The sequence below is a fragment of the Microcoleus sp. Pol7_B2 genome, from assembly GCF_036701035.1.
Taxonomy (GTDB): Bacteria; Cyanobacteriota; Cyanobacteriia; order Cyanobacteriales; family Microcoleaceae; genus Microcoleus.
Genome location: NZ_JAUBQB010000001.1, coordinates 158,888 through 216,558 on the forward strand (window position 1 = coordinate 158,888; position 57,671 = coordinate 216,558).

Consider the following 57,671-nt stretch of genomic DNA (forward strand, 5'->3'; position numbering starts at 1 on the left):
ATTTTGGAATCATCGCCGGAAACGGTGAATTTGGTGCTCTTCGGTGGCAATGTTGGCAGTAGTCCATCAATTTTGACTATTAATGATGTGCCCCCAACTGGGACGACGGCAACTCCGACGCCGACTGCGACAACTCCGGCGCCAACGGCCGTTGGAAACACGTATTTCTTCGGTGCGCCTAATTACAGCGTCACCGAGGGCAGCGCTGCGACGATTACCATCAATCGCAGTGGCGACCTTTCGATACCGGGTGCGATTACGTTCAGCACGGGTGGCGGTAGTGCTAAGGCTGGTACTGCTGGAGATTACGTCAGTGTGGTTCAATCGTTCAATTTTGCAGCCGGACAAACTAGCGTACAAGTTCCGGTTCAAGCTTTAACTGACCCTCTCACAGAGAATACTGAAACGGTGGGTTTGTTCTTGAGTGGTGGCAGTTTGGCTAGTCCGTCAGTGGGAGTTTTGAGCATTATTGATACTACTCCTGTGCCTCCGATTTCCTTCTTTTACGGTTCGTCTCCTGATCCTATTATTGATGGTGGTACTGGAGTTGTGATGATTAATCGGACTGGCGGCAATACTTCGGTTTCGGTTTCGGTCGACTATTTCATTCTTCCTCCTGGTCCTGGTGAACCTATAAACACCCAACAATACACCATTACCAATCCAGGTGGTGGGAATATTAGTGGAGGGACGCTTAGCTTTAATCCCGGTGTAACTAGCGTTAGTCTGACGATTCAGAATACTTCAGGTCCGCTGACTGGGGACGTGACTTTTGGCTTTGGCCCAGGTGCGAATGTCGGCAATCCGGGATTCGCTACAATTACTCTGATTTAAGGCTGTTGGTAGGGCGAGCAATCCTTGCTCTACTAATATGTCCTGCAAGTAGTGAAATGCTTTTTATCAGTCTGGCTCCTCACTACAGTTTTTTTCAAGAAAGTGAGGTACGCAGGTAAAATCTTCGCTGTGTGACAGTCGCTGGCACCGACAACTAATGGGATTCACCTACAGGGCTGATTGTGGGCGACATCGACCAGAATCCCATTGCTGGTGCTACTTTTGTGGCTTTCAATACATTTGCTACTCCGGTCTGATAGCACCCTTTCAAGGTAGTACTCTTAGATGCTACGCGCGTTATTCGAGTACGACCTTGAACCCTTGTATATTGAAAGAAGTAGATGGCGATTTGGTATTGGGTGGGGGTTTTTGAGATTGTCGGTTTTTGGTAATTATTGTTGGTAAAACCAGACCATAAAATTATCGATTGGATATTATTTTTTTTTTCGTTTACCTACTTAATCCTTAATTTGTTGATAAGCTTGCTGACACTGTTCAAAAGTTGAGGCGGAAGCTTCTGTATTCCCGAAATATAGTTGCTGATGTATTGTTATCACAGTTTCGTAAGGCACTGGCTGGGGTAATTGCTGGATTAATTCCAAATATTCGCCATCAGTGCGACTGGGTTGGTGAACCACGGTTCCCGCATCATTTAACCGCTGCAACACCGCCATGTAAAGACAGCGGCAAGCTTGGCGGTATTTCCCTTGTTGCTGCAAATTTTGCGATCGCAACAACCACTCTGCTACCGACAAATCGTTAATGGTTTTTTTCGCACTTCCATCAGTTGTTTGATTCCTCTTTTTGAAATTATGAATATAAAAACGTAACAGTTGCCAAATCTGCCAACTCGCCCAGACTGCGAGCAATGCTAAGATTAACCAAAAGACCGCTTTAGCGATCGCCCCTAAGATGGGGGAATCAAACCAAGATGGCAATTTGACATTCGGTATATTTTGGGCAGTTTTTAGTTCCCACCACTCCTGCAATCGCTGTTGCGACTGTCCTAATTGCCAACCAAAATTAGTTTTCTCAAAGGAACTTTCAGACATAGCTTTACATCAATGAGTAATTTTTTGATGGCGGATTGGAAATTTTTTTATTCTATCATTATCCCCAAATTCCCGACTTTTTAAAGACATCGGGGATAAGAAAGGGCGATCGCATTTTACGTTTGATTAGGTTGACTTAAATGCCGAGTTATTGTCCCTAATCCAAATCGCCGCGCGATCGAGAATCGCATTTGATCGCATTTGACTGATAGTCTTCTACAGAGGCGATCGCCCAACCGATCGAACTCAGTTTGATTACCACAGAACTCTGTTTTTTGTCAACTATTTATAGACCCAAAATTGATTTTATTGAATTTTCCTTCTTCCTCAAATCCGTTATATCCCGATTCAGTGCGCGTTGCCGAACTGCCTTATGCCATAACTTTTGGGATACTTAACAGCCTCATAAGAAATTTTATAAAGATTTACAAAAGAAACGTGTCAGAATGAAGACAATAAGGTAATGGGTAAAAGACAAGGAGGCACTGATGGTAGCGCTGACTGAACGAGTCCAACGCAGATTGACGGTGGAAAAAGTCGAAATTGCCCCTGATACAACGGCAATTCGATGCCTGGACTGGGATAGAGACCGCTTTGACATCGAATTCGGACTCAAAAACGGTACAACTTACAACTCATTCATCATTCGCGGTGAAAAAACCGCCCTCGTCGATACCTCGCACGAGAAGTTTCGCCAACAATACATTGATACTCTGACGGGGGAAATTGACCCGAAAGAGATTGACTATCTAATTATCAGCCACACCGAGCCAGACCACAGCGGTTTAGTCAAAGACGTGCTGGCGCTGGCACCCCAAGCGATTGTCGTGGGGGCGAAAGTAGCAATTCAATTTTTAGAAAACCTTGTACACCAACCATTTGAGCGATTGGTAGTAAAAAACGGGGACAAACTAGATTTAGGAAACGGCCACATTATCGAATTCGTATCGGCGCCGAACTTACACTGGCCCGATACTATTTTCAGCTACGACAGCAAAACTCAAGTGCTGTTCACCTGCGACGCTTTCGGGATGCACTACTGTTCCGACAGCACCTTCGATGACGATTTAGCAGCAGTTGAGGAAGATTACCACTTTTATTATGAGTGTTTGATGGCTCCCAATGCTCGATCGGTACTCGCTGCGATGAAGCGGATGGCAGAGTTGGGAGAAATCGGTACAGTTGCGACCGGTCACGGCCCGCTGCTGCGGCACAACGTAGTTGAACTCACCGGGCGCTACAAAAAGTGGAGCCAAGCGCAAGCTAAAGCAGAAACCACTGTAGCGGTATTTTACACCTCCGACTACGGATTTAGCGATCGACTCAGCCAAGCGATCGCCCACGGTATCACCAAAACCGGTGTCGCTGTGGAAATGATGGACTTGAGAATCGCCGACTTACAAGAAGTTGCGGAACTTGTCGGTAATGCTGCCGGCATCGTAATTTGTTCGCCACCGAGTGGCGGTACTGCTGCGGTGAATGCCGAAGCCGCAATCAACACAATTTTAGTTGCAGCTAACAACAAACAATCTTTCGGTTTGTGCGAATCTGGCGGCGGCGATGACGTATCTATTTACCCGCTGCGAAACAAGTTCAAAGAGTTGGGTTTAAAAGAAGCATTTCCCAACATTTTAATTAAAGAATCACCGACAGAAGCGAGTTATCAACTTTGCGACGAAGCCGGCACCGACTTGGGACAGTGGCTGACGCGGGACAAAGCAGTCAAACAGATGAAATCCCTCGACAGCGACCTCGATAAAGCTTTGGGACGAATCAGCGGCGGACTGTACATCATCACCGCTCAAAAAGGTGATGTTAGCGGTGCGATGCTAGCTTCTTGGGTAACTCAAGCTAGCTTTAAACCGCTGGGTTTAACAATAGCAGTTGCGAAGGATCGGGCGATTGAATCGATGATGCACGCGGGAGATAAATTTGTTCTCAACGTGCTCGAAGAAGGCAATTATCAAACTTTGATGAGGCACTTTTTAAAGCGTTTTGCTCCTGGTGCCGATCGATTTGCCGGAGTTAAAACTCAACCTGCAACCAACGGTTCTCCGATTTTGACGGATGCTTTGGCGTACATGGAATGCCAAGTAGTCAGCCGGATGGAGCTTTCGGATCATCATATCGTATATGCGATCGTCGATAGCGGCCGCGTATCCAATCCCGATGCACTGCCGGCAGTTCACCACCGCAAGGTCGGAAATCATTATTAGGTAGGAAGTTCGGGTGCTTATGCGGCATCTTACCTACGCAAAAACTCTCAACGTGGGGTGCTTATGGCGAACCTTACCGGCAGCTAAACTTACGGTGCGCCATAAGCCTTTTCTTACCTTTTGCTTCTCCATTTTCACTAGGGGAATTGCCAATGCCTGCCAATCTTTTAGAAGACCGAGATTACACAATTATTATTGCCAGAAGCGATGCCAGCAGAGACCCTCAACATCCTTGGTATGAGGAATGGGTAGAAGCACAGGCATCTCTGATCGACTTAGCAAAAAAATGTCAGCAATTTGACAGCGACGGCATCACTCTTTACGAAGCTTCTACTCCTATGTGGAAGTATAAAAATTCCAATGTTGCCCGGTTAGCTGAAATTTTGCAGCGACAAAATACGGAACCGGATTCAGCAAAGCCGACTACAATTCATTTGGAAGAAGCTCTGAAAGCAACTTTTAGCGATTATTTCGCAAACAAAACAGATGGCAAAGGGAAGAAAGGAGCAATAATTGTTGCAGTCCTAGATCAAAAACCAGAAAATACCGCTGCTGTCGCTGAAATTATTGTAAGTGCGGCAAATAAAATAGAGAAAGATGAAGAAATTGGAGTGAGCTTTATCCAAATTGGGGATGATTTGAAAACCCGGGAATTTCTGACTGACCTGGATACCAATTTACAGGGTAGAGGTGCAAAGTTTGACATTGTAGATACCAAGTTTTGGCACGAAATCAAAAGAAGTTCTGTAGTTCAGTTTCTCATAGGTGCAATTAATGACTAACACTTTGACTCCAAGACTGGCTTCTGATACCAAACCCCGCGACGTGCAGTTTATCCCGATCGCACTCGATACTTTTATTGTGCGATCGCGCACTTGGGACAGACTCAAATTTGAAGTCGAGTATTCGCTGCAAAAGGGGACGACAGCCAATAGCTATATTATTCAAGCTGACAAGACTGCTTTGTTCGACCCGCCGGGGGAATCTTTTACTGAAAATTACCTGGAATTTTTGCAGAAACGGGTGGACTTGACCAAGCTGGATTACATAATTTTGGGGCATTTCAATGCTAACAGGTCAGTAACAATTAAAGCTCTGTTAGACTTAGCTCCTGAAGTAGCTTTGGTTTGCACTAATCCCGCCGCAATTAGTTTGCGGGCCGCTTTCCCCGACCAAGAATTAAACATTATGATCGTTCGGGGAGAAGAAACTCTCAACTTAGGAAAAGGTCACGCCTTAAAATTCATCGCGACTCCAACTCCCCGTTGGCCCGATCAACTTTGCACCTACGATCCGCACACTCGAATCGTGTTCACTGACAAACTATTTGGAGCTCACGTTTGTGGCGACCAAGTATTCGATGAAGGGTGGAGCGTTTACAGCGAAGATCGGCGCTATTATTACGATTCCCTGCACGCATCTCAGGCAAAACAAGTGCTGACGGCAATGGATAAATTCGCCGATTTACCAGCAGCATTTTATGCTCCCGGTCACGGCCCGATTGTCCGTTACGGCCTTAATGAACTGAGCAATTTGTATCGAGAATGGAGCCAGCAACAAAATTCAAAAGACTTGACAGTTGCTTTGATTTATGCTTCTGCTTACGGAAATACGGCTACTTTAGCCCAGGCGATCGCCAGAGGAATTACGAAAGCCGGCGTTGCGGTGGAAAGTATCAACTGCGAATTTGCCGAACCGGGAGAAATTAAAGAGGCGATCGAAAAATGCGCGGGATTTATTATAGGAACTCCCACGCTAGCAGGACACGCTCCGACCCAAATTCAAACTGCTTTGGGAATAGTTTTATCTACTGCAACTAAGAGCAAATTAGCGGGGGTTTTCGGTTCTTTTGGCTGGAGTGGAGAGGCGATCGACTTAGTGGAAAACAAGCTGAAGGATGCTGGCTATAGAATTGGATTTGAGCCGATTCGAGCCAAATTTAAGCCGACGGCGGCGACGATTCACGAGTGCACAGATGTGGGAACAGATTTTGCTCAAGCTTTGATTCGATCGCAAAAATTGCGGGCACCGAAACCGCAGTTAGCAGCAGGAAGCGATCGCACTGAACAAGCAGTAGGGAGACTCGTTGGTTCGCTGTGCGTAGTCTCGGCGAAGCGGGAGGATGTCACCAGTGCGATGCTGGCTTCCTGGGTGTCGCAAGCAACTTTTAATCCGCCCGGTGTGACCATTGCGGTGGCGAAAGATCGATCGATCGAATCTTTGATGTATGCCGGAGATAAATTTGTGCTCAACATCTTAGCAGAAGGGCGGCAGTTGCGGAAGTATTTCATGAAAAACTTTGCTCCGGGAGAAGACAGATTTGCCGGAGTCGAAACAATGGAAGCTAGCAACGGCTGTCTGGTTTTGACTGATGCTCTAGCTTATCTGGAATGCCAAGTGATAAGTCGGATGGAATGCGGCGATCACTGGGTAGTTTATGCGGCGATTGACAACGGTCATTTGCTGCAAAATGACGGGGTGACAGCGGTGCATTACCGGAAATCGGGGACTCATTATTAAGCTACGGCTAGGACACGGCATTGCCGTGTCCATACAAATATATCGAAGTTTTTATCTGGGTTAATCCGCGTTCATCTGCGGTTTAAATAAAACCGATTTACTTGTCCTCAGCAGTCTTTTCCGGCCAGAGATAAATAGCGCCAGAAATCAAAGTTAAAGCCACAGAAATCCAAAAAGCAATTACTGCAGGAAAATTCCACGCTTCAGACAAAGGAGCAATTAAAAGTGCGATCGCCACAATCTGACTCACCGTCTTCAATTTGCCCCAAATATTAGCTCCCGAAATCGTAGTTTTATTAACACGCCACCCCGCAATCGTCAACTCCCTGCCCAAAATCAAAAATACCCCCCAAGCCGGGACTCTACCCAACTCAATCAACACTAAAAGCGGCGCGAGAACCAACAATTTATCCACCAAAGGATCGAGGAACTTACCCAAATCGGTAATTTGATTCAGCTTCCTAGCCAAATAGCCGTCCAGCCAATCAGTAGCTGCAGCTACCACAAAAATTGCGGTGCAAATCCAGCGGCTTTGAGCGCTTGGGTCGTACAAACCGTAGAGCAGGAAAGGTACTCCCAGCAAGCGAGAAAAAGTGATCAAATTAGGCAAATTCATAAATCAAAAATTAAGGGCTACTCTACGAAGGCTTTCCTTAATTTAACATTTACACGACTTATAATCAGGTGGATTTACTTAATTAAACAACCTTCTGATTATACTTGTCACAAGATTGGAGAATTTATCGGATCAATTTGTTGTGTCGCCTCGCGCGATCGAATTCGATTTTTACTCCCGATTGGCGATCGTAACTGGCTAGAAAAATTCTGAAACAGAGTTCACTAGCTCAGGCTAATCTTTGGCGATCGCGGCTACCGACAAGGCCAAACTGGGCAGGGAAATTGGCATGAAGAAAAAGAATCTGCGGATTCCTGGTCAAAGACTAAAGTCCTGGTGCCTTTAAAGAGACATCAGGAGATAAAAACTGTCAAGGGACAGAATATAGATTTGTGCGGTTGTGGCAAGAAAAAATGAACTTATTTACCGCGTCTAAAGCCTGTTTGCGCTTGGTTGGGGCTTAAAATTTGTTTAAGTCCCGTTAATTAAAAGGGTGATTCCTCAACGAAATGCGAGGCGTTAAATTGACGCACTCCTTGAACCACAGCTAGCGTTTCCGCTTGAGAAATCGGAATTCCGGCTTCAGGCGTGACGTAGATCCGAGTGCTCGGAGTAGCAACCCCGTTAACTGTCAGCGAGATGTTCTGGAACGATAGCTGCTCAAAGGTAATTCCCTCCAGTAAGAAGAAGTCAGTGCCTTTCACGAAGTCCACGATGTAGTCACCAGGAGGAGGAGTAATAACTGGCTCACCGGGATCGATGGGTTCGGGCACAAAATCGGTGAATAACAACTGGAAGTAGTCGGTGTCAGCCCCGCCGGTTAGCGTGTCGCGGGCAGTTTGAGTTTCCGCATCTTCGCCCCCAAACAGCAGGTCAATGCCAGCGCCACCGATGACGCGATCGACTCCTGCATTACCATCCAGGAAGTCATCGCCTGCACCACCATTGAGGATGTCATCGCCAGCCAGTGTTTCAGGAACTCCCTCGTCGCCATAGATAGTGTCATTGCCACCCAGACCACTGAGGTTGTCATTGCCCTCTCCGCCATCAATGAAGTCGCCTTCAGCGCCACCCCTGATGGTTTCTAAGCCAGTGCCACCGATCAGAGTGCTGGTGCCAGCACCACCGTCGAGAATGTCATTGCCATCGCCACCATCGAGGAAGTCAATACCATCGCCACCAAGTAGGAAGTCATCTGCGGCATAGCCAAAGAGCGTATCATTGCCTACGCCACCATCGAGGGTATCGTTGCCGCCGCCTGCTAAGCTGTCGCCTTCTCCGTAGAGGGTGTCGTTGCCGCTGCCGCCAACCAGGGAATCTGCTCCGCCAAAAATTTCGCCTTTTTCATCATCGCCGTAGATCTTGTCATCGGTAAAGCCACCAATCACGGTGTCATCGCCAAGACCACCAAACCCCGTATCCTCGAAACCTACAAAGAGTCGGTCTCTTCCAGCCCCACCATCGAGGAAATCTTTACCATCGTTGGCATCGTCGGCATTTGAGCCTCCGTACAGGATGTCATTGCCATCCTCGCCAAACAAGGAGTCTTCGCCTGAATCGCCAAAAAGTCGATCGGCTCCGATTCCACCGTGCAGGCTGTCCTTCTCCAGCCCACCGTAGAGGAAGTCGTTACCATCCTCACCGTATAGATCGTCTTCGCCGTTTTCTCCAAAGAGACTATCGGCTCCAGCACCACCATACATAGTGTCTTTGTCGTCTCCACCGTAGATGCTGTCGTTAGCGCCTAAGCCATACAGCAGATCTTCCTTGCCAAAGCCGCGAATGACATCGGCGTTATTGGTTCCGGTCAGAGTATCGGGTTCTGGAGTTCCATTTCTGATAGCCATAATGTTCTCCTGTTGTTATGTAAGTGTGTCGTAGTGTTATGTGAACTGTCGGCATCCCACAAAAGTGATTAGTGCACCCTAGAATTCGGTGCTTCGTTACCGCTGGCAATCCTCACCATTTCCCCCCTTTCCAACGTTGAAAAGGGGGATGCCAAGGCATGGAGAGGAGAAATAAAATGCGAGAAATCATCACAAAGACTCCGGTTGAGATAATGTCCAATCGATCGCCTTAATTGAAATATCGAAAAGCCTTACTGTTAAAGCCTTGTCATTAGGGGTCCAGCGAAGCGGAGGGAATTGCTCGGACTTGATAGGAGGTTACGAGAACTGGAAGATGGGACGATTGGTCGAGCTGATATTGGTGCTGACATTAGCCGCCGTAAACGAAGTGTTGGCTAGGGTGATCAACAGCGCGCCTGTGCCAAAACCGGCATCACCAGCAATGCCATTACCCGATCGCAATTGAGTGTTCGCGCCAGATTGCACCACATCGATCGCTGCAATGCCGCTGAAGGATAGGATGTCTCCGCTGGAGCCGAGGGTGAAACCATTAACGCGATCGGAACCATGACCGCTGCGGTAGTAAATGGTATCTCTGCCACCGCCGCCCGTGAGGGTGTCATTTCCCGCCGCACCAAACAACGCATCCTGGCCCGGGCCGCCTGTCAGGATATCAACACCGCTACCGCCATCCAGGTAATCATCCGCGTCACCGCCCTGGATGGAGTCATCGCCGTCGAGCCCGAAGAGGTTATCTTTGCTGCCGGTTCCAGTTAGGGTGTCGTTGCCGCCAGTCCCGATCGTCAGACCCACGGCATCGAGTGCATTGACCCCGGTCATGTTCGCCCCGACCATGGTGGCATCGGTGAAGTTGGCTTTGACCAGGTTGGCATTAGTGAAGTTGGCATTGGTGAAGTCGGTACCGATAAAACTCCCCACTTCCAGGCTGGCATCTGATAGATTGGCGTTTCTAAACTTGGTCAGGTGATCTCCAACCGCCTCCTTCAGGTTTGCCCCTGCCAGGTTTGCCCCTGTAAAGTTGGCTCCAGCCACATTACTCTTCTCAATAAGAGCGTTGTCTAACTCGACTCCACCCGTCAGGTTAGCGCCAACGAGAATTGCTCCAGCCAGGTTGGCATTGCTGAGATCGGCACCAACCATGATTGCATTGCTCAAATTAGCACCGTCCAGGAATATGCCTTCTGCATTGACCTGAGTCAGGTTCGCGTTGTTCAACTCAGAATCTGCGAAACTAGCACCGCCCATTTGAGTGCGCGTACCATTCTCATGAGCGCTGAAGTCAGCACCAGCCAGATTGACATCTTCGGCACTAAAGCCAGTCATATTGGCTCCGCGAAAGCGAGAAGTTGTCAGTGTCAATCCATCGGGTGGGTCAGTATCCGTCAGATTAACCTCACTCAGGTTGGCAAGGTCAAAGATGGAGTTGCTAAGGATAATGTCTGTGAAATTAGTTGATGCGTCGAATTGAGCGCCGGTAAAGTTCGCATTGATCAACAAGGTGCCTTCGAGACCAGCACCCTGGAATTTGGCATTCGTCAAATTGGCACCCGTAAAGTCAGCCGCTTTCAGATTCGTCTTATAGAAATCAGCACCCGTAAAGTTGGCTCCCCTTAGGTTCGGTCGGTTCGACTGTTCGCCGCTGAGATTGGCCTCATGGAGAATGGCATTCGTCAGGTTGGCGTTGGAAAGGTTGATGAATTTTGTGCTGATCAGCGACAGATTTACTCCAGTTAGGTTGGCGCGACTGAAATTGACGTTTTCTAAGGTCGCTTTATAAAAATTCGCCGGTTCAAAGCTGGTATTGGCAGCAAAAATCGCATCCGTTGCATCTACATTCAGGAGAAAGGCTTCTTCAAAGTTGGTACCTCTGAGTTGAGTGCGGGTACCTTGAGCGTTGCGCCTGAACAAGACATTTTCCAGTCTCGCTTTAAAGAATGTGGAACCATTCAGGTTTTGCCCACTAAAATTATTGCCGACCAAACTTTGATTGCTAAAGTTTTGCGCTACCATTTGTAGTTACCAAAAAGTGAAAACTTATGTTTTGAAGAGCATGAAACAATTGGTCTTGACTTTAGACTTTAGACTCAAATATTTTTAATAGCTGAATCTGGCTACATCTTATGAGAGCCCCAAATTTTTCACAACCGGCAAAGGCTCTTCTTTACACAAACTTTAAAAAAAAGCACACTTTTATAAAAATTTGGTAAATTTATTCTAAAAAAGCATAATTCTTTATAAGAAAATCCAGTATTTTTACTGAAAAAGCACAAACTGATTCTAACTATTCGCTGTTATGGCCTTCGTCAGGGCAACGCTCTTGACTCCTGAATTCTGCTGTAAGTGCTGCGGGTTCTGGGTATGCTGTTTCTTATTCAAAACTTACGCAACTGGCACAATTGGTAGGGTTGCCCGAAACCTAAAACCCTTGATAATCGCCCAATAACAACGAGGTCTGACGCACCATACAAGTTGACTTAAGTGTGACAGTTGCATAAGTCCTATAATGTTTATCTAATAACCCTCGATAAGTCTATATACTTACCGATAACTATCGGTGCGAATATCCGAAGTAATTGTGAGTGGCTCTAACAATTTTTGGCATTGCTGCTGCTAGAGGATAGATAGCCAAACTCCCCAACCCGCAGGCAACTAGACTATTTTTTTTATGATAATTTTGTAATTTAAGATACAGAATTTAATAGAGAATTGTGGATTTAAAAAATATCTCAATCGACCTGCAATTCCTGGTATTGAACGACGATCGCATTCGGCAGCTTCTGGCACAACCAGCAGGCGATCGATCGCAGACCAAGCACCCATAACCCCCGCACAAATCGCCTGATTAATCCCCACTGGCGACATTCCCGCGCGGCTGATCAAAGTATTCAATTCGCGGTTCAACTACTGCACAAAAGGCACTCCCAGCAAGCTATAAAAAGTAATCAAATTAGGCAAATTCATAATAGAAATAAGTTCTGCCACAAAGCAGTGTACGGGATTTAACGGATATAACATATCTCAGGAAGAAGTCAGAAGTCGATCGCGCAATTCATTAACTGTCGATCCAGTTCTATGATATAATCTTTGCCGTAAGATAGATTTTCTAATCCTTGTACCAGATTTTCTGGCAAGTCTTGGGCAATTTCATTGCTACAGGAACCAGCAGCTAAAGCAATAGTTGCTACCGTATCAACATCTCCCGAAAAAGCAATGCAATCTTGGAGCAGTTTGCTCATATTATCATTTCGCATGACCGCAGTAATAGCTGCTCTAACACAGTCCAAACCTTTAACGCTGACTTCTCCTTGCCAAGGTATCGACCACTCACCAGCGACGTGCCTTTCTATAAAATTTCCCAAATTCTTCTTTAAACCTAGCTGATAAATAAAGTAATGGGACATCAAAGCGGCCGCTATAGCTGCTTTAATGCCATCAGGAGTATTGTGAGTAATTGCAGCTTGAATGGTAGCATTTTCAATGACTTTTTCAATAGTAGGAAAAATGCCAATGGGCCCGGCTCGCATCGCAGATCCGCTTTTATCACTAGCGGAGTGAATTTTTTCTAAGAATTCTTTTCCGTCTTGAACTTGTAGCAAAAAATTGTAAAATTTGCCAGCATAACCAAATCGCCGATCGCGCTGAAAAGCTGCAACAAATTTGCTGGCTAAAAGTTCCGGCGTCCAAGGTTCTCGGCTGACGATAGCTTCTGCGACGGCTAAACTCATCTGCGTATCGTCTGTGTAGCATCCAGGCTGGATGTCGTGACGGGGATGCTTGATGTAACCGTTGAGATTGTTGTACATTTCGATCGTCTGCTGATCAACAAATTCAAAACCCGCACCGTAAGCGTCACCAATCGCTAATTCTATTAACATACATTTAATCCGTTTCCAACTATTTCATCCCGTGTTTTTTCCTAAAATTTTAAATCCAAAAACAACCCAAAACAGCAAGTCTATTAACACGCACCGTTTTTACTCAAGACAACCAAAATTGTTTTGCAAATCAGAGTGATGTCGTAGACAACAGACCACTTGCCCTGATAGTCGAGATCCATGCGCACAATCTCGTCAAAGTCTTTAACTCTAGACCGTCCGTTGACTTGCCACTCCCCAGTCAAACCGGGTTTGACATTTAAACGTTGCCAGTGGAACTCGTCATAGGCAGCAACTTCATCAGGAGTTGGCGGCCGAGTTCCCACCAAACTCATGTCGCCAACTAACACATTCCAGAATTGAGGTAACTCGTCCAAACTCGTGCTCCGCAAGAAGCGGCCGACGCGGGTAATTCGCGGGTCATTTTCATTCTTAAAAATGTGACCCTTGGCTTGATTGCTAACTAAATGTTTAAGATTTTCTGCACCGACAACCATCGATCGAAATTTCCATATTCTGAAATGTCGCCCTTTGAAGCTGCAGCGGACTTGACTGTAAAGCAGCGGGCCCGGATTGTCCAACAGCATCGCCACTGCCACCGGCACCGCCACCACAGCAGTAATTGCCAGTCCTAGCAGCGCACCCAAAATATCGATCGACCGTTTTACCTTGCTCGTTACGGAGCGGTGATGCTGTTGTTTTGATACACAGACTTTGTAAGTATATTCTTGAAAAAATAAGGACAGCATTTCTGATAATGATGATTTCGACGAGGCACCCATCGGAAATTTCATGTGATTTGTCTCAAGTTTAACGATCTCTTACGTCCATCTTATTAGCCATCTCAAATCTGCAGAACCTGAAATGCTGAGCTTTGCACAATCTTTAAAAACCAATAACACTTTTATAAAGTTTCTATGTATTTTTTATAAAAACGTATAAAGTTTATGTAAACTTACGTACATTTACAGAAAAAAGTTAGTCCTGGACGCAAAAAAACCTGGTTTCGACTAGGACTCTTCCCGGAAGACAGGGAGGATTCTACTGAGAAACCGGGTTTTTTGCCGTTTAGCGATAAATATCAGTGCGAACATCCCAAGCAAGTGTTAGCGGCTCTAACAACTTTTGCTGGCTGCTAGAGGCGAGTTTGCCTAAATATTCGCGAACAACAAAGGCGTGTTCGAGATTCAACCGATAACCCCGCGCGACATCTTCAAAGAAAAGTGGCTCAGCCCAAATTGCTTCCCAATCAGGATTTTGCCTCGACTCCTCGGCCAGCAGCATGAAATCTTCCTCCGCAGGCACAAGTCCCGCCGGCAAACTTCCTTCCAAAATCCGCAAAATCCGGGGTTCGCAGGTACGGGTATTCACGCCCTGGCGTTCCAACAACTGCAAAATTTCCTGAAAGCTCAAAGTTTCCCCGCCCAAAACCTTCATTAATTCCCACAGCAGAAAAAAGTCGCTGTACTGCTGTTGCGACACATCCAAAATGTGAGGATAGAGAGCCAAACTCGCCAACCCGCAGGCAACTCGACCAAATTTTGGGGGGGAATTTGTACTTTGAGATACAGAATTTAATGCAGAATTATCAATCTCAAAAATATCTCGATCGACCTGCAATTCGTGGTCTTGAACCACGATCGCATTCGGCAGCTTCTGCCGCAACCAGCGGGCGATCGCAGGCCAAGCACCCATACCCCCCGCACAAATCGCCTGATTAATCCCCGCCGGCGACATTCCCGCGCGGCTGAGCAAAGCATTCAATTCACGATTCAACTGCTGCACAAAAGGCACTAAAACCAGACTTTCCAATTCTTTGCGCTTCACATCCCAATGCTGCTGGCCAATATCTAAAGCAAAACTTTTTTGATGTTGCAAAATAACTTTTATTTGCCTTGCCGCTTCTAACAATTGCAGACCAAAAGCAGAACCTTGTAACCGCTGCTGCAATTGATAGCGGCTCGGCAAATCTGGATGCCCCGGACGTGGCAAATCGATCGACATTCCCCAAGTTTCATTTTTAGCCAACAACTGACAGATAATATCCTGATCGAAAGCATCGCCCGCAAAACCAAAACTCTCGCAAGTAAAATCAGCACGAGTTAAATCTTGAAGATTGGACGGCAACTCAACTAAAGCTAATTCCACCGTCGCCGCCCCCGCATTCAAAATCAAAGTTCCTCCGCTAAAAGACGAAGCATTCACAGTCAGCGGTGCAGCTTCTTCACCGCCCTTAGTAGAATCCACGGCTGACGACTCGACTTCCATGCCATTTTTCACAGGAGTTACAGCCGCAAGCAAAGTGGCGATCGCATCTTCCACCACAAAAATTTGCGAACCAGAAGCCACCAGAGACGCGCCCAAAACTGCCTCCCGCAGATTAAACATATAAACATCCGACCAGCCCGCAGGAGTCCCCAAAATTACACCCTGCAAGTCTAAAAGCGCCGCATCGAGAGTTTCTGGCGTTAGTCCCGAAGCCCTACAAATTAAATTGGAAACTGGCAATCCTGCAAAAATCGTTCTTGGTGCAGAATCCAAAACTTCCCCCGATCCGTCAAATTTTTGCCCCCGCAAACTCGGATTCAAAGTAGCCAGCAGCGCCCGCACACCTTGCAGTGGCAAGGCGATCGAAAAAGCCTGCAAGGGCGACCACTGCAACAGCGGTTCGTACATCCCAGCAGCCTCCCGCTGATAAGGAATGCCCACCTTTAAAGGCAATTTAAAATTTTCCAGTAAAAATTCTCCAGCAGCCAAAGCCTGGGGTCGGAATCCCACCGACTTGACTGTCACCTCTGACCCTGGGCTTCCTGGGGCTGTTTCCGCCAGCACCGCAGCCGAGGGAATCCGAAAGCTGGCGTCTGCTGGGGAACCCTCAGCCTGCGATGCTTCCCAGTAAATCGGGTGCAACTGGCCGCTGGTGCGATCGAGCAAAGCCGCAGACAGGCCACTGGAACCGAAATCAATGCCCAAATACCAGCTAGAATTCCGGCGTTCTCTGGATGGGGCGATCGCACCTGCTGCAGAATGCCCAGCCGAGTCTTGCTGCTGTGTCCCGGCAAACTCGCTAAAATCGGTTTTCCCCTCAACAACTCCTGCTTTACTCTCTGTCGAAATTAGGTTTTTTTTTTACTTTCTGGAGGACTCGATCCCAGTTCGTTAGTTTCGGCAGTTTCTGCAGGGGGAGAATCAGTCAAAGGTCGATCGGTCTCGCTCAAACTAGCCAAAATCTCGTCTAGGGTCAAATTCGATTCGTCTTCCTCAGCAAACAAATCATCCTCAAGTTCGTCCTCCAAAACAAAGGGTTCATCATCCGAGGAGAGTTCCAACACATCGGAGAACAAATCCTCCAGCGTGCCGAGTTCTTCCTCTGCCGCCTCCGCAAAGGGATTGTTTGCAATGCCTTCGGGGGGACTCGCCGATAAATCCAAGTTGTTAGCGGCTGAGAAATTCGATCGCCCGAAGCTAGTATTTTCCAATCCCTCCAGATTGTAGAGGTCTGCCTCCAAAAGTTCCAGAGTATTGTTGTCCAAATTTAGAGCTCGATCGAGGTCATCTTCTAATGCCTCGACAGGCAGCAAATCCTCGTCCGGCGAAGCTTGGATGTACCCATCATCAAGCCGTTGCGAGGATGAGTCGAACTCGCCAGTTTGAACGTCACCGGCACTCGGCACACGGGACTCGGCACTGGGGAGGTTTGGGCTAATTTCGGCAGGCGTTCTCAACGGCAAAGCTGCTGATTGAGGGACAGTAGCGCCGAACTGCTCGCCTCGGTTTTGAACCGTTTCTAGATTTTCTCGATCGTCCGCGTCAATTTGCAACTCAGCAGTTGAGGGTGGTGCTGCTGAAACTTGAGGTACTGTTGCCACTTCCGGTTCAAATAAATCGGCACTATCTAAAGTTAGAGCGTCTACAGAATTACCCATTACAAAGTCTGAATCTTCATCTACTAAAATCTCTTCCAGAGATTCGCCTTCCTCCAGCAAATTTACAAACAAATATTCGGTCATTTTTAGCGACTCGGCAGTTTCTTTATCCGTCGCCGATTGATATTCTACACCTTCACTTTCGGTCTCAATTACAGTATTCTCTACCGGGAAAGTTTCGCTTTGTAATTCTACTTCAGGAACCGCTTCTCCCGCGAACAAACTTGCATACAAATCCTCAATCTCTTCGTCTTTTTCTGTTAACCTATTCTCAGATTCACCGCCAGTAAATCGAGTTGCATTTCGAGATATTTCTGGTGTAGAACCCAACAAATTATCTTCCAACTCCGGGAGCAAAATAGGGGATTGAATGCGGTCGCGTTCGCGCCTCAACTGTCCGTATTGCGGAGAAATTTCTGTACCGGCGTAGGGAAATCTGTCTTGTTCTCCGAATTCACCGGTGCGAATTTCCTGCACCGAGTCTCCCGTCTGAGTCTCTGCGGCTGAGTGCTCGATGGCAGTATTTGAAAGGGCGGGAGCGACAGAAGATTGATCGGCTGCGGTTGGGGTGACGGTTTCGAGATTATTTGCTAAATTGATCGGCTGTTGAACGTAGGAAGACGCTTCTCGCCCCAACTGTGACGCCAAGTGGTTGACCAAAGCCGCGAACATCGCCTCGCTCTGCTGGCTCAAACCGTACATATTTTCGAGTTCTTGTCTCAAGGAAGCTTGATAGCTTTGCAGATTTGCTTGCAAAGCCTCGAACACGATAGCCATCCTAGAATCGAGACTCATCAGCAGACTGTCAGCATGAGATTGGAACAGTTGCATTTGCTCCAACCTCTGAGCCGGCGTCAGCAGCGGGTGTTCTTCTGAGGTTTGTCGGTTAAGTGTTACGTCAATAGCCGATTGTTCATCAGGCGCACTGCCCAAAGAGTATGGTGCTGCGCTGCTTTGCAATAACTGATTTTCTAGGGAACTTAGAATTTGAGAGAAATCGCTAGTCAAGGTTTCTTCCAAGCGGGCAGTCAGTACCTGCAAGAATTCACCAATGATTTGCTGTTGGTTGGCTTGTTGCTGAGCTAGGGATTGTTGCTGCTGCCGTTTTGCTTCTAGCTGTTTGATTTCTTGAATTAGAGCTTGCTGCTCTTGCCGCAGAGCTTCTATGTCTTCTTGCAGCGGCCCTGTCAGGCTGGAACGCAGGTGGCTGATTTCTCCGGTTACGGCAAGCATGATTTGCTCTGCTGCTGAGGGGCGAGGGGGGGACAGAGGCACTTTGGGAACTGGAACTGGTTCGGGGCGGACATTTGGGCGCGCGGGGGCCTTTGGGGCTGTTAGCTTTGAGTCTGAGGAAACCAGATAAGCACGAACTCGCTCTAAAAGTTGGCGCTGGTGGACAGTATCAAGAGAACCCGTCCAAGGCAAGCGGGGTGCGGGCTTGCTGAGTACCTCGTCTATCTCAGCAATCAGTGCTTGAATTTTGTACTTCTGAGAATTCAAGGGCGGAACCTCTGGGAATGCGGCTTGGGAGAAACTTTACCGAAAAAAGACTGAAGTCAGGCGGCAGCGATGCCAATAGATAGAATAATCTGAATGCGAGTCCGTCAATAATTCACTAATATTTTCTGACAACTGTTAATTAACGTTTTGTCTTCGGATAACTTCTATTGCCTATGATAGGTTAGCCGGTACTTCCGCACCAAAGGCCTGCTTCTATCAATTGCAAGTGCTGTCAAATTCTGCGGCTCAGGGGCGAGTTTCCCTGCCCGGAGGCTGATTCCTGCTCGGAAGAGCTGCGATCCATCCCGACGAACTTTTGCCTTCACCTGCTTGAACGGCGGGCCGCACACTGTCACCGCGAGTTTCGTTAGCATGGCGGCGCGCCACTATGTCTTCATCTTTCACCGACTTGGAAAAAACCTCAAACAATTTGCGATTTGGGATACCGAGATTCGGGATTGTCCCCCTACAGTCGGTTTGAGTAACCTTTTATCATAGCCTTTTATCTGTATTGGTGGCTAGATACTAATGGTACAATAATCTTGGGGTAGCAGAAAAGTTTGCTGGGAAGTGGGTGGGTTTGGGTCGCCAAGAGCGCCAGTCTTTAGGCTCGCAATGGCTGTGGATTTTGCCGATCGTGCTGACATTTGCCAGGTTCTAGGCAGTTGCTCGGATTTGGGATCTGTCTACCGTGCTTGCAGGCTTGTGCTCGTGGACTCTGCCTTCTCGACAGCAGGGCCTAGTGACAACAAATCTCTCACCAGTGTTAAGCTTTCTAAGCGAGTGCTTTCAAAGGTAATTCGATCAGCTCAGTCGTTTGCCACATTGCTAAAATTTTGTTAATAAAATTTGCTCAGTGGTATATATCTAAAAAATTATGGTATATTCTTTAGTTTCTAGCTCCCAATCAGGGCTTGAGGCTATTAATTACCATATTGAGCCTTTGACCGCAAAACTTTAGAGGTAAAATTGCCGATTTTAGATCCTTGTTTCTCAAATCTTGAATCTCAAATCGAATGACTCGGCTGCAAGCTATTTGTAACTGCCCAGCGCAGCTCAAGCGCATAAATTAAAATGATGGCCTCATGGAAGACCGCTTTAACACCCGAGATCCGAATTCTAATATAAATCAATTGATAGTTTCTACTCCTTTTTTTGCAGGATTACCCGATCCTGTAATCGAGAGAGCAACTGTCCACATCGTTACCCGCAGTCATCCGTCAAATCAAGTGATTTTACTCGAAAATGACTGGGGAACATCAGTGTATTTTATATTGGATGGTTGGGTGAAAATTCGCACCTACAACCTAGACGGAAAAGAAGTAACACTGAATATTTTAGGGAAAGGAGAATTATTCGGGGAAATGGCCGCGATCGAAGAAGCACCGCGATCGACAGATGTGATCACCCTAGCCCCGACACTGATCGGCAATATGCCATCTCAGGATTTTGTGCAGCTCATTCATACCGAGCCGCTAGCAGGCATTCGCCTAGCTCAACTGATGGCGCGTCGCCTGCGACAAGTCAACCGCCGCCTGCGTTTGCGAGAGTCCGACAGTACCTCGCGAGTAGCAGATATTCTCTTATTTTTGGCCGAGGGGCAAGGCAAAAAAATCCTGGAAACAGGAGGTACAGAAATACCGAACCTGCCACACAGAGAATTAAGCAGCCTCAGCGGGCTGGCTCGCGAAACAGTAACGCGAGTGCTGAGCAAGCTGGAAAAAAAAGGAACTATTCAGCGCGAACGTGACGTTTTGTGCATTCCCGACCTGCACGCCTTAGAGCGTCTGTTAGTCTAGAAGTATCAGAGTTTGCTTTTTTTTATTGAATCTAATTCAAAAGCACTCTCTGTTAACTAACTGATATGAATGATTTTCCGCAGGAGGTAAAGCTGTGAGTTTTAAGAAAATTTTCGCCGCCTTAGATGATTCTGAACTGGGCCACCGCGTCTTCACTCAAGCTTTAGAATTAGCTCTCAACGATCGCGCCCAGGTGATGCTATTTAACTGCGTTACTGTCAGCACCATGGGGGAGACGGCAGTGCCAATTCCGGTAGATTTGGGGATGAATGTCGAGTTAATGGATCAAGCTTATCAAGCTCAACGTTTGCGGCTGGAAAGGGAGGAAAAACACGCTTCGGGTTTGCTGAAAAATTACTGCGACGCTGCAGCAAACAAAGGATTGCAGGTAGAATTTGACTGCAAAATGGACGGCGATCCGGGGCATTGTATCTGTGAAGCCGCGGAAAATTGGGGCGCAGATTTAATAGTGTTGGGGAGGCGTGGCCGCACGGGGCTCGCAGAAGCTTTCCTCGGCAGCGTCAGCAATTATGTCGTTCACCACGCATCTTGTTCGGTTTTGGTAATCCAGGAAGTCAAAATCGAAAAATAATGCTGCTGAAAATTTTTGCTGAGATAATCCATCTAAAATAAGACTTGCGTTCCTACCTAAACTCGGTTTCTGCGAGCAATATTAAATTTGGCGGCGAGGCATCCAAACAGTGAAACCGGGAATCAGCCGTATCGGGCGCAAGTCCCGTAAAATCTAAAATCTAAAATCTAAAATCTAAAATCTAAAATCGGGAATCAGCCGTATCGGGTCTAAGTCCCGTAAAATCTAAAATCTAAAATCTAAAATCTAAAATCGGATGAGTGATTTTTTGTCAGCAGATGCTGCGTCTAATTCGAGTAATTCTCCTAGTACAAATAACGAGCCGCAAACCGCCGATATTTCAGCAATGGCTGGCGATCACCCAAATCCAGATCCGGGGAAGCGCGGCTCTGGGGAAGCGCCTTTAAGGCTTGTAGAAACGGCTTTTTTGGCAAGTACCGCTAGCTTAATTTGGCTGGTAAATTATTACTTTCCGCTGGGGCCTTTGCTGCGGGTTTTTTTCCCGATACCCATCGCCCTGGTTTACTTGCGCTGGGGCAACCGAGCCGCTTGGATGGCAGCTTTGGTATCGGGTTTGCTGCTGTCGGTACTGATGGGCCCGACGCGGAGCATTTTATACGTGATCCCTTTTGGAGTTATGGGAGTTGCGCTGGGAGGACTTTGGAGGCGCAAAGCGAGTTGGTCACTCTCTATTAGTGTGGGCGCTCTCATTGGTACTGTAGGCTTCTTTTTTCGGTTTTGGCTGCTGTCAGCGTTGGTGGGTCAGGATCTATGGGTTTACGTAACCGCCCAGGTAACAGAGATGGTGGAATGGGTGTTTGTGAAGCTGGGCTGGCTTAATGTACCGAGTTTGAACACAATTGGGGCGATCGCCGCCGGGATGATTTTGGTTAACAATATTGTCTATTTATTTGTAGTACATTTAGTAGCTTTGCTGCTGTTAGATCGTTTGGGAAATCCAATTCCGCGGCCGCCGCACTGGGTGCAACTTTTGATCGATTATGAAGAGTAGTTATTGGGCATCGGGCATCGGGCACCGGGCATCGGGCATCGGGCATCGGGCATCGGGCATCGGGCATTGCTAATTGCTAATTGCTAATTGCTACTAAATAACTAATGACTAATAACTAATAGACCTCTCTTGCAAAACAAGTCTTGAACAGGCAAGATGCCTGTTCCACAATAATTATTGCAGAGGTCTAATGACTGCTGACTACTGACTACTGACTACTGACTACTGACTACTTTATGATTGGTATTTATACAGAAATTGAACAGGGGCAGCGGTGGCTCGATCGCTATCGGGGACGAAAACCGATATTTGCCTGCGTGTTAGGATTTACCGCTACTGGCTTAATTCCGGGGATTTCAGCAGCAGGTGCAACTCCGCACGATCGACAATTTACTTGTTTAGCCGATGCAGAATTTTTGTATAACGGCCCCCAACCGTCGCCCCAATATCCTTTGCCGCCCCTAGAAGCGGGTGCCTCGCCGGTACTGATCTCTCGCGCTGTAGTCGAAGCTTTGGAACTTCCGCTTTACCTATTTAATGCTGGTTTGCCCCTCCCACCTCCCGTACCTGCAATTGATTTGGGCGGCACTCCGGCAAAGTGTGTGATTTCTGGGAATGCTTTAGAACTCGAAACAGTCAAACATTTGCTCGAACAAGGTTTAATTTGGGGAGCTAAATTGGCTGCTCAAACTAATGGCAGCTATTTAATTTTAGGAGAGTGCGTAGTTGGGGGAACGACTACTGCTTTGGGCGTGTTAATGGGTTTGGGTATTGCAGCGGCGGGCAAAGTTAATAGTTCTCATCCTCGCTGCAATCACGCTCAAAAATTGGCTGCGGTGACAGCGGGACTCAATAATGCTGAGTGGGAAATTGGCGGACAAAACAGCACTCCCCTCGAATTGGTAGCGGCGGTGGGCGATCCGATGCAAATAGCGGTGGCGGCAATGGCGATCGCCGCGAGTCGGACTTGCGGGGTGCTTCTGGCTGGGGGCACGCAAATGCTGGCAGTGTACGCTTTGATGCAAGCCTTAGCCCGTGAATATGCTCTCTTTTGGCGTCCCGAACAAGTTGCGGTGGGGACTACGCGCTGGGTGGCCGAAGACCCTACAGGAGACACTTTAGGACTTGCTAATGATATCGGCGGTGTGCCTCTGTTGGCCGCGCAGCTAAGTTTTGCTGGATCTCGCTACGGGCAACTGCAAGCTTACGATCGCGGCTATGTTAAAGAAGGTGTCGGTGCGGGAGCTTGTGCGATCGCCAGTGGTTTGACTGCAAATTGGACTCCTCCTCAACTCCTTCAAGCTGTTGAAGCTTTAGCCTCGCGGTGTGAAATTATATCGATTCCGGTGGCACCGGAATGATTGTTGACTTTTGACTGTTGACTGTGAGTCAAAAAAATGAAAATTGCCCGAATTATTTGTGGGCCTCGGGATTCGACTTTACGCCCGACTTTTGAAGCAAGGATTTGAGATCATTCCGGCGCAGCCGGAATTGATATTAAACATTAGAAAGTCGTGGAGGCAAAAAACCCGCTTTTTACTAAAAATATTGGGGTTTGGCCACGACGAATACACTCCCCAACCGGGTTTTGAGTTTTCTGTGCATCCAGGAAGGTTAGGAATTAAACATTAAAAATTCAGAGGCGGCGATCGAGCTGCGAACATTGTTTTGCTGCTCACCCAGCTTCGTTTTGGCTGAATAATTATATCACTTTCTGTAGCATTTTTGCTCTCAGATTTACAGAATTTTCTACACAATATCTGGCTTTGATGCAGTATTCTCCCTGCTAATTACGGGAGATAAAAAACTCTATGCAATGAATCTATAAGTAGACGAGCATAAATCAACGCAACTTGTATTTTTTTTTGATTACTACCCGATCCCCGCTAGCAATATTTAATTAGGCCCGCCTAGATGTTGCGAGTGCATTCTTTTGGAGAGCAACTGTTCTTCCAAGGCTGCAATTCGATTGTAAGCTGCTGTTAGCTGAGCTGTTAAGCGCTGGATTTGAATCTCTGCGCTCAGCTCTTTTTCCAGGCTTTGAGAATTCTTGTCGAAATAGCTGTCATCTAACAGTATGTCCTTGTGTTCGAGAAGACCGTCGAGACTGCTGTAGCTTTGATAGGGCGAGGTTTTGTCATTTCCTACCGTTCCAGAGCGATCGTTTCTCTGTTGCTGGGTCAGCTTCGTCTCCTTGGCCGACTCCAAGAGCTTTTCATTGAGGTTTTCTATGAGTTTGTAGAGGGCCTCGACTTGTTGGCTCAATACTGTAACTTGCTGGCGGAGCGCTTCCATACAATCATCCTTTGGCTCGTAACTTAATATCTTTACATTTTAGGTAAATCTTTACATAACTTGGATTTATCACTAAATTATTTAATTTTTGACGTAATTGTTGTGTTCCTAATCCTGACGGTAGATTTAGGGAGCCAGCTTGAAGATAATCGATCGCCATTGGTGAGTCGATTGTAGATTTTAGATTTTAGGTTTTAGATAGTCTTGGACACAGGAACCGGGTGGGTTAACGCCCGTACTTCGTTCAAACCTTCAATCAGAGCTAAAACGTCGGGTTTGTGAGAGTGGGATCGCCGAGAGTCCTATTAGATTGACTTCGCTCTCGCCAGTGCTTTCAGGATTCAGATGAATGGATTTTTAGTTTTTTTAGTTATTAAGCTGTCGCCGATTTAAAAAGAATTTTTCACTTCTGTTGTGTAAAAAGCCTCATCCAACGGCAGATAGCAGCGCTCTGGTTGTTTCGTTATATTAAAAAATGTAACACAGATGCAGTCGATCGACCCGGCTGGCGAACACAACTGGCTCAAAGGAACTTGCAGCACAGAAATTAGGCGTTAAGTTGAGGGAGTTTTCGGCATCGGAAAGCTTGATCGACAAGTTAGAAGGTAGAATCACGGCAAGAGTCAAACAGACTCAGAGCGCAGCAGAACCGAGTACAATGGCTCTGTGTTTGAAAAAGAAATAAGACAAATCGGCGCCAACTACCGGACTCGACAAACAATTATTTCCCCGGCTGTAGAACACAAAACGATCGGTCAATATTTAGAAAAGCGGATTGACAGGTGAAACGAAGGTCTTTGCTATTGGGGGCCGCCACCCTAACTTTAAGTCAATTGGCGGCAGGGTGCGACTCGAAGCCCATTCTCAAAATTCGATCGCTCAAAAACGGTATTCCGGCCCAACTGGTAAGCAAATTTAGCCGCGATGTACAACCGTCTCCGCTTTTGCAGGTAACGCAAGAAGGACAATTAAAAGAATTATTCGCCCTGTTGCAGGAGTGGAAACAGGTTCCCCAATCAAAAAATCAAGCTAACTTGGTGATGTTGGGAGATTACTGGCTGACTTTGGCAATTAGGCAAAAATTGATTAAGCCCATCGATCCTGCTAAGTTGCCTAATTGGGCACAATTGCCCGAAAGGTGGCGAAATTTGGTAACGCGAAACGATGACGGTTTCTTAGATGCGAGAGAAAACGTTTGGGGTGTACCTTACCGCTGGGGAAGTACGGTAATTGCCTATCGAACCGACAAATTTAAGGCTTTGGGGTGGACTCCGACAGATTGGAAAGACTTGTGGCGATCAGAATTGCGCGATCGAATTTCTCTGCCGGACAGTGCCAGAGAAGTTATCGGTTTAACATTAAAAAAACTCGGAAAATCTTACAATACGCAGCAATTAGATCAAGTCCCAAATCTTAAAAAAGAACTCGCAAATCTGCACCGACAAGTTAAACTTTATAGTTCTGACGCTTACCTGCAACCATTAATTTTAGGCGATACTTGGTTGGCCGTAGGTTCCTCTGGGGACTTGCTGCCGCTGCTGCAAACTCAAAAGGATATTGCTTTAGTAATTCCAGTTTCGGGAACTGCACTTTGGACAGATTTGTGGGTAGAACCAGTATCAGGGAATCCAGTTTCTTTAGTGGAAAAATGGATTGATTTTTGCTTACAACCTCGGGTTGCTCCTCAATTATCTTTGCTGGCTAAGGCTAGTTCGCCGATAATTGTCGGTATGAAACCCGAAGATTTGCCGGAAGCTGTTCGCACTAATTCTGTGTTGTTGCCGGATGCTAAGATTCTTGCTAAGAGCGACTTTATGCTGCCTTTTGGGGATGCTGGTATTGCCCAATATCGATCGCTCTGGCAAGAAACTAGGCAAGTAGTGAGAACTTAAAATGTAGAGTGCGTCAGCTCTTGATTTATCGATTATCCAGAAAATTACTCGCGGCTGACGCACCCTACTAAAATCCTTTCACCCTTCCTCGAATACCCGGATTTGAAAGAGATTCTAACTCAATCCGACAGTTAAGCCGATCGCCCTTGCACGAATAAACTGCCAAAGCAGTGCCTTGACGGTTGCAAACTCGCACATTGTAACCATAATCGTTGGCGACAGTGCCAAAGCGGTTAACAAACTGATAGCGTTCCATATAATCGAGCAAACTCCAAAGTTGGCGATTGACTATGATAATTACCCAAGTATTGCCGGGATCTACAAACCAGCGATCGAGCAATTTGCCGCCATAGAGTTTTTGAGCTAACCACAGACTTGGCACGCTTTTTTCTGTTTGCGAAAGCGGGGGCGACGGGAAATTAGCAGCGTTGCCAGTCGGGCAGACTGGCTGCTGGGAAAATACCGCATATTGCTCACACAGCAAGGCTCCGAGGCACGCAGAAACCGCAATCAGGAACAAAAATAAACTTTTTGTCAAAATGCCGTGCCTGCGGAGGTAAACTTGATTTTTGTGGCAAAAATTGTGGTAATTCATAAATTGGCAAGGGCCGGCTTTGTACAAAACTTATCTGTTAACATCGAGTCTTGTAAAATAGGTTGGTAGTGAGTAATTTAGTGTTCAGGAAATTAGTTGTGAGGACTGAATTTCTTACTCCGAATCGGCGCAAGAGTTCTTAAAATTCCGATCGCCTAAACAATGAAGCAGGCAGACAAACAGTAAAAGTAGAACCGCAATCTAAATCGCTAGTAACTTCAATATCGCCGCCCATCATCTGACAAAAGCGCTGGCTGATAGTCAGTCCCAAACCAGTACCGCCGTACTTGCGAGTAGTTGAATTGTCGGCTTGAGTAAAAGGTTGGAACAGTCGCTCTTGCTGCTCTGGTGTCATGCCGATGCCCGTGTCCGTCACTCGGAAAATTAAAAATTCTGCATCCAAAATTAACAGTTGAGCCACTCTCGGTTGATATTTATTTTTTAATTCTTCACTGGTAATTCTTTCTAAAGTAAGCACGATCGTCCCACTAGCACAAAACTTAGCAGCATTGCTGAGCAAATTCAGCATTACCTGCCGCACTTTCATCAAATCGCCGTGCATTGCGCCGATATTGTCAGAACTCAATACTTGCAAAGTATTGCCGTTTTTATCCATTAGCGGTTTGATAGTTGTTACCACCTCCTCGATTAAGCCGCCGACATCGAAGCTTTCGAGGTAAATCTCCATCTTGTCAGCTTCAATTTTGGAAATGTCTAGAATGTCCTCTATCAGCCGCAGCAAGTGTTTACCAGCAGTGCGAATTTTGTCTAAATCCGAGACTAACTCTAAGTTGCCTAACTCTTCGGCATCTTCCACCAGCATATCGCTGTAGCCGATAATTGCATTGAGGGGAGTGCGTAACTCGTGGCTCATGTTTGCCAGAAAAGCACTCTTGGCGCGGTTGGCGAGTTCTGCTGCTTCTTTAGCCAACTGCCATGCTTCCTCAGCGTCTTTACGTTCAGTGATATCCCGCAGTGTCGCCACCACCGCTTCGACGCTGCCGTCTGTCGCACAAACCGGACTGAGAATGTACTCGTAGTCGCGGGTTCCCCAGCTTGCCGTGGGGACAATTACTTCGCCTTTCACGGGTTCGGCTGTGGCAAATATGCCGTGGCATTCTTGGTGAACTCGCTGCATAATTGTTGGCGACCAGCCTAATTCCTGCCAGGTTTTGCCAATCATTTCTCTGGGGTTCATGCCGGCAGCTTGAGCCGCGGTGCGGCTGACATAAGTGTATTTTCCCGATCGATCTACTAGAAAAATTAGGTCAAGAGAAGCGCCGAGAATGCCGTCAACTGTTCTGGCGTGTCGGGCTACCTGAGCCGTCATTTGTCTGACTGTGATGGCCCCGCGGACTCTGGCGGCGAGTTCAAACCGCAAGAGTTCGTTGGCTTGTTTGAGGAATAGGGTGCGCTGTTCGACTTCTATTTCTAGTTCTGCTTTGGCTTTTTCTAGGGTGAGTTCGGCAAGTTTGTGATCGCTCACATCTGTAGAAATTGTACCGACTGCATAAGCTTTACCTTCGGAGTTGCAGAGAGGAAATTTCAGAGAAATATAAGTGTGCGGGCCGTCGTCTTGAGGGATGATTTCTTCGATGGTTAGAGGCGAGGAGGATTCGAGAACTTTCAGGTCGTTTTCTCGCAAGGCTGCTGCTTTGTCTTGGGGAAAAATATCGCCGTCAGTTTTCCCTGTTATTTGCTCTTTTGCGATGTCGAACAAATTGTCAAAATGGCGGTTGGTGAGCAGGTATTTTCCGTCAACATCTTTGATGTAAATTACTGCTGTTGAGTTGTCTAAAATCGCTTGCAGCAGTGCTTCGCTCTTTCGCAGGGCTTTTTGAGTGTTTTGGCGATCGAGTATTTCTGGCTGCAATTCCAAGTTGAGGCGATTTAAGTCTTGCCAAGCTTCCTGGACTAAATTTAAGGCGATCGCGCTTTTTTCTAGTTCTGTATTTACCTGCCGCGACTGGTTTGAAACGGAGTTTTCGGGCAATTCTAGGGGTTGGAAAGCGAGCGGGATGTGGGGATTTGCGATCGGCCCAGCGCCCGCCAATTTTTTATATCGAAAATCTACGGCTAATTGACGATCTAAACTCGATTTTTTAAGAAATAAATCGGGGAATTCGCCGAAATTTAAATTGTCATAAATTAGATCAAATTTCCGGGATCGCTGCGGCGGTTCGGCGCTGGAGTTTGATGCCCAATTCCCGTCTACTGTTGATAAATCTGAGTTAGCGGGTTTGGCAATCCGGCGAGTGACGGCAACTCCCAAGGCAAAGGGGACAACGGCAGCCGCAGACATTGCCAGCAGCCAGTTATTGCCCCACCCAGTTGCGATCGAGGTTTTGGGGATGAATCGCACTAAAATTGCTGCGGGTTTTCCGGCTAAATTGCCGAGGGATTTGGCAGCTACTGCATAAGTTTGACTGCCTGTTTGTACGTTTCCGGCGACTGGTTTGCCGGCGGCGGCGAGTGCAGATTTCAGCAGCGATTTCTGTGCCAGCAAGTCTGGTAACTGTTGGTTTGTTGTAACTGCTTGCGAACTTGCCAACACAAATTTGCCGTCAGCCAGCGGTGCGTAGATAGCCTGATATCCGCCGCCTTGTAATTTGAGGGTTTCGGTGCTAGCAACTGCCGAAGTTTTGCTGATAATTTTTCCTAACACTAAGGCAGCAATCACTGTCTGATTTTTGGGATCTTTTATGGGAATTGCTGCGTAGTGGAGGAGAACAGGGCGATCGCCTTTTCCGGGTGGCAAAGATCCCAATTGTTCCTGAACTTCCGATTTGCCAAGGATTTCGCTGGCGGTAATTTGCTCTTTTGCAGCGAATACTCGATCGACTATTTTTTGCAGGTTAAAACTTTTTCCCTTCTGGTTGGAGTTGACGCTAACCACTATCTGCCTGTTTTTTCCCACTAATGCCGCGCTGTCTATTTCCCCTGTTTTGACTTGATTTTCTAGAATTTGATTGACAGATTTTTGCCAATATGATATTTTCTTGCCGCTGTTGTAAGCTAAGGCTGTTTGGGCGATTGTTTTGCTGTCAGAGGTGTTTTGCAAACGGTCGGCGGCGCGATCGAGTTGGAGATTGTAGTTGATTTCACTAAGGCTCAGTTCGGATTTAGCTTGATTTTGCAGTTGATTGCTTCCAACTGCTGATGTTAGCCAAAGTGCTGCTGCCGTTAGTCCGACGGGCAAGATTGTTTGTAAAGTCAGCAGTCCGATTAGCTGTTTTCTGGTAACAGATAAGTTGTAGGTACAAGGCTTGAAAGCTGCTTTCAATCTTCTTTCGGAAGTCGCAACTTTAGCTTGCTGCAGACAATTTTGCTGGCTGTCGTTTAACTGAGTATGAGCCATAGTAGTAGATGGTGAATCGGTTATAGATGATAGGCCATCAATTAATCGGGAAGGCAATCAATTTTAGATTTTAGATTTTAGATTTTAAATTTTAGACTTCGGCGTGATCGGTCAGTTGAACGATTTTAGATTTTATATCGAGTTCGGTTAATTACTCATCATAAAATTATTGCCTCTCGCCGCCGCCAACCAAGCAAGAAAATGACTGGGGGATTCTCAAAAAAATCAGTTTCTCCCTGTTAATCAGATTGTGTTATTTAGTTGTTTTTACATATAATAATTTCGGCTCCTATTTAAAGTGTGTTGGGATCATCCAAATGAGTGCTTTCACTGGAGTGTTCGCGGTTAGATTTAGGCTTTGCTGTGCAAGGTACTCGCACTCCTCAAAAACGCTTTTTGCAAAATCGGGATGCTCCCACATACAGTCCTAAAACGAAGTAGTTTATCGATCGACTGTATCGTAAATTCAGTTAAACTGAGATGTTGCACCATTCTCAATAAGCCTTGTAGGGGCGGGCTCTGGGCCCTCCCCACAAGAAAATGCACTTTTTGTGGAACAGGCCGGAAAGCCTGTTAAGCGAGAATGCTGGAAGATTTCAGGTTAAACCAAAGTTTAGCGTAATTATTGCAACACTTAGATACGCTCGATCGGCTTTTCCCTGCTTTACCTTTTTTTCAATCCCACAATCGCCTGCCTGCTTTGCCACCCAGTCGCTGGTGTGTATCTTTGAGCAGGCTTGGGATGTCTAACTCTTCGGGACACCGGGGCAAACATTCGCCGCAATCGGTGCAGCGGTTGCCTTTGCTGCCGGCAAACCAGTGTCCGGCATTTTCAAACATGGCGTAGCGGTATTTGCCAAAGTCAGTCATGTCGCACCCGACGGCGAGATTGCGGAGTCGCAATACTTCGGGAATGTTGATGTTTTCCGGGCAAGGCAAACAGGCATAGCACTGGCTGCATTTGTCGGTTTTCAAAGTGTCTGCAATAGCCGATTCTAGCCGATCGAACGCAGCGATTTCGGCGTTGGTGAGGGGAAAGTCGCGATCGCAATATTTCAGAGGTTGCTCTAATTCTGTCGCATTTGCAGGGCCCACACTCAAAGTCCCAATCCTCGTATCGCTGAGTAAAAACCGATAGTTTAACTCTAAGGGCGAGAAAGGCGAGCACAATTTTGCGAGAGTTTCCGGGGGCGTGTAGAGTTGCCCTCCTTTATCTGCCGGGGAAATGATGAAAACGCCCATATCTTTGTCTTTAGCGAGTTCAATTGCCGGGGCGTTGCGCTGAAAAAAATAGTAATAATGCAGATTGACAAATTCAAACCAATCTGTATTGATTGCAGCCAAAATCAGATCCAGAGGCCCGTGAGTCGAAAAGCCGACGTGCCGAATCCGACCATCAGCCAGGGCTTGGCGTACAGATTCCATGCAGCCTGTGGGCGATCGCACCCAAGCCAAATGTTCCCAAGTATTCAAACCGTGAATTGCCAGACAATCGATATAGTCTAAATTCAGGCGTTTGAGGGATGCGTCGATGCAGCGTTCCATTGCTGCTGCATCCTCGGTTGGGGAAATTTTTGTAGTGACGTGGAGGCGCGATCGATCGACACACAAACCAGCCGAAAGGGCCGCGCCAAGATATTCCTCACTGCAACCGTAACCCGCCGCCGTTTCCAGGTGATTGATTCCCTGAGACACTGCCTGCTGTACAGTCTGACAGGCAGTTTCCTCAGAAGCCAAATAGCGCATGGTTCCCAAGGAAAATACAGACAGGTGCAACTCCGTTTTGCCAAACCGTCGATAGCGCATAAAGTTTAGGAAGTTTCGCCCGGGCTGAAGCCGCTTCTCTTAATCAAATCCTCTGGACGGAGGTTTGAGATAAATTCCCGGAAGGCCCGGCGTTCTGCCTCATCAGCATCTCGATCGACCGGTATCGAAGCATCGGCGACGACTTCTTCCATCACCCAGATGGGGCTATTCGTACGCAGGGCTAGAGCGATAGCGTCGCTAGGTCGGGCATCGATCTCTTTTTTAACTTCTCCCTGACGGACGATCAGCACGGCATAGAACGTGTTATCTTGCAGCGAGTGAATAACTATGCGCTCCAAGGTAAGACTCCAGGCCTCTAAAAAATTGACCATCAGATCGTGAGTTAAGGGCCGAGGAGGCTTGTGGCCTTCGATCGCGCTAATAATAGCCTTTGCTTGCTCCTGACCGATATAAATAGGCAAAGCCCGTCGCTCAGTAGCGTCTCTCAATAGGACAATAGGACTGCGCGTGGCTGCATCTAAGGCAATTCCAGCGACTTTCATTTCAATCATTCGATCGGCCTCATAGAATTAAGAAACTGTAAGGCAGTAGAGAACTTGGACATAAAGATCACCTAAATCCAGTATGACTTGATCTTCGCCGGAATCTGCAACAGATCTGGGACTATCGATTTTCGATTTTCGATTGACTCGGGGGGAGAGGGGGACGGCAAAACCTCCTGTCTCTGGTTTGTCTCTATGGTTTCATGTAAATAAGCGATCGACTACGGAAAAATACTTATGTTTACAGGACTAATTCAATCTCTGGGAAAGCTGAAGTCGCTAGGCAACGATTATTTCCAAATTTCCTGCACATCAAACAACTCCTACCAGATTTTACAAGATTTAGCCATTGGGGACAGCGTAGCCGTGGATGGAGTCTGTTTGACGGTAGTGGAAGTTCTGCCTCAAGGTTTTGTCGCCGTCGCTTCCCCAGAAACTCTCCGCCGCACTACTCTGGGATCATTCCCCGATGCTTTGGTGAACCTAGAAACCTCCCTGCGGGCCGGTAGCAAATTGGGGGGACATTTTGTGACGGGGCACGTAGATGCGATCGGCACTTTAGCCACATCAACCCAAACAGCCAACGCTTGGGAGATGCGGTTTACTGCCCCACCAGCTACCAATTCGGGATGGCAGCGTCAAATCGCACCTTACATCGTTTCCAAGGGCAGTATCGCCGTCAACGGCATCAGCTTAACCGTGGCAGATTGCGATGCTGACGGCAATTGGTTTGAAGTTGCTGTTATTCCCCACAGTTTTGGTGAGACAAACCTCAGATATTTGCAACCAGGAAGTTTAGTTAATTTAGAAGCAGATATTCTGGGCAAATATGTCGGCAAATTTCTCCGCAGCGGCTCAAAATCCCATCCCGAACCGTGGGAAGAAACCCCGGCAATCAACAGTTTGGGAACAATTACACCAGAATTCTTAGCAGAACACGGATTTATTTAATCAATGAAACAATAAAAATCCTGGCTCAACGAAGTAGGTGTGGGCTGGGTCAGCCACGAATTCTTTTATCAATAATTGACTGCTCTGAGCTAACGCACCTACTAACTGCGATCCATCAATTAAATTCTTGTAACTTCTGGAGCTTTTCTTTGCTATCTTGGATTTTATCAATTAACGTCTCCTTACCTCTAAAAATCTAACTTTTAGTTGTAGTCTATCACCCTTCTCTTGGTTTGGAAAACTCATTGAAACGTGCTACATACCATTGACTTTGAACAGAGAATGCGGTAAATTGTTATTAGGATTTTTTTAGCTATCTCTTCCACCGACTGTGTAACTCCTGACTGCGACGAGTGTAAGGTAGAGCTGACAATCTATAAATCAAAAAAAAATTTGAAAAACCTTGTTAAAAGCCAATGCAGCCAGATTCTCAAAAATCCCCCAATTTTCCTCTCGTCTCAGTCATTATTCCTGCATACAACGCTGAGCCATTTATTGAAGAAACGGTGAAATCTGTTCTCGCTCAAACTTATCCAGCAATTGAAGTTTTAGTAGTCGATGACGGTTCCCAGGATCGAACCCCTGAAATTGTAGAAAAAATTGGCAAGAAAGATTCTCGCGTCCAGCTTCTGAAACAGCCAAATTCTGGAGTCGCTGCTGCTCGAAACTTAGGAATTGAAAATTCGAGAGGAGAATATATTGCCCCCATTGATGCCGATGATATTTGGTATCCTGAAAACATTGAAAAACAAGTTCAATGTATGTTAGAGGGAGGAGCAGAAGTAGGGGTGGTTTATTCCTGGACAGTGGACTTGGATGAAAAAGGATTGCTAACAGGAGGATTCCGGTCTTTTAAAATTGAAGGTGACGTGTACGCGACCCTAATCTGCCACAACTTTATAGGAAACGCTAGTGCTTCTCTGATCCGTCGCAGTTGTTTGGAAAAGGTGGGGGTTTATGACAAGACATTGAGGCAACGGAATGCTCAATGCTGTGAAGACTGGGACTTGTACCTGCGGATAGCAGAGCTTTATCAATTTCGAGCCGTGCCGGAATTTTTAATTGGCTATCGCAGGATGTATAACACTATGTCTACCAACTATACGACAATGGCGAAGTCTCACTCTTTGATGCTGGAAGCCGCTAAGCAACGGCATCCCGAAATTCCAGATTTTCTGCATCGATTATCTAATTTTTTGCTGTACTTAGCGAACAAAAGCAGCCGCAACGGCCGCGATCGCACCACGCTATTTTGGTTATTCCAAGTTTTAAAAACTGACTGCATCTCACCCTTATCCCGTTCTGGCTTTTACAGAGTATTAGAAAAGAACTTTTTAAACCTATTATCCCCGTCTTTGCAACATCAGGAGGCTCTAGATGCACCTGTGAGAGTAGAAGATACGCCATCCTCTGAGAACCAATTGATCAGCCGCGAGGTGTTGGTAGAGAGCCGGCGCCAAAATATCGAATTAATGGTAACGATAGGGAACATTTTTCACCGTTCAATTTCCCTTATTGTCAAGCGAAATCCAACAAATATTGACACGATCCCTCAAGTGAACCTTACCGCCACGCCACCGACAAAGGCTGAGTTGTATGAATGAAAAAGAAAATTCAGCCTATTAAAACGTAACTGCGTTGCGATGAGCAGTTACCAATTTTTCAAGCGATATAGCACCGACTCAGTATTAAAATCTTTCCCGAAAACGGGTTGTAGCGGGCCCTGGGGACTTGTCAGCCAAGATAAAGCTTTTCTGGTAGCTGCGTTTGTATCAGTCAGGGGCCCGAATCCCACAGTCCTAATTTTATTTTGCCGCAGGTTGTCAATCCATGCCGAAAGTTGATCGGCTCTAAACGGCACATATAAAACTTGTCTGTCCAAATTTCTCCCGTAAAACAGGTAGCTGCGCGAACTTAAAAAGAAGCCTATTCTTTCATCTGGCACTGTATTTTTATCAATATATTCGTAAATGCCGCGATACAGCTCGGTGCGTGCGAAATCTCGCTTTTCCCTCCAATGACCAATTACTATCAATCCTATACAGACACCAATTATCACTATGTAAATTGATTTTCTTCGGCTTGGAAATACATGATTCAGCGATCCGAAGCCAGGATTTATTTTCAACAATACCGCAGCCACAGTCACTGACACAATATAAAATATCGGATATGGTAATATATATTGCCAACTCGGAGCTAATATTTTCCAGATACTATTAATAGCTTCTACTGGGTTAGACTTAAAATTGTCAATCAACAAACTCCCCCAAACAATGCTATCTCCGGTGAAAGAAGCATTTTTAATATAATCAAAAATTGTGTTGCTAGTAATTCCGAACAAACCACTAACCAAAACCACTGCCATAACAACTAGATTTGGAGTTTTCAAGAGAGTTGCTGTAGCTGCTGCTGCGACGGCGAGTACGCTTAAAAAGGGAAATCCGTATCTGAGGTTAAAACCGAGTATAGGGCTGAGTTTACCGATCGACTCTCCGACAGTACCGGAGGTGTAAGGTGTAATTAGGTACAGAATTCCTGTACTGGCGAGAAGTACAATTAAAATAATATTATTTTGATTAATTCTTCTGGTTTTACCCTGGATAAAAGCCAGAGGTGCTGCCAATACCTGAAGCGCGATCGCCACAAAGGGCAGTTGCAATCTAATGATAATTTGTAAGCCGACAGTTTGCCAGTGGGAAAAATTGCTGGGATTAAATTGAGCTGCTAAAGTGCTTTGCCAAATCTTTAGAAGTGGCGAAGCGGGTGGCTGCTGTACCGGAGGTGTTAGCCCAGGTACGGGAGACGGTAAGGGAACAGGCTCTAAAGGAATTTTAATATCGCCGACTTCGCTGACAGGATAATTGATTTGCAGCAAGTTTCTCGCATACCAAAAAGCTCCTAAAAGCAAGCAACAAGCTACGCCGCACAGCAAGACTGGTTTAAGAAAGTGGGGAATTCTAAATTTAGCTGATGTAGATTTTTTATTAACCGCGAATCTTTGAATTTCTAATATTGCTAATCCTCCTAAAAGTGAGGCAGCATAGACTATCCCAGTGATTTTTATTCCGGCTAGCATTCCTGTGGCTGCCAAAAATAGGGATAGTTCGGATTGCGATCGGCTGCTATGATATGATAAACCTAGATACAAACCGACTGTAAATATTGCAGCTAGCGGTAAGTCGGGGTGAATGGTGTTAACTTGGTTGAGCATCATCGGTACTGTCAAGACTAAAGATGCTGCTGCCATACCGTGAAGTCGCGTTGCTCCAAATTTTACGCTTAATAGATAGACTGCAATTCCCTCAAGTACCCACGCAATTAGCAGGGGAGAAGCTGCTAGAAAATCTTCTCCGAAGGGGAGTACACACAAAGCAGATAAAACGTGCCAATTGTAGGGATATACTCGGGCTTGTTCTTGCTCAAAAATCCAATTACCCGCAGCATCTAATAATGTAAATGAATTGGTTTGATACCATCGGGCGATCGCAGGCAGGTGAAACCACAATGAATCATAATTGGTTGTGGGTTTGGTTGCCAGAGTTTCCAACAGCACAACTCCTGCAACAGCGGTGGCAACAATAATTAGGCGTTCGGATTTGCCCAAAGGTTGCTTTAGTTGGGGAATCTGCCACTGCGAGAAGGTAAAAGTTTTGTGGTTTTTTGGATAAATCAGGATGAAGCCGATCCCACAAATCAAAATTTCTGCTATAATCACCGCAGCAATATTTAGTCGATCGGCACTTCCTAAAATCAAGCCGATACAAACTTGTGCAATGCTCCATCCCGTCAGGTGTACGAGGAGAAAATGGGGAAATGAATAGTTATTGTTTTCTTTCTGATTCTCGAAGGCAAGAGACAAGCTTAAGGGAATCGGCCCGACTACAATAATCAGAAATAAAATTAATTCCCACAAATGCTGCGCTATTAGCATAAGCTGCAAGTTACCATTTTTTATCAGTTTTTCCTCGTTACCCCAAAGAGCCTGGTAACGAGGAAAAGCAACGAACACGCGAACTCGTTGCACAAAACATAAATTTTCTTGTGGGGTGGGCTTTTCGACCGTTCCACAAGAAATTTAATCTAGCCAATCCCCAATTTTTACCTGTTAGCTTGCTTCTGAGGTTTGGGTTTGACTGCTTCAGTACCTTTGGGCTTAGAAGTGTCAGCTTTTAACAGTTCCGGGAATGGCGGCTGGAGGTTGTGAACTTCGATGTCCATTCCCAGCGGCAGAGGTGGAAGCTGGGGCAGATCGTTTTCCAAATCCTTGAGTCCGCTAGCGGTTTGTATTTCCACCATTTTCGGCATTTGCGGTACTTTGGCGGTTTCCAAACTGCCGATCATTTTTGCCAGAGCGAATTCTAGCTGAGAGCCCGGGTCGATCGCCACCCAACCCTGGTCAGTCATTTGCCGAACCTCGAAGTGGAGGTGAGGCCCTGTAGACATTCCCGTACTGCCGACGCGGCCGATAGTCTCTCCCTGTTTCACCCACTCTCCCGGTTTCACAAACAGTTCCGAAAGGTGAGCGTAGAGAGTTTCCTGAGACTTTTTGCTGTGGTTGAGAACCACCGTCAAACCGTAGCCGCCCAACCAATCGGCGATCGCCACTTGACCTGCATAGGCTGCCAGTACGGGCGTTCCCATCGGGGCTCCCAAGTCAGTTCCGGTGTGAAACCTGCCGTAGCCCATAACCGGATGAGTCCGCCACCCAAACGGCGAAGTAATTGCCGAAGCAATAGATAGCGGAAACAGCAAGCTGGTGTTGCCATTTCCGGGCCGGCCTGCGGGACGCGGCGTGAGATTATAGTAAGCAAAACCGGTATTGCTGCCGCTGCTGACACTAACCGCACCGACTTGAACCGGCCCGAGTCCCATGCTGGGCGCTGGAGCGCCGCCGTAAGATGCAGATCCGGCATAATACCCAGCGTCTGCGGAGTATCCAGTGTCTGCCGAGTAGCCGATGTTTGCGGAGTATCCAGTGTCTGCCGAGTATCCTGCGTCTGCCGAGTAGCCGAGGTTTGCGGGGTAGCGCGGGGGTGCGTAGGCAGATTCAGGCGGATTTGAACCCTTCCAAACCTGGCTGCCTATTTGTTGAACGGCTTGACCGATTTTACTGACAGGATTTCCGCTACTATTTCCTGCCACAGTTTCCCGAACATTGTCTGGAATGCTTTCTGGCAGATTTCGAGGAGGAGGGGCTGCAATATAGCCGTTGTCTGCGATCGGAGGTTCCGGGCTGTAGTTGGGTTCTCCGGCATCGGCCGTCACCGGCTCGGAAACCGGAGGAGGCGCGCACCAACCGCCACCTCCTTCGCATCCGGTCGATCGTTCTGCAAACTCTATACTTGTTGGCGCTTCGTACTCTTGGTACTCGCTGGTAGCGCCAATACTGTAGTCTGTTTGGTCGATTTCAGCGTGGGCTGGGTTAACTGGCGCTTCAAAAGGCGGCTCCTGGGCCGTCGCTTCTGGCAGGGGAATCAGCGCGGGTTCCGGCAGATAATATTCGGTGGGAGGTGGTTCGCTGGCGTACTCCGGCTCTGACGGCGGTGCGGCATCGAAAGGCTCGGAGGGCGGAACTTCTGCCTGCGGTTCAGGGTAGGGTTCTGGCGACCCTTGGCTAAATTCGGGTTCCGGGGGCGGGAGAGGAGCTTCAAATAATGGCTGGAGGTCTGCCGCGCCGGGGACAGCTTGTTCGGCTGGCGGAGTTTCGGCTTGAGCCCAAACTAAGCCTTTGCTGAGCAGTCCCAGACTGGCAAGGCAACCCAGTCCCACCAGCAGTGAGCGATCGGACAAAAGGCGCGATCGAGTCCGGGCGCCTGTAGGGTTCTTTTTTTGCTGTTTGGTGTTCAAATGGGCTGTTATTTGCTTGTCTGGAACTGGTTTCACGATTTTTTTTCCCAACTCAACAGGGGGCACAAGGATCTCGAAGTCAGGATCGAATGTATGGCAATCCTTGTCTTTATATACAGGCCTAACTGATTTTACCGGGCTTGAGGCAATTTTTTTTGCACATAGAACAAGCTCAAATGCCTTACGCATTCTCTCGCGATCGATATCCGGTTTTTTTGATCCCGATGGCACTTGCCTAGAAGTCTGTGACGGCCACACTGATGATAGCGCTTTGGTGTTCGTATATGTTAATTAGTTGCCTATATTTCTCGGGTTATGCAAAATTTCGGCGCAGTAGGTTCTCCTAAAACCGCCGACTCATCCCGATTTTTTCCTGAAACCTGGCCCTGCCTTTAAACTTCGCGGACAAAATTTTTGATTGTTTAGAATACAAGCTAAATGATTCGCTTGGGTAAGGATAGGTTTCATGACTGTAGCTGGCGATCGCTTGACAAATTTTCCTGAGTCTGAATGCGCCGGAGGACCTGACGGTATCAGTTGGGACTGGCAGAGTTCTGAAGGCTTGCCCTATCTGACTTGCAGCTTGCTTTCTCGCTGGTCTCACGGCTTTTTTACGCGCGATTTCTCGCCCCTGGGGCCGATCGATCTGACGGCAGTTCTCGAACCGGGAGCTAAGGTTTACCGACTCCAACAGGTACACGGAAATGCGGTACTCAAAACGAGTGATTTGTCCCCGGTTGTGGCTCCGGCCCCGGAAACCGCTGCCCCAAGCTATGCTGAGGCTGATGGCTTGGTGGCAGCTCGAGAATTGGAGGCGCTCTGGGTTTGCTCGGCTGACTGTGTGCCGGTGCTGATTGCTGACGATCGCACGGGCCTGGTTGCGGCAGTTCACGCGGGTTGGCGCGGGACTGCTGCTAAGATATTACCAGAGGCGATCGCTCAACTTGTGGCACAAGGCAGTCAACTAGAAAATCTGAAGATTGCTATGGGGCCGGCGATCGCTGGAGAGGTTTACCAGGTATCTGTGGAAGTAGCAGCGGAACTGGGAGCCACTATTGCTCCTAAGAGTGCCGCTAGTGCGACAGCCGACGGCATTTTAGAGTTTTTGCACCAACTGCCGGAAACGCCTGTCTTAGCCGATCCAGAACCGGGAAAAGTACGCTTGGATGTTCGCCTCTGCAATGCTCTGCAATTGCAGCAGTTGGGAATCGATCTTTCTCAAGTGGCGATCGCTCCTTTCTGTACTTATTCTGACTCGGCTCGCTTTTTTTCGTACCGCCGCGATCAACTTAAAAAAGTCCAGTGGTCGGGAATTGTGAGTGCCTGCGGGAAAAGTCCCTTCTGAGGGCATTTGGCAGAAGGTAAAATTTTAGACGGCCAAGATAAAAATAACAATCTTTGGATTCATTATTTTTTATTTACGAATGCCAAATGCCTTCTAGTTTCTATTTTCGTAAGGTTTGCTGGTTCCTGTTTTAAAGCACCAAAAACTAGCAGCAAAACTCTTGGGAAAGCGGCAGAGCTCCCGCCCCGCTTTCCTCTCTTGTTAAGATTGCTCTATAACGAGAGTCTTCAGCGGGTTATTACCATGAGTGAGCCAACTCCCTATCAACTGCTTGAAGTCGATGAAGATGCTTCCTTTGATGAAGTGCAAGAGGCCCGCACGCGCCTAGGCGAGCAGTACAGCGGTGACAAGAAACGTTTGGAATTGATCGAAGCAGCTTACGATGCGATCCTCATGGATCGCCTGCGGCAGCGACAGGAGGGGAAAATTAAAGTACCCGAACGCATCCGCTTTCCCGAGCGGCTGACTCCGCCACCCCCAAGCTTTACTCCCTCTCCTCCTAGTGGCAGCCCAGCTTGGTTGCAGCGGCTAATCGATACTCCTAGTCGATCGGACATTTTGTGGCCGGCTGGGGTGTATGTGGGGTTAGGCGGACTGAGTATTTATCCGGCAGCTAATGATGGTTTACTACAGTTGACTCTGGCTCTTGGGGTCGGCTCTTGTCTTTATTTTGTTAATCGCAAGGAACAAAAATTTGGTCGGGCTGTGCTGCTGACTGTGGCTGGCTTGGTTATAGGCTTGTTGCTGGGAGGCTTTTTGGGTTCTTTGGTCAGTCCGGCATTTATAACAACAGAGAAATTTATCGCTTTGTTTACGTTTTTAATTCTGTGGCTGGTCAGCGGTTTTCTGCGATAGTCAGCAGTCATTAGTCAGCAGCTATTAGTCAGCAGTTATTAGTCAGCAGTTATTAGTCACCAGCCAACCACTAATAACTACTGTGGAATCTAGACCTCTGACAAATAACATCAGCTAACAATTAATAACTAATGACTAATAACTAATAACTAATGACTAATAACTAATGACTAATGACTAATTTTTGCGACCTAAAATAATCTCAACTGCTTCGCTCAAATTGTTGGCAATTAAATCCGGTTGGTGCATTTCTAGTTGGGTGCGATCGCGAATTCCGCACAAAACACCAATTACCTTGACACCGTGCGTTTTTGCTGCTACAATGTCCGCCTCCGTATCCCCAACCATCCAAACGTCAGAAGCCGGCGGCAGTTCGGCGAGAGCTTTTGCCATCAACAGGGGCTTATCTTTGACATCCCCGGTTTTGACGTAATCGTTGGGGAGGCAATAGCAGCGGTTTTCAGGGAAAAATTGCCCTAAATTACAGCGGTTGAAGGCTTCGTCTAGTTCCCTGACGCGGCGCATGGTCAGGACCGCTAAGTCTGCTCCAGCCCGCTGCACCTTTTCGAGCGTTTCCAGAGCGCCGGGCGCTGGTCGATCGTAAATCATGTAAGGGAGCGTGTGAACGGTTTGACGGCGTTTCTGAGCAAAATCGCGGGCTTGCTCTGCATCTAATCCTGAGAGGATAGCAATTTCGGTTTCGGGAACCCGCGCGCGCTTCATGTCCCAAAACTCGGCTTTGGGGAGTTCGCGCACTGGTTGATCCGAACGCTTAGTCTCGGCGAGACAATACTGGTAAACTCGGTAGTAGCGATCGGACACGTCCATGATCGGGCCGTCAAAGTCGGTAATAAGTCTCAGCATTTAGCAGAGTATTTTTAAGCTTTTATACAAATACTTCGATACTATATCACTTACAGGTAACACTTTCTTTACAAAAATTGACACAAATACCCAGGGGAGGTAAGGTCTATAGGAATAGTGCTAATTAAAGGGAACATTTGAATTAAACTGTGCTACTTCTTAACTTTAGCGGTTGTCAGCCATATCGCTGAATTTAAAATTAAAATATGCCGCACAAATAGTGCAAACCGCTACGTATTGTTCATAAATCTCAGCCTCAATAGAGGATGATTCTGACTGCGCTTTCTCAAAAAAAAGTTGGTAAAATTAATATTTTGCCTCATTTTTAAAATAAGCAAAAAACTGCTTGGAGAATCCAAAGTGTACTGTTTGCATAAATTAGCCAGCGGTACCAGAGGGTGACATCTGCCAGTATAAAAATTTATATGAGAAATAGCAGCCAAAAAACAACTAACTTTACCTGCTAATTTTTGAGATTGATGCTCTACAACAATAACGAGATGCTTCCAATATTAACTGTAGAGAGCAGCCCAAGAAGTATTAATATTCTTCTTTATAAGCTTTTATCCTTACGCAGGATTGAATACCTCACAGTCGATCGGGAACTTAAGATTCAAGAAATATCTTTGAAAGTGCAAGAGTTTGCCGACATTCATGAGGAAGTAGGCAAAGGAAAAGACGTGCGCGATAGTTTTCCCGAACTGATTGGAATTGAAGAAATCCTTGAAGGTATTATTGAACAACGAGAGCAAGACTTTCAGTTAAAATCAATTACCAGAGTTCTCAAAGACGGCTCTTATTTGTATCTAGATTTGTACATCTTTGGTTATCATGGAGAAGCCAATGCTGACAGATTGATTATTTTATGCGAAGATGTGACCGATAGCATTGCAGCTCAGCAAAGAATGGTTCAGGCTGCCAACGAAAACAGTATTAAAGTCGATTACTTAGCTGCGACTGGCGATTATATTGACAAAATTATTAATTCCCTAGGCGATGTTTTGTTAGTAACAGCAAACTCGGGAAAAATCAAAAAAGTGAATCAAGCCGCACAGCAATTATTTGGATATACCGAATCGGAATTAGTCGGCCAATCTATATCCATGATTACCGCTGAGGAGGAATTGTTACGCAAAGTCAGCCAGCTACCTCCTGCACTTAAAAGCGAATATTGGCCTCAAGTAAAAGTAGCTTGCCAAACGAAAATAGGTTTAAAGTTGATTGTTGCGTTTTCATGCTCTACTTTCGAGACAAGCACAGGAAGCAAGTATGCAGATAGCGAGGTTATACAAAATTTTGTTTATATCGGCAAAGACATTACCAAGCAACAGCGCATAAAAAATTGTCAAGAAGCACAGTATGCTGTTACTCATATCCTGTCAGAATCAACTTCTCTAGATAGCGCAACTCCGAGAATTTTGCAAGCTATTTGCCAAAGTTTTGGGTGGGATATTGGCGAACTTTGGACGCCCACAGAGGGGGAGAAAGAAACTAGATTTGGTGCGGAAATAAAACGCGAAAAACAGCCGCTTTTGTGCCGGCCACTTTGCTGTCCGATCGAGGACACTCCTGGTTGGCGGCGAGTGGCTGTTTGGCAGGCGGCGGAGGAAGTTAGCGAGTTTGCCGAAAACCACCAGCAGATTACTTTCGCTGCGGGTGAAGGTTTGCCGGGAGCGGTTTCCAGAAGCGGTTCTACGCAGTGGATTACCGATCTTGTGGGCGATCCCAATTTCGTGCGATCGCGCTTGGCCGAGGAAGCGGGACTGCGATCGGGATTCGGTTTCCCCATTCACGCTAGGAGCCAAGTTGTAGGAGTAATGACTTTTTTTTGCCGAGAAGAACTGCCACCGGATCAAGATTTACTTCAGATCATAGCTGTGGTAAGTTCTCAATTAGGGGAATTTGTCAAGCGCAAATATGCAGAGCAAGAATTGCAAGAAGCTGAAGCTTCAATCCGATTTTTGTATGAACAAGAAAAACGCCAAAGTGAAGAATTAGCTCGGCAAAATGTAGCTTTAGAACAAGCCAAATTAGAATTACAAGCAGCTAACATGGAATTGCAGCGGCTCGCTTCGGTGGATGGATTGACTCAAATTCCCAACCGCCGCTGTTTTGACAAAAAATTGGAGTTAGAATGGCAGTTGATGGAGCGAGAAAAAGAGTCGCTGTCTTTAATTCTGTGCGATATCGATTTTTTTAAACTTTACAACGATTATTACGGGCATCAAGGAGGCGACGAATGTTTAAAACAAGTAGCCCGGATTTTAGCTAGCCACGCTCAGCGGGCAGGAGATTTAGCCGCCCGCTACGGCGGCGAAGAATTTGCGGTAATTTTGTCGCGAACTGATGTGCAAGGAGCAAAGCAGGTAGCTGAAGCAATTCGCAGCGATTTGAAAGCAGCGGCAATTTTTCATGCTGCTTCCAAGGTAAGTAAGTTTATAACTCTCAGTATGGGGATCGCTACTACTGTGCCTGCTGCTGGTTTATCGATTGAGGAGTTAATTGGACAGGCCGATCGAGCCCTGTATCGAGCTAAACTAGAAGGGCGCGATCATATAGTTAGCCTAGACTTGAAAATAGAATTTCCGGGCCCGAAAGGAGTATTTTCTGATGATTGTGAGAGAAGCTAAAATCGCTGATGCACCTGCAATTGCACGGGTTAATCTAGATACTTGGCGGACCGCTTACCGAAAAATTGTACCGACAGATTACCTAGCGCAACTGTCCTATGAAGAAGGAGAAAGGGGTTGGCAAGAAACCCTGGAAAACGTCAAAAATACTGGGGATTTTGTCTGCGTTGCTGAGAATGACTCGGGACAAATTGTGGGTTTTGCTGCGGGTGGTTGCGAGCGAACGGGCAAATATGTTTATCAAGGAGAATTATTTGCCATCTATATTTTGGAGGAATATCAGCGTCAAGGAATAGGACGGCAACTCGTGAGAACCGTTGCAAAAAAATTGGCAGAATTAACTTTGAATTCGATGCTGGTTTGGGTACTGGGAGACAATTCAGCCTGCAGGTTTTATGAATTTTTAGGAGGTGAAAAAGTGGAGGAACTACAGACAAGCAGAGCAGGAGTTGCACTCAAAGAAATTGCCTACGGGTGGAAGGATATCGCAGTGCTGATCGACACGGCCGCCTGACCTAAAAATTGGAAGTTTTATCAATCATTTATCAAGCTTCCCCTCTTCATTTGTTCCCGTTCAATTGCCTCAAACAAAGCTCGAAAATTCCCGGCGCCAAAACCTCCAGCTTGCACCTGTTTGCCGTTAACTAAAGTAACTCGGCGCTCAATCATCTCGAAAAAGAAAGTCGGTTCGGCAAAAATTGGCTGGGTAAAGATTTGCAGCAGCATCGCTGCGGGAGTATCTTCTTGCCAATCTGCCAAAACTTCAGAAGCTGCAATTGATTGCCAATCTGCGGGCACATAATTTTGCCGCTGCTGCAATTCCGAGTAGTATGTTGGAGGAACAGGCAGAAAAGGCAAACCGCGCGATCGCAAATCGGCAACAACCCCCACAATATTATCAGTTTGCAAGGCCATGTGCTGAATTCCCGGCCCCCGATTTGCGCTCAAAAACTCTTGAATTTGAGAATTAGTTGATGCGGGTTCATTAATCGGGAATTGCACCCCACCTTCAGCGTGCACCATAACTTGGCTCCGCAAAGCCGATTTCTGAGTCTGAATGTCAAAATTTTGCTGCGGTTGAAAACCTAATATTTTTTGATACCAACTAACAGCACTTGACAAATCGCCCGATTCAACATTTAACACTACGTGGTCAATCAAGGTAAACAGCGGCAGCTTACCCGAAGTTGATGGCAGTGAATGGCCGCCAATTCGCTCAACGAGCGTGTGGCTTAAATCTCCCCAGCCAGCGATTTTTGCCTGCTTAAAATAGCCTCCTGGTTTTAGGTCTTCTTGAATTGATTCCAGGATTTTAGCGCCTGCCGCCGCCGCTCTCGCTACCGCTAATTCGATATTTTTTACCCGAAAACCCACATCGGCAATCCCTGGAGGATGAAACTTCAGCCAAGTAGCAACGGGACTCGCGGGTGTCACAGGCGAAGATAAAACAAAAGATACATTGCCGCTGCTGACAACTTCAGTGCGAGTGTGGCTGTTGGCATAACCTGCTGTGGATTGAAAGCCTAAGCGGCTGACAAACCAGTCGCGGGATATTTTAGCATTTTCAACGTAGAAGTGAATGCGATCGAACTCCATAATCAATAATTGAAAATGGAAAGGGAAAAATGGATAATCGGCTGATTTTCAATGGGAAACTGTAAGGGAGGAACTGAGAAATGGATATTTTTCATGTGTTTTTTGTGCGCGCGCTTAATAATAACGTCAAAATTGAATACCCTAACTCCCTCTGAAGGCAGAAATAGGTCGGCAATTAAAAGAAACCCGGTGTTTGCGATAACTTGGATTTGACCGCGAGGTCTTCATCAAGCGGTAAGGTGTGTCCATAAGCACCCTACATAATTAGGTTCTGCGCAAGTTCTCAAACTTAAAGATGTCATATTTTTTTTGCTTTCAGCTTTCGCTGCCGAATCCTGAATGCCTTCAAATCACTCCTCAATCGCTAAAAGAACAAATGACTTTCCGGCTGAATATTAATCTCCGCCGGCACAGCTTGCGGGTCAGCCGAAAGAGCAAACATAATCGCATTTGCAGCAGTTTCGGTACTCAGCATTTTTGACCTGTCTACCTTCAAACTCACATGATCCCAAAAGGGAGAATCCACCCCGCCAAAATAGAATAGCGTAAACTTAATGCCGTAGCGTCGCAGCTCATCTGCCATGCACTTGCTGAAACCAACTACCCCAAACTTTGAAGCGCAATAAGCCGTTCCCATCGCCATCGAATGCTTGCCCAAAATCCCGACGACATTGCAAATGTGGCCCGATTTGCGCTCTTTCATCACATTCGCCGCTGCTTGAGACGTGTAAAAACTGCCTTTTAAGTTCAAGTCAAGCATTGCATCTAAATCAGCAGGTTCTAACTTGTTCCACTGCTTGAGAATTCCCGCACCGGCGGCGTTTACGAGGGCATCAATTTGTCCGAAATGCGCCGCAGCTTTGTGCATCAGCGTCTCAACTTGCGGCAAATCAGTGATATCTGTAGGTACGCACAGTACCTCTGTTGCTGAAAGTTCGCTAGCTAAAGCGTCTAATTTACTGCTGTCTCTGGCGGCGAGCACTAGCCTCGCACCCGCATCAGAGAGTTTGCGGGCCACCGCTGAACCAATGCCGCCAGTCGCCCCCACCACAACCACAACTTTGTCCTGCATATCCCTTTACATTTCTTTACGTCCAGATTGTATGATAACTCAAGTTGCTAGTAATGGGGATGCTTATATATTTTAAATTTTAATTAATTGAGGGAAACTTGCCAGCCTTTTTCGGCTTTTTTTAGCTGGAGAGAAGCGCAGGATTGCAAAAATTTCGTAAACTTTCTACCCAGATTAAAATCTTTAATTATTTGGGTGATTTGTTTGCCGTATTGTCGGTGAAATTCACTGCCTACATTGGAGAGAAATACAGAATTTTCAGGAGAGTTGCCAGTTAAGTCGCCAACGATTTTGACAAGAGCTCTTTCCAAGTCTTCCAGAGAATTAATATCTGTCAACTTCGCAGGTGGTGCCTGGTGGCTATTCAAATTTTCTTGGTTAAGTATTGGCGGTGGGGGCGGCAGTTTGACTTCAAAAAGGGTGACATAAGTTTGAGAAGTTTCTGAGGGTTTGTGGAGGGCAAAATCGGTGGGATATTTAAGAAAGATATCCCTGGTTTTAGTGCCGAGCAAATGATGAGAAACAACTTGATTTAGGACTAAGCCGTAATTTTCCCTAAATAAAGCTGAAACAGTAGAAAGTTTGATCCACTGAGTTGAGGTGCGTTTTTGCTCTTTTTTTATTAATTCTTTTAGCTGAATAACTAATTGCTCTAGGGGTGTAATTTCCGGTGTGGTTACCAGGGAATGGGTTTCGACTTGTCCGGTTTTGCTGTTTAAAACTATGATTTTATCTATTTGTTTGCGGACTTGAAATACGGTTAATCCGTGGGCTTGCAGTGTATTGCTGAGGTGAGTGAGGGCGCGATCGGACGAACAGACAAAAATCTCTTTGGCTGTGGGATAATGTACGAAAATCGATGCGCCGACTGTAGCCATTTTTAAGTCGGCGCTGTCTTTGCCGGGGGGGACGTGAATTAGTTGATAGCCCCGCTGGTGAAATTCGGCATCTTTCTTGCCCATGCTGCGCCAGTTGGCAAAGGCAACTTTGATTTGGATGGGATAGTGGCAAATTCCCTCTAGAAATTTTTCGGTTTCGATGGTGAGTTGCAAGTTTTCGACATCTAGCAGCAAGATAGCAATGCCGACAGGAAGCGGGGCTGGTTGATTGGCTGTTGGAGTTGGTGGTTCTGACGAAACTGAGTTTTCTGATTTAGCTGGTGCTGTTTGAGATTGGGCTAGCTGCTGAATTTTGGCAGATAATTTGCTGAATTGAGGTGAATTAACGAATTCTGGAATCAGCAGAATTTGTAGGTATTTTTTCGCAGTCAGCAGCAGGGAATCTGTATCGCTGGCTACTGTGAAACTTTTTGTCAATTTTCCAATCAAAACTGACTGAAAATCAGGTTTGGCCCAGGGGGTTTTCCTGTATTTTTCAGCTATCCATTCGGGATGCTGTTCCTGAATGGTAATTAGGGTTTGAGCTATATAGCGACTGATGGCGCTGAATGCGAGAGATTCTTGAGTCGCCAGCAAGGGAGTTCGATCGGGCATGACCCTCTACAATGCGGGATGCTGTTTCAATTTATCACACTTCTAGTTTCTCGCCGGGAGTCGGACGATCGCCCGCCAAATTAAACCGGCGGCAATTAATGCCAATCCTGTCAGCCAAATTTCCCTTTCCACCCAAAAAGCCAGAAACAGACAATTTCCCAAACCCACCCAAGCCAACCACTGCGGATAAAGCCTTTCGGCGGGGGAAAGTTGCAGCGCGGCGAGGTTGGTGATAGCGTAATATATCAGAACGCTAAAAGCGCTAAATGACCAAGTGGTTTTGACATCGCCGAGCAGGATTAAAAGTGCGATCGTAACTTCGACAACCACCACAGCCACGTAGGGAGTTGTCCCCGAAGGATTCAGCCGCGCCAAGACTCTCGGCATATCCAAGCGCCGCCCCATAGCCAGCCAGATGCGCGACAGCCCTAAAATTAAGTTCAGCAAAACTCCCAACATAGCGGTAATTGCGCCGACGGCTAGCAGTTGAGAAACTCCTGGAATTGGGAAACTGCGGGCGATGACTTCCAGGGGTGCAGTCGTGCCGCCTGGTTGTAAAGACAATTTATCGGCTCCCCCCACACCGGCGACAACTACTGCTACCCCCACGTAAAGCAGCATTGTCAGCACCAAAGTGAAAATTATGGCTTTGGGAATGGTTTCCCTCGGTTCCCGCACTTCCTCGCTCATTGTGGTGATGCGGGCGTAACCGCTATAAGCGACAAACATCAGGGCGGTGGCTTGGAGGATGGAGCCGATCGAGCTATCATTCTCTAGGGCGAGCCTTTCCCACCTTACCTCTGGCAAACCGACAGCAACAAACACCGCTAAGGATAGAAGTGTAACGGAGACTATGGCAGTATTGGCAATATTCGATCGCCTAATTCCCGTCAATACAATTAAAGTGAGGGCGGCGAGGGATCCTAAAGCTGTTAGGATCAGGTAAGTGCGATCGGCTACACCAACTGCATTTAAAAAATACCCCGCAAAACCTAAAGCAGCAGTAGCCGCAGAAGCCGTTTTTGCCAACAGAAACATCCAGCCGGCAGTAAAACCCAGCCAAGGATTGAGATATTTGTAGCCATATTCATAAGTACCGCCGCTAACAGGATGATTTGCCGCTAATTGAGCGCTGCTAAGGCCATTGCAAACAGCCACTAAAGCCGCAATACCTACAGCCAAAATCACTCCCGGCCCAGCAACTTCCGCTGCAATACCGATACTCACAAATACTCCGGTACCGAGGATTGATCCCAGGCCCATGAGAGTTGCGCCGAAAACACCTAACTCTCGCTTAAGAAGCGGTGAAGACATAAATATAGCGGTTTTCTTTTCATTGCCATACTGATATTAGGTTACATCGAGTAATATTTGCAATAATTCCGGCAGGGGTTTAAACCCCCGCCTCAAAAATCAAGTCCCCAGCTAGGAGGACTGAAATACTTATTGAGAATGTTGCCCAATCTGAGTCAACACTAATATCAATTCCGCTTGCATTGGAATGATTAAACCACAGAGTACGCAGAGAACGCAGAGGAAGAGAACAGAGAGATGAATAATTCTGATGCTAACGGATTTGATATAACTCAAATACTATTACTATTTCATAGTGTTCTTAAGAAGACTTTAACTGTGAGACAGGGACTTAAGCCCCTGTCGGAATATAGCGACTGAGAGAAAGGGAAGAACCCTAGTATTAACCGAAACGGCCTTGAATGTAATCTCTCGTACTCGAATTGCCCGCAGAAGTAAAAATCTTACTTGTCGGCCCAAATTCCACCAGCCGGCCGATGCGACTTTCATCAGTATTAAAAAATGCTGTGTAATCAGAAACACGAGCCGCCTGCTGCATATTGTGCGTCACAATCACAACAGTTAACTGCTGCCGCAGAGTCTGAAATAACTCCTCAATCTTCATCGTTGAAATCGGATCTAGAGCAGAACAAGGTTCATCCATCAGCAAAATTTTTGGCTTTACCGCTAAAGCGCGAGCAATACAAAGCCGCTGCTGCTGTCCGCCCGAAATCCCCTGAGCCGATTTCTTCAAATCGTCTTTGACTTCATTCCAAAGCGCCGCACTTTTAAGTGCAGATTCCACAATTTCATCTAATTCTGCTTTGCTTTTGCGACCAAAAATTCTCACCCCGTAAGCAATATTATCGTAGATGCTCAGCGGAAAAGGATTCGGTCTTTGAAACACCATCCCAATTTGGCGGCGCAAACTATTAATGTTTACTTTCTTGCTGTAAATATCCTGTCCAAAAAACTCTACTCTTCCTTTAATTTGAACCTTTCCCTCCAATTCACCAATCCGGTTGAGAGCTTTGAGAAAGGTAGATTTGCCGCAACCTGAAGGGCCAATAATCGCCGTAATTTGCGGGTGAGGAATATTCATCGATAAATTTTCTAAGACTTTGTGAGTTCCGTAATAAAAACTCAAGTCCTGAACCCGCAGTGCTGGCATTGCATTGGGGTCAATTTCCGGGGTAAGCTCGTCTAGAAATTGCTCTGTATAGTTTTCTGCTTTCAAGTTAGCTTTAGGTTTCATTATTTGCGGGTTATATTGTTAATATTTGACTGACAGATGCACTTTAGTTATTGATTTATCGGTTTTGCAAGCGTTTCCGAGTTACTGTACGGGATGCGACGCTAGCAATCAAAACCATGCCCAAAAGGACAGAGGCAGCAGTCCATGCCAATTCGTTCTGCTCCTTGTAAGGAGAGCTGGCGTAGCTATATATTAATACCGACATAGAAGGAGTCGGAGTCAGCAGTGTCTCGGGAATTTCTTTGAGTTTTGAGATAGTTTCTGCACCTATAGGAGACTGCATTATCTCGCCCAATTTATCAACTAAAGGAGGCCAAAATTGACTCGATAACGCCGTTACAATCAGCGGCGCGGTTTCGCCGGCGGCCCGGGAAGCAGCGAGTAAAATACCTGTGGTAATAGTTGGAAGTGCTGAGGGTATGATAATGCGAAACATAGTTTGAAAGCGTCCGCCTCCCAAACCAGCAGAAGCGAGGCGGTAAGAAGTAGGCACTAATTTTAATGCTTGTTCTGTTGTCAGAGCAACAACTGGAAGCATGATGATGCCGAGGGCAAAACCGCCTGCTAATGATGAAAATGCTTTGGTGGTAACGACAATTAGGGCGTAGGAAAAGACGCCAACTACGATCGAGGGAACACTACTGAGAATGACGGTGATAAAGCGAATACTATTGGCCATCGCTTTGTTTTCTCTACCAAACTCAGACAAAAATATTCCCGTCATTACGCCGATAGGCACGCTGATTAATGTCGCAATTCCCACCATTAAAGCAGTGCCGAGAATGGCATTGGCAAAGCCGTTGGGCTGGTCTTCAACTCCGACGGGGGCGGGCAAAGATACTAGCACTTCCCAGCTCAAGTGTGTAAGTCCTTCCCCCAATATTTTGTACAAAATAGCGAACAAAGGTAGCACGGCAAGAGCTGTGAGAAAGCAGGCAATAAGTGTCATTCCCCGACTGAACAAATTTCTGCTCAGTGACAGGGGGTTGTAGATTTCTGCATCCAGAATAGTGTTTGATTTTTGTGCTTGAGTCATTTTTAATTTTTAGCTCCCTTAACGCCCATTAGCTTAACCAGCAATACTGCCACTGCATTCACCAACAGAGTGATGACAAATAGAATCAAGGCTAAATACATCAAAGCGCCAATGTGCAGCGGTTCGAGAGCTTCCCGAAATTGACTTGCCAAAACCGCAGGAATTGAGTAGCTGGGAGCTAGCAGGGATTGGTTGATTTGAATCGAGTTGCCAATCACCATTGTGACGGCCATTGTTTCGCCTAAAGCGCGTCCTAATGCCAAGATTGTAGCGCCTATAATTCCTGAACTAGCTGCTGGTAATAACAGCTTAAATATTGTTTCCCAGCGGGTGGCACCGAGGGACATCGAAGCACTTCGCAAATCTACTGGAACAGATAGCAATACATCGCGGCTGATGGCGGCTACTGTTGGCAAAATCATAATTGATAACAGTATTCCTGCCGGCAGCATTCCGGGGCCTAAAGGTTCGCTGCTGAACAGGGGAAACCAACTGAAATTATCAAACAATGACTGCTGCAATGGCAACAAAAAGGGAATCAAAACAAAGATTCCCCAAAGGCCAACTATTACGCTGGGAATAGCCGAGATTAATTCAACCATGAATCCCAAGGGCGATCGCACCCAAGCGGGTAAGAAGTTCTCGCTAGTAACTATAGCTACTGACAGCCCTAAAGGAAGTGCGATGATTATGGCGATCGCAGAACTAATCACAGTGCCGTAAATAAACGGCAATGCCCCAAACTGCAACTCGCCGATATCCCACTTGGGATTCCACAAGAAGGAGAGTCCAAAATTGCTAATAGCTGGCCAAGCATCTTTAAAAATTATCGCGCTTATCCAGAACAGCGTGCCCGCTGTCGCTAAGGCAAAAGCCCATACAAACATTGTAAATCCCGACTCGATCCATAAACCTTCACCAGAAGTATCAGTCAAGTCTAATGCTGTGTTTATTTCTGTCGGTTTCCGATTCAATTTATTTCGTTTTTTTGAAATATTGGTCATACCGAAATTAGTGCTTACCAAGTGAAATATTTGCTTAAAGGACGAGGAATTATAATGGCGTGGTGGGCCCTGCGAACCTGGTTTGTAAGGTACGCACTGCGTACCTTACACAGTAAAATTAGGGCACATTAACCTGATAATTTATGAATTTTGAGTCATCGATTGAACTCGTCAACTCATAACCCCGTGCGATCGCCCCAATTAATTTCTGGCAACCACAGTCTGATTAACTGCTTGAACCACCTTTTGAGCTGTAGCTGAAGGAATCTGAGTAAACTCTAGCTGTTTGTTGATACCTTGACCTGTAGTCATCACCCAATTAACCATCTTTTTAATAGCCTCTGCTTTCGCAGCAGGATACTGTTTGTAGATTAACAACCAAGTCAAGCCAACAATCGGATAACCATCATTGGGATTGCCTTCTACTAAGCGGAAGTCTGCGGGGAATGTTTCCCCTGCTAAAGCTTTCTCTGCTTCAGCCAAGCTAGGATCTACAAATCGGCCAGCTTTATTTTGAAGAAATGCTGTTTGGAGATTGTTTTGCCGAGCAAAAGTATCTTGAACGTAGCCGATCGCACCCGCTGTATTTTTCACCAAAGCAGCTACGCCGGGGTTTCCTGGACCCCTGACAGCGGTGTCTGGCCAATTCGGTTGAGCGACAGCTTTGATGCTGCTGCCGATCGCCTGCAAGTGGTTAGCAAAAATAAAGCTAGTACCGCTGCTGTCTGCCCGTACAGCTACTCGAATTGCAGTATTTGGCAAGTTTTTAGCTTGTCCAGAAATTCCGGCTATTTTAGGATCGTTCCAGCGAGTAATCTTCCCTTCAAAAATGCCTTTCATGGCATCGTTATTTAGCCTCAGATTGGTCACTCCGGGCAAGTTGTAAACAACTGCAACAGCGCCACCAGCAGTGGGAACCGCCATAACGCCGCGTTTTACTTCGGCTATTTGCGCCGCCGTCATCAGTGCGTCGCTGCCTGCGAAATCAACAGTGCCTGCAATTAATGCTTTGATACCAGCACCGCTGCCAGTTCCTTCGTAGTTTACAGTAATTTGATTGGCACTTCTCATCTGAGAGAAGTAGCGATCGTAAAGAGGTTTAGGGAAAGTTGCTCCCGAACCGTTTAGTGTGACAGCAGCTACAGCAGAAGTAATCAACGAGAGCGAAAATGCTGCTACCGCTAGCGTAACTATAAAAGCACGCCGCCAACGTGCTGTGAAGAAAGTCATAATTTTCGTCCTCAATATTGATAGCAGGCTTTGCAAATCTCCTCCATAGGATAGACTAAAATCCCTAACTAAAGACATAGGAAACAATAAGCTTGTTTTAAATTATGGTTAATTTTAGATTAAACTTTTAACTATTAAGAAATGAGTGCAATAACAATAAGCTTGTTTTAAATTAAGGTTAACATTAGATTAAGTTTTTGACCGTTAACTGCTGCGAGTTTTATTGGAGTTATTGCGCGTAGGATTGACGCTCGAAATTAGCGACCGCCGTAAAAAATGATTTGTCCGATCGCACTCGGCTAATTCCGCACGGCTTGGCGGGCGATTTATAGCGTAGGTAGGGCCGTATTTATAAAAAAGCTAGGGAAGTGCGATCGCCAATTGATAATTTTTATTCTTCTTCTGAGCTTTCAATCTTTGGCATGATTGCCACTTGATGTTCGCTACCGATTAATATTACTTTAAAATCCGCAGATTCTGACTGGAATAATTTGATTAGACTAGAAGTATTACCCAAAAATTCTTTTACAATTAAATCAGCATGAAACTGATATTTGGCAAAAAAATATTTTTTAATTTTAGCCACAGGAATATAATCCTCTTTTAACTCAAGTTTTGCAGTTTCAATTATTTCCACAAGTATATTTTTTAAAATATCCAGCGACTCAATAGGATTGGAATTGAGATCGGGAATTATTTCTAGCAAATTTTGATTGAGAGCAACAGAATCCAAAGATACTTCACCCACCGGAGTCACTTCGTTTTCTCCTGATTCCGACAGTGCTGCTACATGGGTAGTTGTAGAATTGAAAGCCACAGTACGACGATCTTGAAAAAGCTCAGCCACACTAGAAAAGCGAGCTATGCGCTCATCAATAGATTTGTGTTCAGCCTTCAAAAACTCACCAATTTGATTAGCCAATTCTTCAAAACTAGGGACTTCCTGTTCCCTTTTGCAAGAATAGTGATTAGTATCACCCGTCAGCAGATTTTCTACAGACAACACAGCATTTTGTCGTCGCACCCGAAACACAGTCAATCCCTGATTTTGCAACTGATTGCAAAGGTGATTTAACAAACCGTCTGAAGAACAGACAAAAACTTGTTTTACATCCCGATAACGGTATAAAATAGCAGCGCCAAAAGCAATCATTTTACCGTCAGCACTATTAGCACCACCCGGAACGTGAATCAGTTCGTAACCGCGATCGTAAAGTTCAGCATCCAACTTGCCAGTAGTAGGCTTTTTCCAGTTAGCAAAAGCAATTTTAACTTGTAGGGGAGAGCCATACAAACTGGCTAAAAATTTTTCAGCATTAACGTCAAGTTTCAAGTTTTCTGCGTCTAGCAGCAAAATAGCTAGGCCCCGATCACACTCTGAGCTTTTGTCGGCGATGGCACCTTCCCCGCACCTGCTGCTAGACGGCGGTAGCAAAGCCTCAAACAATTGTTGGCAGTTAGGTTGACGCGGATAAAACTGTTGGCTGCGAGAACGACCGTTTTTACGAAATCGCTCAGGCGATCGTCGGGGATTTTTCACAATCTATCGAAGGAGTATCGGGGATTTTTGATTAACTTATCATCGCAGTTTAACTTGGGGGAGCCGATCGGCTCATAATAACAAAAGAACGTTAACAATTCTTAAAAAAATGGCAAGAGACTTGCGGGGATTCCTAAAACTACTCGAAGAACGGGGACAACTGCGCCGGATTAGCGCCTTAGTCGATTCCGATCTCGAAATTGCCGAAATTTCCAACCAAATGCTGCAAAAAGGCGGCCCTGGGCTGCTGTTTGAAAACGTCAAAGGGTCAGATTTCCCCGTGGCCATTAACCTGTTGGGCACGGAACAGCGGGTTTGTTGGGCGATGAACATGGAAAAGCCAGCAGAACTAGAAGAGCTCGGCAAAAAATTAGGAATGCTGCAACAGCCAAAACCGCCGAAAAAGATTTCGCAAGCGATAGAATTCGGCAAAGTCCTGTTCGACGTAGTGAAAGCCAAACCCGGCCGCGACTTTTTCCCCGCTTGTCAGCAAGTAGTAATTGAGGGAGAAGGGCTGGATTTGAACAAAATCCCCATGATTCGCCCTTATCCGGGAGATGCGGGCAAAATTATCACCCTGGGTTTGGTAATTACCAAAGATTGCGAAACGGGTACGCCGAATGTGGGGGTTTATCGGTTGCAGTTGCAGTCAAAAAACACGATGACTGTACACTGGTTATCGGTGCGGGGCGGGGCGCGGCACTTGCGGAAAGCGGCGCAGGCTGGTAAAAAGTTGGAAGTTGCGATCGCCCTTGGAGTTGACCCGCTGATCATCCTCGCCGCAGCAACGCCAATTCCTGTAGATTTATCGGAATGGTTATTTGCCGGACTTTACGGCGGTTCCGGCGTGCAATTGGCGAAGTGCAAAACCGTAGATTTGGAAGTACCGGCGGACTCGGAAATCGTGTTAGAAGGAACGATTACGCCGGGGGAAGTTCTGCCCGACGGGCCCTTCGGCGATCACATGGGTTATTACGGCGGCGTGGAAGATTCGCCGTTGGTGCGGTTCCACTGCATGACGCACCGCAAAGACCCGATTTATCTGACCACATTTAGCGGGCGGCCGCCGAAAGAAGAAGCAATGATGGCGATCGCGCTTAACCGTATTTATACGCCTATTTTGCGGCAGCAAGTATCGGAAATAGTCGATTTCTTCTTACCGATGGAAGCGCTGAGTTATAAGGCGGCAATTATCTCGATCGATAAAGCATATCCCGGTCAAGCGCGCCGGGCTGCTTTAGCATTTTGGAGTGCATTACCGCAGTTTACTTACACTAAGTTCGTGATTGTTGTAGATAAAAGTATCAACATTCGCGATCCGCGTCAAGTTGTGTGGGCAATTAGTTCTAAAGTCGATCCTGTTCGGGATGTATTTATTTTGCCGAATACGCCCTTTGA

44 protein-coding genes (1 of these 44 cut by a window edge) are annotated in these 57,671 nt (G+C 46.5%); 17 read left to right on the top strand and 27 right to left on the bottom strand.

Annotated features, from left to right (window positions below):
- On the top strand, window positions 1–834 hold an 834-nt coding region (locus QUA57_RS00635; RefSeq protein ID WP_333058902.1), incomplete at its 5' end, for a Calx-beta domain-containing protein.
- 458 nt (window positions 835–1,292) lie between these two features.
- On the opposite strand, the gene QUA57_RS00640 is transcribed toward QUA57_RS00635, so the two are convergent.
- Entirely contained in the window at window positions 1,293–1,886 is a 594-nt protein-coding gene (locus QUA57_RS00640) for a DUF4129 domain-containing protein (protein ID WP_333058903.1), read from the bottom strand.
- Window positions 1,887–2,374: 488 nt separating this feature from the next.
- Between QUA57_RS00640 and QUA57_RS00645 the strand changes: the two genes are divergently transcribed.
- The 3 genes from QUA57_RS00645 (at window position 2,375) to QUA57_RS00655 (ending at window position 6,622) form a co-directional block, all read left to right on the top strand.
- Entirely contained in the window at window positions 2,375–4,102 is a 1,728-nt protein-coding gene (locus tag QUA57_RS00645) for a diflavin flavoprotein (protein WP_333058904.1), read from the top strand.
- Between the two features lie 152 nt (window positions 4,103–4,254).
- Window positions 4,255–4,884 (top strand): hypothetical protein, encoded by a 630-nt coding sequence (locus QUA57_RS00650; RefSeq protein WP_333058905.1) that lies wholly within the window; start codon window positions 4,255–4,257, stop codon window positions 4,882–4,884.
- The gene (locus QUA57_RS00655) at window positions 4,877–6,622 is read left to right on the top strand and encodes a diflavin flavoprotein (RefSeq protein WP_333058906.1); all 1,746 of its coding nucleotides are present in this window, start codon (window positions 4,877–4,879) and stop codon (window positions 6,620–6,622) included. The genes QUA57_RS00650 and QUA57_RS00655 overlap by 8 nt, the downstream gene beginning before the upstream one ends.
- A 97-nt stretch (window positions 6,623–6,719) precedes the next feature.
- On the opposite strand, the gene pgsA is transcribed toward QUA57_RS00655, so the two are convergent.
- The 9 genes from pgsA to QUA57_RS00700 all read right to left on the bottom strand — a co-directional run bounded on the left by pgsA (window position 6,720) and on the right by QUA57_RS00700 (window position 18,836).
- Window positions 6,720–7,238 (bottom strand): CDP-diacylglycerol--glycerol-3-phosphate 3-phosphatidyltransferase, encoded by a 519-nt coding sequence (gene pgsA / locus QUA57_RS00660; protein ID WP_333058908.1) that lies wholly within the window; start codon window positions 7,236–7,238, stop codon window positions 6,720–6,722.
- Window positions 7,239–7,723: 485 nt separating this feature from the next.
- Window positions 7,724–9,085 (bottom strand): calcium-binding protein, encoded by a 1,362-nt coding sequence (locus QUA57_RS00665; protein WP_333058909.1) that lies wholly within the window; start codon window positions 9,083–9,085, stop codon window positions 7,724–7,726.
- 318 nt (window positions 9,086–9,403) lie between these two features.
- On the bottom strand, window positions 9,404–11,116 hold the full coding sequence (locus QUA57_RS00670) for a pentapeptide repeat-containing protein (protein WP_333058910.1): 1,713 nt from the start codon (window positions 11,114–11,116) through the stop codon (window positions 9,404–9,406).
- A 639-nt stretch (window positions 11,117–11,755) separates the two neighbouring features.
- Window positions 11,756–11,995 (bottom strand): hypothetical protein, encoded by a 240-nt coding sequence (locus QUA57_RS00675; protein ID WP_333250892.1) that lies wholly within the window; start codon window positions 11,993–11,995, stop codon window positions 11,756–11,758.
- Between the two features lie 140 nt (window positions 11,996–12,135).
- Entirely contained in the window at window positions 12,136–12,981 is an 846-nt protein-coding gene (locus tag QUA57_RS00680) for an ADP-ribosylglycohydrolase family protein (protein WP_333058912.1), read from the bottom strand.
- A gap of 83 nt (window positions 12,982–13,064) precedes the next feature.
- On the bottom strand, window positions 13,065–13,730 hold the full coding sequence (locus QUA57_RS00685; RefSeq protein ID WP_333058913.1) for a sugar transferase: 666 nt from the start codon (window positions 13,728–13,730) through the stop codon (window positions 13,065–13,067).
- Between the two features lie 319 nt (window positions 13,731–14,049).
- The gene (locus tag QUA57_RS00690; protein WP_333058914.1) at window positions 14,050–15,954 is read right to left on the bottom strand and encodes a hypothetical protein; all 1,905 of its coding nucleotides are present in this window, start codon (window positions 15,952–15,954) and stop codon (window positions 14,050–14,052) included.
- A gap of 143 nt (window positions 15,955–16,097) precedes the next feature.
- Complete coding sequence (locus tag QUA57_RS00695; protein ID WP_333058915.1) at window positions 16,098–18,407, bottom strand: hypothetical protein; 2,310 nt, start codon at window positions 18,405–18,407, stop codon at window positions 16,098–16,100.
- A 246-nt stretch (window positions 18,408–18,653) separates the two neighbouring features.
- Window positions 18,654–18,836 (bottom strand): hypothetical protein, encoded by a 183-nt coding sequence (locus QUA57_RS00700; protein ID WP_333119684.1) that lies wholly within the window; start codon window positions 18,834–18,836, stop codon window positions 18,654–18,656.
- A 656-nt stretch (window positions 18,837–19,492) separates the two neighbouring features.
- Between QUA57_RS00700 and QUA57_RS00705 the strand changes: the two genes are divergently transcribed.
- The 5 genes from QUA57_RS00705 to QUA57_RS00725 all read left to right on the top strand — a co-directional run bounded on the left by QUA57_RS00705 (window position 19,493) and on the right by QUA57_RS00725 (window position 23,442).
- A complete protein-coding gene (locus tag QUA57_RS00705; RefSeq protein WP_190663937.1) occupies window positions 19,493–20,206 on the top strand; it encodes a Crp/Fnr family transcriptional regulator in 714 nt (237 codons plus the stop codon).
- 94 nt (window positions 20,207–20,300) lie between these two features.
- Window positions 20,301–20,798, top strand: a complete 498-nt coding sequence (locus QUA57_RS00710; RefSeq protein WP_333058916.1) for a universal stress protein — start codon at window positions 20,301–20,303, stop codon at window positions 20,796–20,798.
- 256 nt (window positions 20,799–21,054) lie between these two features.
- Window positions 21,055–21,810, top strand: a complete 756-nt coding sequence (locus QUA57_RS00715; RefSeq protein ID WP_333058917.1) for a DUF2232 domain-containing protein — start codon at window positions 21,055–21,057, stop codon at window positions 21,808–21,810.
- 236 nt (window positions 21,811–22,046) lie between these two features.
- Complete coding sequence (gene cobT / locus QUA57_RS00720) at window positions 22,047–23,171, top strand: nicotinate mononucleotide-dependent phosphoribosyltransferase CobT (protein ID WP_333058918.1); 1,125 nt, start codon at window positions 22,047–22,049, stop codon at window positions 23,169–23,171.
- A gap of 43 nt (window positions 23,172–23,214) precedes the next feature.
- Window positions 23,215–23,442 (top strand): hypothetical protein, encoded by a 228-nt coding sequence (locus tag QUA57_RS00725; RefSeq protein WP_333250895.1) that lies wholly within the window; start codon window positions 23,215–23,217, stop codon window positions 23,440–23,442.
- 264 nt (window positions 23,443–23,706) lie between these two features.
- On the opposite strand, the gene QUA57_RS00730 is transcribed toward QUA57_RS00725, so the two are convergent.
- Window positions 23,707–24,105, bottom strand: a complete 399-nt coding sequence (locus tag QUA57_RS00730; protein ID WP_333042890.1) for a hypothetical protein — start codon at window positions 24,103–24,105, stop codon at window positions 23,707–23,709.
- Window positions 24,106–24,887: 782 nt separating this feature from the next.
- Between QUA57_RS00730 and QUA57_RS00735 the strand changes: the two genes are divergently transcribed.
- Window positions 24,888–25,997 carry an extracellular solute-binding protein gene (locus tag QUA57_RS00735; RefSeq protein WP_333058919.1) on the top strand — a complete coding sequence of 370 codons (1,110 nt, stop codon included), beginning with the start codon at window positions 24,888–24,890 and terminating at the stop codon, window positions 25,995–25,997.
- Window positions 25,998–26,064: 67 nt separating this feature from the next.
- Here the strand turns inward: QUA57_RS00735 and QUA57_RS00740 are convergent, their stop codons facing one another.
- The 4 genes from QUA57_RS00740 to QUA57_RS00755 form a co-directional block, all read right to left on the bottom strand.
- Complete coding sequence (locus QUA57_RS00740; RefSeq protein ID WP_333058920.1) at window positions 26,065–26,592, bottom strand: hypothetical protein; 528 nt, start codon at window positions 26,590–26,592, stop codon at window positions 26,065–26,067.
- A gap of 139 nt (window positions 26,593–26,731) precedes the next feature.
- A complete protein-coding gene (locus tag QUA57_RS00745) occupies window positions 26,732–29,950 on the bottom strand; it encodes a PAS domain-containing protein (RefSeq protein ID WP_333058921.1) in 3,219 nt (1,072 codons plus the stop codon).
- 675 nt (window positions 29,951–30,625) lie between these two features.
- Window positions 30,626–31,756 (bottom strand): aldo/keto reductase, encoded by a 1,131-nt coding sequence (locus QUA57_RS00750; protein ID WP_333058922.1) that lies wholly within the window; start codon window positions 31,754–31,756, stop codon window positions 30,626–30,628.
- A 5-nt stretch (window positions 31,757–31,761) separates the two neighbouring features.
- On the bottom strand, window positions 31,762–32,268 hold the full coding sequence (locus QUA57_RS00755) for a bifunctional nuclease family protein (protein ID WP_333026715.1): 507 nt from the start codon (window positions 32,266–32,268) through the stop codon (window positions 31,762–31,764).
- Window positions 32,269–32,496: 228 nt separating this feature from the next.
- Here QUA57_RS00755 and ribE point away from each other — a divergent pair, with 228 nt between their 5' ends.
- Both ribE and QUA57_RS00765 read left to right on the top strand, forming a co-directional pair.
- Window positions 32,497–33,210 carry a riboflavin synthase gene (gene ribE / locus QUA57_RS00760; protein ID WP_333058923.1) on the top strand — a complete coding sequence of 238 codons (714 nt, stop codon included), beginning with the start codon at window positions 32,497–32,499 and terminating at the stop codon, window positions 33,208–33,210.
- Between the two features lie 416 nt (window positions 33,211–33,626).
- The gene (locus tag QUA57_RS00765) at window positions 33,627–34,814 is read left to right on the top strand and encodes a glycosyltransferase family 2 protein (RefSeq protein WP_333058924.1); all 1,188 of its coding nucleotides are present in this window, start codon (window positions 33,627–33,629) and stop codon (window positions 34,812–34,814) included.
- Between the two features lie 47 nt (window positions 34,815–34,861).
- Here QUA57_RS00765 and QUA57_RS00770 read toward each other — a convergent pair whose 3' ends face one another.
- Entirely contained in the window at window positions 34,862–37,237 is a 2,376-nt protein-coding gene (locus tag QUA57_RS00770) for a hypothetical protein (RefSeq protein ID WP_333058925.1), read from the bottom strand.
- A gap of 74 nt (window positions 37,238–37,311) precedes the next feature.
- Entirely contained in the window at window positions 37,312–39,096 is a 1,785-nt protein-coding gene (locus tag QUA57_RS00775; RefSeq protein ID WP_333058926.1) for a peptidoglycan DD-metalloendopeptidase family protein, read from the bottom strand.
- Between the two features lie 430 nt (window positions 39,097–39,526).
- Here QUA57_RS00775 and pgeF point away from each other — a divergent pair, with 430 nt between their 5' ends.
- Window positions 39,527–40,405 carry a peptidoglycan editing factor PgeF gene (gene pgeF / locus QUA57_RS00780; protein WP_333058927.1) on the top strand — a complete coding sequence of 293 codons (879 nt, stop codon included), beginning with the start codon at window positions 39,527–39,529 and terminating at the stop codon, window positions 40,403–40,405.
- 243 nt (window positions 40,406–40,648) lie between these two features.
- Window positions 40,649–41,260, top strand: coding sequence for a CPP1-like family protein (locus tag QUA57_RS00785; RefSeq protein WP_333040744.1), 612 nt, complete (start codon window positions 40,649–40,651; stop codon window positions 41,258–41,260).
- A gap of 177 nt (window positions 41,261–41,437) precedes the next feature.
- On the opposite strand, the gene QUA57_RS00790 is transcribed toward QUA57_RS00785, so the two are convergent.
- Window positions 41,438–42,124 (bottom strand): HAD family hydrolase, encoded by a 687-nt coding sequence (locus tag QUA57_RS00790; RefSeq protein WP_333058928.1) that lies wholly within the window; start codon window positions 42,122–42,124, stop codon window positions 41,438–41,440.
- 500 nt (window positions 42,125–42,624) lie between these two features.
- On the opposite strand from QUA57_RS00790, the gene QUA57_RS00795 reads away from it, so the two are divergent.
- On the top strand, window positions 42,625–44,754 hold the full coding sequence (locus tag QUA57_RS00795) for a diguanylate cyclase domain-containing protein (protein ID WP_333058929.1): 2,130 nt from the start codon (window positions 42,625–42,627) through the stop codon (window positions 44,752–44,754).
- A complete protein-coding gene (locus tag QUA57_RS00800; protein WP_333058930.1) occupies window positions 44,735–45,268 on the top strand; it encodes a GNAT family N-acetyltransferase in 534 nt (177 codons plus the stop codon). The genes QUA57_RS00795 and QUA57_RS00800 overlap by 20 nt, the downstream gene beginning before the upstream one ends.
- A gap of 20 nt (window positions 45,269–45,288) precedes the next feature.
- Here QUA57_RS00800 and hppD read toward each other — a convergent pair whose 3' ends face one another.
- The 9 genes from hppD to QUA57_RS00845 form a co-directional block, all read right to left on the bottom strand.
- The gene (hppD, locus tag QUA57_RS00805) at window positions 45,289–46,350 is read right to left on the bottom strand and encodes a 4-hydroxyphenylpyruvate dioxygenase (protein ID WP_333058932.1); all 1,062 of its coding nucleotides are present in this window, start codon (window positions 46,348–46,350) and stop codon (window positions 45,289–45,291) included.
- A gap of 364 nt (window positions 46,351–46,714) precedes the next feature.
- A complete protein-coding gene (locus QUA57_RS00810; protein WP_333058933.1) occupies window positions 46,715–47,422 on the bottom strand; it encodes an SDR family oxidoreductase in 708 nt (235 codons plus the stop codon).
- Between the two features lie 83 nt (window positions 47,423–47,505).
- Window positions 47,506–48,915 (bottom strand): NYN domain-containing protein, encoded by a 1,410-nt coding sequence (locus QUA57_RS00815; RefSeq protein ID WP_333058935.1) that lies wholly within the window; start codon window positions 48,913–48,915, stop codon window positions 47,506–47,508.
- A gap of 42 nt (window positions 48,916–48,957) precedes the next feature.
- Window positions 48,958–50,229 (bottom strand): APC family permease, encoded by a 1,272-nt coding sequence (locus tag QUA57_RS00820; RefSeq protein ID WP_333058936.1) that lies wholly within the window; start codon window positions 50,227–50,229, stop codon window positions 48,958–48,960.
- Window positions 50,230–50,611: 382 nt separating this feature from the next.
- Window positions 50,612–51,463: a phosphate ABC transporter ATP-binding protein PstB gene (gene pstB / locus QUA57_RS00825; protein WP_333058937.1), complete on the bottom strand. Its 852-nt coding sequence runs from the start codon at window positions 51,461–51,463 to the stop codon at window positions 50,612–50,614.
- Between the two features lie 55 nt (window positions 51,464–51,518).
- Window positions 51,519–52,499 carry a phosphate ABC transporter permease PstA gene (pstA, locus tag QUA57_RS00830; protein ID WP_333058939.1) on the bottom strand — a complete coding sequence of 327 codons (981 nt, stop codon included), beginning with the start codon at window positions 52,497–52,499 and terminating at the stop codon, window positions 51,519–51,521.
- A 2-nt stretch (window positions 52,500–52,501) separates the two neighbouring features.
- The gene (gene pstC, locus QUA57_RS00835; protein WP_333058941.1) at window positions 52,502–53,503 is read right to left on the bottom strand and encodes a phosphate ABC transporter permease subunit PstC; all 1,002 of its coding nucleotides are present in this window, start codon (window positions 53,501–53,503) and stop codon (window positions 52,502–52,504) included.
- 201 nt (window positions 53,504–53,704) lie between these two features.
- A complete protein-coding gene (gene pstS, locus QUA57_RS00840; protein ID WP_333058942.1) occupies window positions 53,705–54,733 on the bottom strand; it encodes a phosphate ABC transporter substrate-binding protein PstS in 1,029 nt (342 codons plus the stop codon).
- Window positions 54,734–55,124: 391 nt separating this feature from the next.
- Window positions 55,125–56,273: an NYN domain-containing protein gene (locus QUA57_RS00845; RefSeq protein WP_333058943.1), complete on the bottom strand. Its 1,149-nt coding sequence runs from the start codon at window positions 56,271–56,273 to the stop codon at window positions 55,125–55,127.
- 109 nt (window positions 56,274–56,382) lie between these two features.
- Here QUA57_RS00845 and QUA57_RS00850 point away from each other — a divergent pair, with 109 nt between their 5' ends.
- Window positions 56,383–57,671: the 5' portion of a UbiD family decarboxylase gene (locus QUA57_RS00850; RefSeq protein ID WP_333058944.1), read on the top strand. Its footprint extends 220 nt past the window's final position; 1,289 of the gene's 1,509 nt are visible here — the first part of the coding sequence; its start codon is at window positions 56,383–56,385; the stop codon falls past the right edge of the window.

Coding starts and splice junctions, on each gene's coding strand:
- pstA (WP_333058939.1), bottom strand. CDS start 52,499: ATGACTCAAGCACAAAAATCAAACACTATTCTGGATGCAGAAATCTAC.
- QUA57_RS00810 (WP_333058933.1), bottom strand. CDS start 47,422: ATGCAGGACAAAGTTGTGGTTGTGGTGGGGGCGACTGGCGGCATTGGT.
- QUA57_RS00815 (WP_333058935.1), bottom strand. CDS start 48,915: ATGCCCGATCGAACTCCCTTGCTGGCGACTCAAGAATCTCTCGCATTC.
- QUA57_RS00650 (WP_333058905.1), top strand. CDS start 4,255: ATGCCTGCCAATCTTTTAGAAGACCGAGATTACACAATTATTATTGCC.
- cobT (WP_333058918.1), top strand. CDS start 22,047: ATGATTGGTATTTATACAGAAATTGAACAGGGGCAGCGGTGGCTCGAT.
- QUA57_RS00655 (WP_333058906.1), top strand. CDS start 4,877: ATGACTAACACTTTGACTCCAAGACTGGCTTCTGATACCAAACCCCGC.
- QUA57_RS00745 (WP_333058921.1), bottom strand. CDS start 29,950: ATGGCTCATACTCAGTTAAACGACAGCCAGCAAAATTGTCTGCAGCAA.
- QUA57_RS00705 (WP_190663937.1), top strand. CDS start 19,493: ATGGAAGACCGCTTTAACACCCGAGATCCGAATTCTAATATAAATCAA.
- QUA57_RS00800 (WP_333058930.1), top strand. CDS start 44,735: ATGATTGTGAGAGAAGCTAAAATCGCTGATGCACCTGCAATTGCACGG.
- QUA57_RS00795 (WP_333058929.1), top strand. CDS start 42,625: ATGCTTCCAATATTAACTGTAGAGAGCAGCCCAAGAAGTATTAATATT.
- QUA57_RS00820 (WP_333058936.1), bottom strand. CDS start 50,229: ATGTCTTCACCGCTTCTTAAGCGAGAGTTAGGTGTTTTCGGCGCAACT.
- QUA57_RS00750 (WP_333058922.1), bottom strand. CDS start 31,756: ATGCGCTATCGACGGTTTGGCAAAACGGAGTTGCACCTGTCTGTATTT.
- ribE (WP_333058923.1), top strand. CDS start 32,497: ATGTTTACAGGACTAATTCAATCTCTGGGAAAGCTGAAGTCGCTAGGC.
- QUA57_RS00730 (WP_333042890.1), bottom strand. CDS start 24,105: ATGGAAGCGCTCCGCCAGCAAGTTACAGTATTGAGCCAACAAGTCGAG.
- QUA57_RS00785 (WP_333040744.1), top strand. CDS start 40,649: ATGAGTGAGCCAACTCCCTATCAACTGCTTGAAGTCGATGAAGATGCT.
- QUA57_RS00765 (WP_333058924.1), top strand. CDS start 33,627: ATGCAGCCAGATTCTCAAAAATCCCCCAATTTTCCTCTCGTCTCAGTC.
- QUA57_RS00685 (WP_333058913.1), bottom strand. CDS start 13,730: ATGCTGTCCTTATTTTTTCAAGAATATACTTACAAAGTCTGTGTATCA.
- QUA57_RS00740 (WP_333058920.1), bottom strand. CDS start 26,592: ATGAATTACCACAATTTTTGCCACAAAAATCAAGTTTACCTCCGCAGG.
- QUA57_RS00640 (WP_333058903.1), bottom strand. CDS start 1,886: ATGTCTGAAAGTTCCTTTGAGAAAACTAATTTTGGTTGGCAATTAGGA.
- pgeF (WP_333058927.1), top strand. CDS start 39,527: ATGACTGTAGCTGGCGATCGCTTGACAAATTTTCCTGAGTCTGAATGC.
- pstB (WP_333058937.1), bottom strand. CDS start 51,463: ATGAAACCTAAAGCTAACTTGAAAGCAGAAAACTATACAGAGCAATTT.
- pstS (WP_333058942.1), bottom strand. CDS start 54,733: ATGACTTTCTTCACAGCACGTTGGCGGCGTGCTTTTATAGTTACGCTA.
- QUA57_RS00665 (WP_333058909.1), bottom strand. CDS start 9,085: ATGGCTATCAGAAATGGAACTCCAGAACCCGATACTCTGACCGGAACC.
- pgsA (WP_333058908.1), bottom strand. CDS start 7,238: ATGAATTTGCCTAATTTGATCACTTTTTCTCGCTTGCTGGGAGTACCT.
- QUA57_RS00715 (WP_333058917.1), top strand. CDS start 21,055: ATGAGTGATTTTTTGTCAGCAGATGCTGCGTCTAATTCGAGTAATTCT.
- QUA57_RS00645 (WP_333058904.1), top strand. CDS start 2,375: ATGGTAGCGCTGACTGAACGAGTCCAACGCAGATTGACGGTGGAAAAA.
- pstC (WP_333058941.1), bottom strand. CDS start 53,503: ATGACCAATATTTCAAAAAAACGAAATAAATTGAATCGGAAACCGACA.
- hppD (WP_333058932.1), bottom strand. CDS start 46,350: ATGGAGTTCGATCGCATTCACTTCTACGTTGAAAATGCTAAAATATCC.
- QUA57_RS00790 (WP_333058928.1), bottom strand. CDS start 42,124: ATGCTGAGACTTATTACCGACTTTGACGGCCCGATCATGGACGTGTCC.
- QUA57_RS00680 (WP_333058912.1), bottom strand. CDS start 12,981: ATGTTAATAGAATTAGCGATTGGTGACGCTTACGGTGCGGGTTTTGAA.
- QUA57_RS00755 (WP_333026715.1), bottom strand. CDS start 32,268: ATGATTGAAATGAAAGTCGCTGGAATTGCCTTAGATGCAGCCACGCGC.
- QUA57_RS00670 (WP_333058910.1), bottom strand. CDS start 11,116: ATGGTAGCGCAAAACTTTAGCAATCAAAGTTTGGTCGGCAATAATTTT.